The organism is Truepera radiovictrix DSM 17093, assembly GCF_000092425.1.
GTDB classification, from domain to species: domain Bacteria; phylum Deinococcota; class Deinococci; order Deinococcales; family Trueperaceae; genus Truepera; species Truepera radiovictrix.
On the sequence record NC_014221.1, the window covers coordinates 2,669,791 to 2,725,339 of the forward strand.

General features: G+C 67.3%; 57 protein-coding genes and 4 tRNA genes (2 of these 61 running past the window's edge). 17 read left to right on the top strand and 44 right to left on the bottom strand.

Annotated features, from left to right (window positions below; translation table 11 throughout):
• From TRAD_RS12150 to TRAD_RS12165, 4 genes are all read left to right on the top strand, one after another.
• Positions 1-802, top strand: the 3' portion of a protein-coding gene (locus TRAD_RS12150) for an acyl-ACP desaturase (protein WP_013178911.1). The gene continues 281 nt to the left of window position 1, outside the view; only the last 802 of its 1,083 coding nucleotides appear in the window; its start codon lies beyond the left edge, outside the window; its stop codon occupies positions 800-802.
• Positions 803-1,085: 283 nt separating this feature from the next.
• Positions 1,086-2,417 (top strand): ABC transporter substrate-binding protein, encoded by a 1,332-nt coding sequence (locus tag TRAD_RS12155; RefSeq protein WP_013178912.1) that lies wholly within the window; start codon positions 1,086-1,088, stop codon positions 2,415-2,417.
• A gap of 175 nt (positions 2,418-2,592) precedes the next feature.
• Positions 2,593-3,561, top strand: a complete 969-nt coding sequence (locus TRAD_RS12160) for a carbohydrate ABC transporter permease (RefSeq protein WP_013178913.1) — start codon at positions 2,593-2,595, stop codon at positions 3,559-3,561.
• Positions 3,562-4,485: a carbohydrate ABC transporter permease gene (locus TRAD_RS12165; protein WP_013178914.1), complete on the top strand. Its 924-nt coding sequence runs from the start codon at positions 3,562-3,564 to the stop codon at positions 4,483-4,485.
• A gap of 80 nt (positions 4,486-4,565) precedes the next feature.
• On the opposite strand, the gene TRAD_RS16110 is transcribed toward TRAD_RS12165, so the two are convergent.
• Positions 4,566-4,826 (bottom strand): hypothetical protein, encoded by a 261-nt coding sequence (locus TRAD_RS16110; protein ID WP_013178915.1) that lies wholly within the window; start codon positions 4,824-4,826, stop codon positions 4,566-4,568.
• 97 nt (positions 4,827-4,923) lie between these two features.
• Between TRAD_RS16110 and TRAD_RS12170 the strand changes: the two genes are divergently transcribed.
• Positions 4,924-5,421 carry a DUF4385 domain-containing protein gene (locus TRAD_RS12170; protein WP_013178916.1) on the top strand — a complete coding sequence of 166 codons (498 nt, stop codon included), beginning with the start codon at positions 4,924-4,926 and terminating at the stop codon, positions 5,419-5,421.
• A 6-nt stretch (positions 5,422-5,427) separates the two neighbouring features.
• On the opposite strand, the gene TRAD_RS12175 is transcribed toward TRAD_RS12170, so the two are convergent.
• From TRAD_RS12175 to purB, 7 genes are all read right to left on the bottom strand, one after another.
• Entirely contained in the window at positions 5,428-5,934 is a 507-nt protein-coding gene (locus TRAD_RS12175; RefSeq protein ID WP_013178917.1) for a hypothetical protein, read from the bottom strand.
• Positions 5,935-6,010: 76 nt separating this feature from the next.
• Positions 6,011-7,087 (bottom strand): AfsR/SARP family transcriptional regulator, encoded by a 1,077-nt coding sequence (locus TRAD_RS12180; protein ID WP_013178918.1) that lies wholly within the window; start codon positions 7,085-7,087, stop codon positions 6,011-6,013.
• A gap of 236 nt (positions 7,088-7,323) precedes the next feature.
• On the bottom strand, positions 7,324-8,121 hold the full coding sequence (locus TRAD_RS12185) for a glycerophosphodiester phosphodiesterase (RefSeq protein WP_013178919.1): 798 nt from the start codon (positions 8,119-8,121) through the stop codon (positions 7,324-7,326).
• A gap of 5 nt (positions 8,122-8,126) precedes the next feature.
• Positions 8,127-8,447, bottom strand: a complete 321-nt coding sequence (purS, locus tag TRAD_RS12190; RefSeq protein WP_013178920.1) for a phosphoribosylformylglycinamidine synthase subunit PurS — start codon at positions 8,445-8,447, stop codon at positions 8,127-8,129.
• Positions 8,444-9,181 carry a phosphoribosylaminoimidazolesuccinocarboxamide synthase gene (gene purC / locus TRAD_RS12195; RefSeq protein ID WP_245523515.1) on the bottom strand — a complete coding sequence of 246 codons (738 nt, stop codon included), beginning with the start codon at positions 9,179-9,181 and terminating at the stop codon, positions 8,444-8,446. Before purC ends, purS begins: the two co-directional genes overlap by 4 nt.
• A 65-nt stretch (positions 9,182-9,246) precedes the next feature.
• On the bottom strand, positions 9,247-9,714 hold the full coding sequence (locus TRAD_RS12200; RefSeq protein WP_013178922.1) for a DUF3093 family protein: 468 nt from the start codon (positions 9,712-9,714) through the stop codon (positions 9,247-9,249).
• Complete coding sequence (purB, locus tag TRAD_RS12205; protein ID WP_013178923.1) at positions 9,714-11,018, bottom strand: adenylosuccinate lyase; 1,305 nt, start codon at positions 11,016-11,018, stop codon at positions 9,714-9,716. The genes TRAD_RS12200 and purB overlap by 1 nt, the downstream gene beginning before the upstream one ends.
• A 175-nt stretch (positions 11,019-11,193) precedes the next feature.
• Here purB and TRAD_RS12210 point away from each other — a divergent pair, with 175 nt between their 5' ends.
• Positions 11,194-11,421, top strand: coding sequence for a type II toxin-antitoxin system Phd/YefM family antitoxin (locus TRAD_RS12210; RefSeq protein WP_013178924.1), 228 nt, complete (start codon positions 11,194-11,196; stop codon positions 11,419-11,421).
• On the top strand, positions 11,421-11,813 hold the full coding sequence (locus TRAD_RS12215) for a type II toxin-antitoxin system VapC family toxin (RefSeq protein ID WP_013178925.1): 393 nt from the start codon (positions 11,421-11,423) through the stop codon (positions 11,811-11,813). Before TRAD_RS12210 ends, TRAD_RS12215 begins: the two co-directional genes overlap by 1 nt.
• A gap of 73 nt (positions 11,814-11,886) precedes the next feature.
• On the opposite strand, the gene TRAD_RS12220 is transcribed toward TRAD_RS12215, so the two are convergent.
• From TRAD_RS12220 to TRAD_RS12230, 3 genes are all read right to left on the bottom strand, one after another.
• On the bottom strand, positions 11,887-13,032 hold the full coding sequence (locus TRAD_RS12220; RefSeq protein ID WP_013178926.1) for an HD-GYP domain-containing protein: 1,146 nt from the start codon (positions 13,030-13,032) through the stop codon (positions 11,887-11,889).
• Between the two features lie 89 nt (positions 13,033-13,121).
• Positions 13,122-13,526, bottom strand: a complete 405-nt coding sequence (locus TRAD_RS12225) for a hypothetical protein (protein ID WP_013178927.1) — start codon at positions 13,524-13,526, stop codon at positions 13,122-13,124.
• A complete protein-coding gene (locus tag TRAD_RS12230; protein WP_013178928.1) occupies positions 13,526-14,362 on the bottom strand; it encodes a TIGR02587 family membrane protein in 837 nt (278 codons plus the stop codon). The genes TRAD_RS12225 and TRAD_RS12230 overlap by 1 nt, the downstream gene beginning before the upstream one ends.
• A gap of 207 nt (positions 14,363-14,569) precedes the next feature.
• Here TRAD_RS12230 and TRAD_RS16540 point away from each other — a divergent pair, with 207 nt between their 5' ends.
• The 5 genes from TRAD_RS16540 to TRAD_RS12255 all read left to right on the top strand — a co-directional run bounded on the left by TRAD_RS16540 (position 14,570) and on the right by TRAD_RS12255 (position 17,672).
• Complete coding sequence (locus TRAD_RS16540) at positions 14,570-15,454, top strand: VUT family protein (protein WP_013178929.1); 885 nt, start codon at positions 14,570-14,572, stop codon at positions 15,452-15,454.
• Positions 15,455-15,546: 92 nt separating this feature from the next.
• Positions 15,547-15,795 carry a hypothetical protein gene (locus TRAD_RS12240; protein ID WP_013178930.1) on the top strand — a complete coding sequence of 83 codons (249 nt, stop codon included), beginning with the start codon at positions 15,547-15,549 and terminating at the stop codon, positions 15,793-15,795.
• A 3-nt stretch (positions 15,796-15,798) separates the two neighbouring features.
• Positions 15,799-16,158 (top strand): hypothetical protein, encoded by a 360-nt coding sequence (locus TRAD_RS12245; RefSeq protein ID WP_013178931.1) that lies wholly within the window; start codon positions 15,799-15,801, stop codon positions 16,156-16,158.
• Between the two features lie 59 nt (positions 16,159-16,217).
• The gene (locus TRAD_RS12250; RefSeq protein WP_041947286.1) at positions 16,218-17,312 is read left to right on the top strand and encodes a M24 family metallopeptidase; all 1,095 of its coding nucleotides are present in this window, start codon (positions 16,218-16,220) and stop codon (positions 17,310-17,312) included.
• Between the two features lie 180 nt (positions 17,313-17,492).
• Positions 17,493-17,672: a hypothetical protein gene (locus TRAD_RS12255; protein WP_041947287.1), complete on the top strand. Its 180-nt coding sequence runs from the start codon at positions 17,493-17,495 to the stop codon at positions 17,670-17,672.
• Between the two features lie 23 nt (positions 17,673-17,695).
• Here the strand turns inward: TRAD_RS12255 and ppk2 are convergent, their stop codons facing one another.
• From ppk2 to TRAD_RS12300, 9 genes are all read right to left on the bottom strand, one after another.
• Positions 17,696-18,520 (bottom strand): polyphosphate kinase 2, encoded by an 825-nt coding sequence (gene ppk2 / locus TRAD_RS12260; RefSeq protein ID WP_013178933.1) that lies wholly within the window; start codon positions 18,518-18,520, stop codon positions 17,696-17,698.
• A gap of 55 nt (positions 18,521-18,575) precedes the next feature.
• Positions 18,576-19,898 (bottom strand): hypothetical protein, encoded by a 1,323-nt coding sequence (locus TRAD_RS16395; RefSeq protein WP_013178934.1) that lies wholly within the window; start codon positions 19,896-19,898, stop codon positions 18,576-18,578.
• A gap of 159 nt (positions 19,899-20,057) precedes the next feature.
• Positions 20,058-21,098 (bottom strand): hypothetical protein, encoded by a 1,041-nt coding sequence (locus TRAD_RS12270; RefSeq protein WP_148221247.1) that lies wholly within the window; start codon positions 21,096-21,098, stop codon positions 20,058-20,060.
• A gap of 303 nt (positions 21,099-21,401) precedes the next feature.
• On the bottom strand, positions 21,402-22,418 hold the full coding sequence (locus TRAD_RS12275; protein ID WP_013178936.1) for an ABC transporter substrate-binding protein: 1,017 nt from the start codon (positions 22,416-22,418) through the stop codon (positions 21,402-21,404).
• Between the two features lie 73 nt (positions 22,419-22,491).
• Entirely contained in the window at positions 22,492-23,328 is an 837-nt protein-coding gene (locus TRAD_RS12280) for an ABC transporter permease (RefSeq protein WP_013178937.1), read from the bottom strand.
• Positions 23,325-24,218: an ABC transporter permease gene (locus TRAD_RS12285; RefSeq protein WP_013178938.1), complete on the bottom strand. Its 894-nt coding sequence runs from the start codon at positions 24,216-24,218 to the stop codon at positions 23,325-23,327. The genes TRAD_RS12280 and TRAD_RS12285 overlap by 4 nt, the downstream gene beginning before the upstream one ends.
• A complete protein-coding gene (locus TRAD_RS12290) occupies positions 24,215-25,351 on the bottom strand; it encodes an ABC transporter ATP-binding protein (RefSeq protein ID WP_013178939.1) in 1,137 nt (378 codons plus the stop codon). The genes TRAD_RS12285 and TRAD_RS12290 overlap by 4 nt, the downstream gene beginning before the upstream one ends.
• A gap of 77 nt (positions 25,352-25,428) precedes the next feature.
• Positions 25,429-26,106 carry a hypothetical protein gene (locus TRAD_RS12295; RefSeq protein WP_013178940.1) on the bottom strand — a complete coding sequence of 226 codons (678 nt, stop codon included), beginning with the start codon at positions 26,104-26,106 and terminating at the stop codon, positions 25,429-25,431.
• A 293-nt stretch (positions 26,107-26,399) separates the two neighbouring features.
• Entirely contained in the window at positions 26,400-26,864 is a 465-nt protein-coding gene (locus TRAD_RS12300) for an Hsp20/alpha crystallin family protein (protein ID WP_013178941.1), read from the bottom strand.
• Positions 26,865-27,166: 302 nt separating this feature from the next.
• On the opposite strand from TRAD_RS12300, the gene TRAD_RS12305 reads away from it, so the two are divergent.
• Both TRAD_RS12305 and TRAD_RS12310 read left to right on the top strand, forming a co-directional pair.
• Positions 27,167-28,087 carry a DMT family transporter gene (locus TRAD_RS12305; protein ID WP_013178942.1) on the top strand — a complete coding sequence of 307 codons (921 nt, stop codon included), beginning with the start codon at positions 27,167-27,169 and terminating at the stop codon, positions 28,085-28,087.
• A gap of 198 nt (positions 28,088-28,285) precedes the next feature.
• On the top strand, positions 28,286-28,792 hold the full coding sequence (locus tag TRAD_RS12310) for a CarD family transcriptional regulator (protein WP_013178943.1): 507 nt from the start codon (positions 28,286-28,288) through the stop codon (positions 28,790-28,792).
• Positions 28,793-28,894: 102 nt separating this feature from the next.
• On the opposite strand, the gene TRAD_RS12315 is transcribed toward TRAD_RS12310, so the two are convergent.
• The 16 genes from TRAD_RS12315 to TRAD_RS12390 form a co-directional block, all read right to left on the bottom strand.
• Positions 28,895-29,287, bottom strand: coding sequence for a RuvC family protein (locus TRAD_RS12315; protein WP_013178944.1), 393 nt, complete (start codon positions 29,285-29,287; stop codon positions 28,895-28,897).
• Positions 29,288-29,950: 663 nt separating this feature from the next.
• Positions 29,951-34,531: a DNA-directed RNA polymerase subunit beta' gene (locus TRAD_RS12320; RefSeq protein ID WP_013178945.1), complete on the bottom strand. Its 4,581-nt coding sequence runs from the start codon at positions 34,529-34,531 to the stop codon at positions 29,951-29,953.
• Between the two features lie 9 nt (positions 34,532-34,540).
• Entirely contained in the window at positions 34,541-37,942 is a 3,402-nt protein-coding gene (gene rpoB / locus TRAD_RS12325) for a DNA-directed RNA polymerase subunit beta (protein WP_013178946.1), read from the bottom strand.
• 510 nt (positions 37,943-38,452) lie between these two features.
• Positions 38,453-38,836 carry a 50S ribosomal protein L7/L12 gene (rplL, locus tag TRAD_RS12330; protein ID WP_013178947.1) on the bottom strand — a complete coding sequence of 128 codons (384 nt, stop codon included), beginning with the start codon at positions 38,834-38,836 and terminating at the stop codon, positions 38,453-38,455.
• Positions 38,826-39,365, bottom strand: coding sequence for a 50S ribosomal protein L10 (rplJ, locus tag TRAD_RS12335; RefSeq protein ID WP_013178948.1), 540 nt, complete (start codon positions 39,363-39,365; stop codon positions 38,826-38,828). The genes rplL and rplJ overlap by 11 nt, the downstream gene beginning before the upstream one ends.
• Before the next feature lie 188 nt (positions 39,366-39,553).
• A complete protein-coding gene (rplA, locus tag TRAD_RS12340; RefSeq protein WP_013178949.1) occupies positions 39,554-40,237 on the bottom strand; it encodes a 50S ribosomal protein L1 in 684 nt (227 codons plus the stop codon).
• Positions 40,230-40,667: a 50S ribosomal protein L11 gene (gene rplK, locus TRAD_RS12345; RefSeq protein WP_013178950.1), complete on the bottom strand. Its 438-nt coding sequence runs from the start codon at positions 40,665-40,667 to the stop codon at positions 40,230-40,232. The genes rplA and rplK overlap by 8 nt, the downstream gene beginning before the upstream one ends.
• Before the next feature lie 81 nt (positions 40,668-40,748).
• Positions 40,749-41,297 carry a transcription termination/antitermination protein NusG gene (gene nusG, locus TRAD_RS12350; protein ID WP_013178951.1) on the bottom strand — a complete coding sequence of 183 codons (549 nt, stop codon included), beginning with the start codon at positions 41,295-41,297 and terminating at the stop codon, positions 40,749-40,751.
• A gap of 81 nt (positions 41,298-41,378) precedes the next feature.
• Positions 41,379-41,558: a preprotein translocase subunit SecE gene (gene secE, locus TRAD_RS12355; RefSeq protein WP_013178952.1), complete on the bottom strand. Its 180-nt coding sequence runs from the start codon at positions 41,556-41,558 to the stop codon at positions 41,379-41,381.
• Between the two features lie 5 nt (positions 41,559-41,563).
• A complete protein-coding gene (gene rpmG / locus TRAD_RS12360) occupies positions 41,564-41,728 on the bottom strand; it encodes a 50S ribosomal protein L33 (protein ID WP_013178953.1) in 165 nt (54 codons plus the stop codon).
• Positions 41,729-41,864: 136 nt separating this feature from the next.
• Positions 41,865-43,082, bottom strand: a complete 1,218-nt coding sequence (tuf, locus tag TRAD_RS12365; RefSeq protein WP_013177534.1) for an elongation factor Tu — start codon at positions 43,080-43,082, stop codon at positions 41,865-41,867.
• 95 nt (positions 43,083-43,177) lie between these two features.
• A tRNA-Thr gene (locus TRAD_RS12370) sits at positions 43,178-43,252 on the bottom strand.
• Between the two features lie 73 nt (positions 43,253-43,325).
• Positions 43,326-43,401, bottom strand: a tRNA-Gly gene (locus TRAD_RS12375).
• Between the two features lie 75 nt (positions 43,402-43,476).
• Positions 43,477-43,561, bottom strand: a tRNA-Tyr gene (locus TRAD_RS12380).
• A 16-nt stretch (positions 43,562-43,577) separates the two neighbouring features.
• A tRNA-Thr gene (locus tag TRAD_RS12385) sits at positions 43,578-43,653 on the bottom strand.
• Between the two features lie 80 nt (positions 43,654-43,733).
• A complete protein-coding gene (locus tag TRAD_RS12390) occupies positions 43,734-45,485 on the bottom strand; it encodes a DNA polymerase/3'-5' exonuclease PolX (RefSeq protein WP_013178954.1) in 1,752 nt (583 codons plus the stop codon).
• 47 nt (positions 45,486-45,532) lie between these two features.
• On the opposite strand from TRAD_RS12390, the gene TRAD_RS12395 reads away from it, so the two are divergent.
• Positions 45,533-46,084 (top strand): hypothetical protein, encoded by a 552-nt coding sequence (locus TRAD_RS12395; protein ID WP_013178955.1) that lies wholly within the window; start codon positions 45,533-45,535, stop codon positions 46,082-46,084.
• Between the two features lie 67 nt (positions 46,085-46,151).
• Positions 46,152-46,700 (top strand): dCTP deaminase, encoded by a 549-nt coding sequence (gene dcd / locus TRAD_RS12400; RefSeq protein ID WP_013178956.1) that lies wholly within the window; start codon positions 46,152-46,154, stop codon positions 46,698-46,700.
• A gap of 135 nt (positions 46,701-46,835) precedes the next feature.
• Here the strand turns inward: dcd and TRAD_RS12405 are convergent, their stop codons facing one another.
• The 3 genes from TRAD_RS12405 to TRAD_RS12415 form a co-directional block, all read right to left on the bottom strand.
• The gene (locus tag TRAD_RS12405) at positions 46,836-48,275 is read right to left on the bottom strand and encodes a sensor histidine kinase (protein ID WP_013178957.1); all 1,440 of its coding nucleotides are present in this window, start codon (positions 48,273-48,275) and stop codon (positions 46,836-46,838) included.
• 61 nt (positions 48,276-48,336) lie between these two features.
• The gene (locus tag TRAD_RS12410; protein WP_013178958.1) at positions 48,337-49,008 is read right to left on the bottom strand and encodes a response regulator transcription factor; all 672 of its coding nucleotides are present in this window, start codon (positions 49,006-49,008) and stop codon (positions 48,337-48,339) included.
• 115 nt (positions 49,009-49,123) lie between these two features.
• Positions 49,124-49,501, bottom strand: coding sequence for a hypothetical protein (locus TRAD_RS12415; RefSeq protein WP_013178959.1), 378 nt, complete (start codon positions 49,499-49,501; stop codon positions 49,124-49,126).
• Positions 49,502-49,762: 261 nt separating this feature from the next.
• Here TRAD_RS12415 and TRAD_RS12420 point away from each other — a divergent pair, with 261 nt between their 5' ends.
• Positions 49,763-50,140: a hypothetical protein gene (locus TRAD_RS12420; protein WP_013178960.1), complete on the top strand. Its 378-nt coding sequence runs from the start codon at positions 49,763-49,765 to the stop codon at positions 50,138-50,140.
• 21 nt (positions 50,141-50,161) lie between these two features.
• Here the strand turns inward: TRAD_RS12420 and TRAD_RS12425 are convergent, their stop codons facing one another.
• From TRAD_RS12425 to TRAD_RS12445, 5 genes are all read right to left on the bottom strand, one after another.
• A complete protein-coding gene (locus tag TRAD_RS12425; RefSeq protein WP_013178961.1) occupies positions 50,162-52,828 on the bottom strand; it encodes a hypothetical protein in 2,667 nt (888 codons plus the stop codon).
• Positions 52,829-52,844: 16 nt separating this feature from the next.
• Complete coding sequence (locus TRAD_RS12430) at positions 52,845-53,981, bottom strand: glycosyltransferase family 2 protein (protein WP_013178962.1); 1,137 nt, start codon at positions 53,979-53,981, stop codon at positions 52,845-52,847.
• Between the two features lie 61 nt (positions 53,982-54,042).
• Positions 54,043-54,513, bottom strand: coding sequence for a hypothetical protein (locus TRAD_RS16400; RefSeq protein WP_013178963.1), 471 nt, complete (start codon positions 54,511-54,513; stop codon positions 54,043-54,045).
• Between the two features lie 129 nt (positions 54,514-54,642).
• Positions 54,643-55,092, bottom strand: coding sequence for a hypothetical protein (locus TRAD_RS12440; protein ID WP_013178964.1), 450 nt, complete (start codon positions 55,090-55,092; stop codon positions 54,643-54,645).
• Positions 55,089-55,549 carry the 3' portion of a hypothetical protein gene (locus TRAD_RS12445; RefSeq protein ID WP_013178965.1) on the bottom strand. Its footprint extends 4 nt past the window's final position, so only the last 461 of its 465 coding nucleotides appear in the window; its start codon lies off the right edge, out of view; its stop codon occupies positions 55,089-55,091. Before TRAD_RS12445 ends, TRAD_RS12440 begins: the two co-directional genes overlap by 4 nt.

The following is a 55,549-nucleotide window of genomic DNA, read 5'->3' on the forward strand; positions in this document are numbered from 1 at the left end:
CAACCTCGTGCGCAAAAGCCACGGCCGCAGCCACTTTCAGCTCCGCTGGGGGGCCGAGGAGGAGAAGCACGCCGACACCTGGGAGAACGCAGTCCTCTTCTCGCGCCGCCGCACCCCCGAATTCATCGAGTCGTACAAGGAGGACCTGCGCTCGTCGGTTCACCGCAGCCTGTGGGAGGGCGACGCCCTTAGAAACCTCGTCTACACCGTTTTTCAAGAGCGCGCCACGCAGCTCAACTACCTCAACCTGTTAAAGATCGCGCGCGGCAAGTCCGACAAGCCGCAGCACAAAGGGGACGCCGACCCGGTGCTCGCGCAGGTCGCGCAGACCATCGCGGTCGACGAGGCGGCGCACTACAACTTTTTCCTGGAGGGGGTGCGGCTCTTTCTCTACTACTACCCGCAGCGCACCCTAGAGGCCATCCGCGACGTCATCACCCACTTCACCATGCCCGCGCACGACATCGTGCCGGACTGGGACGCCTTTAACTACGCCGTCTACAAAGCCGGCGTCTACGGCCCCCGCGAGTACGCCCGCGACGTCGTGCAGATCGTCTTTCGCAACCTGGGCATCGAGAGCCGCAAAAAGCTCGAGGAGGGCATTAAAAGGGGCCGCATCGTCCCCGACAAACGCGACGAAGGCACGCAGCAGACCGCCATCTGGGACAGCTTCGACTACGGCCTTATCGAGGGGGACGTCAGGCGCATCCACGACAAGGTGATCGCCTATGAACGGGAGATCGGCCGCGACGAGATCGACCCCTTGGTGTTCGTCCCCAACCCGGAGTGGCCGCAAAAGTAGCAGACCCAAGCTTCTCTTTTGACCTGCACTCACGGTGGTGCAGGTTGTTTTTTTAAGTAGTGCACGCTTCAGACACAAATACCGCCTTACCCACACTTCACACACCCCACAACTTATTGCACTTTAGTGTGCTTTAAGGTAAGCTCTCGGGAGTGCGAACTAACCTATGGGGGGTTAGGCGGCGCCTAGGTACCCCGAGCTTAGGCGTCCATCCTCGATGTGCCGCGTCCCCATCGCGGCGCGCGTCTGGGCGCTTTAGAGCGCTCTAGACAAAGGGGGCTTTATGTCACGTCCGTCTCGGTTGCTGCTCGCTTGCGCGCTGAGCGCGGCGACGCTCGTTCCCACCGCGGGTTCCGCCCAGGAGGCGCCGCCGCTAAACCCGGAGGTCGCCGGCGAGGTCGAGCTGTGGCACTTCTGGGGCTCGCCGACGCGGCGCAACGCGCTGCGCCGGGTGTTGGCCATCTGCCAAGAGGCGCTGCCCAACGTCCGCGTCACCGAGGTCTTTAAACCTTGGGGCGACATCTGGACCGCCAACATCGCCGCCGTCTCAGCCGGTTCGGGGATGCCCGACGTGATCGTCTCCGACCGCCCGCAGCTGCCGCGCGAAGCCGCCGAGGGGATTCAGCAGAGCCTGCAGGCGCTCATCGAGCGCGATGGGCTCTCCGAAGACGCCTTCTGGCCCTTTACCTGGCAGGAGACGCTCTACGAGGGTGAAAGCTACGGCGTCCCCTTCGAGACCGACGTGCGCGTAATGTACTACAACAAAACGCTCTTCGAGCAAGCGGGGCTCGACCCCGAGGACCCGCCGGCCACGTGGGCGGAGCTAGAGGCCGCCGCCGACGCGCTCGACCGCGTCGCCGACAACGGCGCCCTCGAGCGCCTCGCCATCGACCCGCTGCGCGGCAACGGTACGCCCGGTATCTGGGTGCTCAATAACGGCCACCAGTGGGTGCAAGATGGCCGCCCGGTCGTCGACGACCCCGCGGTCGCCGAAACGCTCGAGTGGCTCAAAGGCTGGGTGGAGCGTTACGGCGGTTGGCGGCAGCTGTCGCAGTTTCAAGCGACCGTCGGCGCGCCCCCCAACGACTACTTCATGTCGGGCAAAGTCGCGATGATCGTCGAGACCGCCGGTTACTCGTCGATCCTCAACTTCTACCGCCCGCAGATCGCGCTCGATAACGGCGAGAGCGTGGAGCTCGAGTGGGGCGTCGCGCCGATTCCCCACAACGAGGGTGCGGAATCCGTGTCCGACTCGGGGGGTTTTGCGCTCTCTATCCCGACGGGCGCCGAGAACGTCGAACCGGCGTGGGAGTTGATCAAGTGCGCGACCGGCCCCGAAGCGCAGACCTCCTGGGCGCGCGACACCTACGCCATCCCGACCCGCAGGGACGCCGCGCGCGACCCCGTCCTCATGGCCGACCCCAACTGGGCGTCGTACATCGAGGCGGTCGAGGCGGTGCGCCCGGAAAACCGCACCTTCGTCCCCGCTTACGCCAACTGGCAGCAGGAGCTCGACAGGCAGTACGAACGCATCTGGTCCGGTGAGCTCGAGGTCGAGGCGGCCTTGGAGGAGGCGCAGAGGCTTATCGACACCACCCTCGAGCAGAACCAGTAACGCGCCGCCTAAGGGCAGCTGCGGGTCGTGGGGGAGGCAGGAGGGCTCCCCACGACCTGCGGCGCCTTGAGGGTGTTTACCTTGACGCTCACCCCGGTTCGGTTGCGGATGCGGTTTGCGCGCCCGCGGCCGGTAACGCTACCCTTAGAACCTCGAGGTGAATGGTGGTGATACGATGACCCGTGCGGAGGTCTCCGCTTCGCAGCGGCGCCCGCGCCGCAGGTCCAAGCTGGCGCGCCGCGAGGCCCTCGTCGGCTGGCTGTTCGCAGCGCCGTGGCTCATCGGCTTCCTGCTCTTTACCGCGGGGCCGATGCTGTTCTCCCTATACGCGAGCTTTACCCGCTACAACCTCATCCGCGCCCCCGAATGGGTGGGGTTGCGCAACTACGAGACGATCTTCTTGCGCGACCCCTACTTCTGGCAGTCTTTGGAGAACACCTTCTGGATGGTCGGGGTCAGAACGCCCGTGGTCATCCTCTCGGCGCTCGGTATCGCCCTCTTGCTCAACCTCAACCTGCCGGGGAGCCGCTTTTTTCAGACGGTCATCTACCTGCCGACCGTGCTCTCGGGCGTCGCCGCCATCTTCCTCTGGCAGTGGATCCTCTCCCCCAACGGCCTCCTCAACAGCGGGCTCGCCGCGCTTGGCGTCCAGGGACCCGCCTGGTTCGTCGACCCGCGCTGGACCAAACCGGGCTTGGTCGTCATGGGCCTCTGGTGGATCGGCACCAACGTGCTCATCTACCTCGCGAGCCTCCGCGGGGTGCCCAGGTCGCTCTACGAGGCCGCCGAGATCGACGGCGCCTCGTCGTGGGCCAAGGTGCGCTTTATCACCCTGCCGATGCTCTCGCCGACGACCTTTTTCCTGGTGATCACGAGCATTATCGGCACCTTTCAGATCTTCGACTCGGCCTTTATCATCGCCGGCAGCGGTGGGCGCGACGTCGCTTTGGGCGGCCCCGGCGGCTCTTTGATGTTCTACGTCCTCTACCTCTACAACCGCGCTTTCGGCCGCATCGGCGCGGAGGGGTTGCAGATGGGCTACGCTTCGGCGCTCGCCTGGATCTTGTTCGCCATCATCCTCGTCATCACCCTCCTCCAGCTCTGGCTCTCTAAGCGCTGGGTGCACTACGAGGCGGAGAGGTAGATGGCGCTCTTTCGTCCCGTCGCGCGTCGGGTCGCTGCGGAGCGCGCCCACCCCCAACCCCCTCGGCTCCGCTTGTCACTCGGGCGCGCCGTGGCGTGGCTGCTCCTCGCGGGCATCGCGTTTCTCTTTCTCGTACCGCTCCTGTGGATGATCTCGACGTCGCTCAAGACCCCCGCCGACCTCGTGGGCAACCGCTGGATCCCCAGCGAGGTAGCCTGGGAAAACTACCGCTACGCCTTCGCCTTTGGCATGTGGGTCCGCTGGACGGTCAACACCCTCATCATCACCTTCGTCGGGGTCGTGGGGATGGTGCTCTCGTGCGCGCTCGTCGCCTACGCGTTTGCGCGGCTGCGTTGGCCGGGGCGCGACCTGATGTTCGGCCTCGTGCTGGCGACCATGATGCTCCCCGGCGTGGTCACGCTCATCCCGCAGTTTATCCTCTTCGCGCACCTGCCGGCTTTTGGGCTGCAGGGCTCGAGCAACTGGGTCAACACCTTTTTGCCCCTCGTAGCCCCCCCCATTCTGGCGGGAAGTTCGTTTAACATCTTTTTGCTGCGGCAGTTTATGCGGGGCGTGCCGATGGAGCTCTCCGAAAGCGCCAAGATCGACGGCGCCTCGGAGCTGCGCATCTTCTGGAGCATCGTCTTGCCGCTCAGCAAACCGGCGCTCGCCACGGTCGCTATTTTCACCTTTCAGGGTGCCTGGCAAGACTTTCTGCGGCCCCTGCTCTACCTCCAGAGCGAGCGGCTCTACACCTTGCAGCTCGGCCTTAGGCAGTTCGAGTTCGCCGCGGGCGGGGCGCCCGCGTGGAACTGGATGATGGCGGCGAGCCTGGTCGTGATGCTGCCGGTCTTGATCGTCTTTCTGGTCTTTCAGCCCTACTTCATGAAGGGTATCTCGATCACCGGGACGGGCGACCGGTAGCGCAGCCGCCCCCGACCTAGACCCCGCACCTCCCGGGGCACGGGGTCATCACAGGGCGGAGGCCTCACAAGCGACCTAAACTACCGCACCCCCTCGGGGCCGGGGGCGTCGTCTCGCTCGTCGGGCCGTTCGCGCTCCGGCGACCCCAGCAGGGCGTCGCGGTCGCCGTCTTCGGGCACCTCTAGGGGCACGTCGGGCGGTGGCGCGTCCACCGGGGTGTCTATGGGCGTCTGGCCTGGGGTACCAACGGGTGGCCGGTCGGGCGTCGGGACGTCCTGCGGCGTCGGTAGATCGGCGCCGGGTAGCCCCGAACCGGGTGTGGTGTCACTTACGTGCAGCATGCTCCCCCTTTCGCCCCCGATTATGAAAGCGCGCGCAGTCCTCGACTCGGCAGGGCCTTACAGTTCTCTGGAGGGTCTTTCGAGGGGAGGCGCGCGCGTGGCCAAGTTCGACTACAACCAGGACTTTAAGGCGATCGACTTCCGCAAGCACCCGGAGCGCTACCGCATCGGCAAGGGGGAGCAAGGGGTGCTGCTGGTCGAACCGTACAAGAGCGAGCTCCTCCCCCACTGGCGCTTTAAAACGCCGGAGGTCGCGGAAGCCTCATCGGCGAAACTCTACGAGATGTTCGAGGCGTACCTCGCCGCGGGCGACTTTCCGGGCGCCGACATGGCGCGCAAGTTTTTGCAGATGGGTTGGACGCGCGCGCGCCGCTACGCCAACCACAAGGGCGGCAAAAAGTACGACGGTCCGGTACCGCGGGACAAAAAGGGGCAGAGTGGGGCGCACGGACGAACGCAGCTCCCCCGCCACGAAGACCCCGTCAAAGCCGCAGCGGCGGCGATCTTCTACAAGCGCTACGTCCAGGCGAGGGAGCACCCCGAGTACAAACGGCAGCGGGCGGAGCACATCGCCCGCTTTGAAAGAGGGCGCTAGACGGCCTTAAACGGCGCCTTGCGGTGTGAGGAGCAGCTCCAAACAGGGGCGCGGCCACCGACACGCGTGCGGCGTGGGGAAGAGGGCGCGGTAGTCCTTGACAAACGGGGCGCTCAGCTGGATGCGAGCGTGGAAGTGGCGCTCAAAGAGGGGGTTTAGAGAGGCGAGCAGAGGGCCGAGTTCGGCGTCCCCCGGCAGCGTGCCGCACAGCTCGAGGTGCGCTTGCAGACGCTCCCACTGCACGACGTAGAAGAGCTTTTCGGCCTCCTCGAGGGTGAGTTCGGGGAGCGCTGTGAGCTCTGCGAGCGACAGCTGCCGCAGCTTAGCGAGGTCGGAGCCCGCGCGCGTCAACGCGGCCCTAAACGCCTTCCGGCGCACCCCGAGGGCGCGCGCGAGCTTGCCGACGAGCCAGGAGCGACGCCACTGCGCCGTGAGCGCGACCCAAGTCGGGCTCGCCGAGGGGTGAGGCACCCACGTTGCAGCGGGGGTGTCAAGTCGCCGAGAGAAGTGCATAAGGCAGTAGAGCGCAGCGCCCTTAAGCCAGACTTAAGGGGTCGCGGCGCTTCTCAGCCGTTTTTCAGCACAGCGGTCACAGCTCGCTCATGAGGCTCTCGAAGCGGCCGCGCACCTCCGCGGCTTTGGCGAGGTGGCCGCGCCGCTCCCAGAGGTTAGCGAGCGCCTCCCACGCGCTCTCGCTATAGGGTTCGTGCAGGGTCGTGGCGCTGTAGAAGCGCGTCGCGGCCTCGTAGTCGCCCGCGCGGTCGGCGAGCTCGGCGGCGGCGACGAGCAGCGCGAGGTGCTCGGTGTGCAGCGTCAAGCGCGTGGTCTCGGCCCACGCCGAATCGACGCCCAGAAGGAAGTCGGCGCGGTAGAGCTCGGCGCCGCGCGCGTAGTCGGCCAGCGCGCCGCTGCGCCGCGCGGCGGCGGCGAGCGCGCGGTAGCGCGCGACGTCGTACTCGAGCACCAGGCCGCCCTGCAGGTAGTAGCGGCGGTTCGCCGAGCGCACGACCTCGCCCCCGATGACCTTGCGCAACCGGTAGAGGGTGGTGTGAAACGAGCTGCTCGCTTTCGCCTCCGTCTTGCCCGGCCAGAGCGCCTCGGCGACCTCGAAGGTCGACACGCCGCGAGGGTGCTCCAAAAGGTAAAAGAGCAGCTCGAGCGCCTTGAGCGAGTCCCACTCGAGGCGCTCCGCGTCCCGCTCGACGGTCGGCGAGCCGAAGCCGTAGACCCTTAGCTTGCCCCCCGCGGGGCGGCGGATCTCGGCGAAGCGCGCGAGGCGCCGCTCGACGGCCTCGACGAGCTCGCGTTTGACAAAGGGTTTGGTAAGGTAGTCGTCTGCCCCCAACAGCATCCCCTGGCGCATCGAGGCGCGTTCATCGAGGGCGGTCAGGAACAAAAAGGGCACTGCGCGCAGCTCGGCCGTAGCGCGCACCGCCCGGCAGAAGGCGAAACCGTCCATCCCCGGCATGGTGACGTCTGACACGATAACGTCCGGGCGCAACCCGCTCTCGAGTTCGCTCAGGGCGTCCTGGGGACGCTCAAAGGTGAGCACCGAAAACCCCGCCGCTGACAGGATGAGGTCGATCAGCTTGCGCACACTCGGCTCGTCGTCGACGGCGACGACCAGACGATCTGTACGGTGTTCGAGCCCGACCTCGGCCGTCATAGCCGCCTCCAAGGGGTACGAGCGCGCGCGCCGCGTCGGGGGCGAAAGAGAGCGGGCGTCGGTGCGGTCGTCAGAACGGTCTTGGGCGCGTCCACCAGCGCCAAAGCGGTGGTTATCGGCTCCACGGGGCCTCCTCGCAGCGGTCGTCAGGGTCGGCAGCGAGCCTGGCGCCAAAAGGGTGCACCCCAGACGCAGCCGACCCCCGAAACCCCTTCCGGCCCCAAACGAACGAGCGGCTAACGGCTCCCTGCGTGACCTACAGCATCTTGGAGCGCTTCGGGGTCGTCTGCCATAAGACCGTTCACATTAAGCCGCACAAGCTCCCCGACGCGTTCGGCGACGTTGACCGTCCAGACGTTGAGCGGCACCCTGGCGCGCGCTGCAGCGCGCACCAAGGCCGGGGTGACGAGGCTGTGGTGCGGGTGCAGCGCGTCGCAGTGAAGGAGCCGCGCCCAAAGCAGCGCCGACGCGTTCGAGCGCAACCCCCTGGGGCCGTCCGGCGCGTAGAGGAGCGCCACGCGCAGCTCCGGGGCGCGCAGCCGGACGCGCAGCAGCGAGAGCGGGTTAAAGCTCGAGATCAGCGTCTGCCCCGCCAGACCCGAAGCCCGCACCGCGTGGACGGTGCGCCGCTCGAGCCCCTGCGTGCGCCAGCTTTGGGTTTTGAGCTCGAGGTTGATGAGCACGCCGGGGTAGCGCCGCGCCACCGCGAAAAGCTCCCCCAAGGTCGCGAGCGTCGGGATAGCCGCTTCGAGGTCATCCGGGTGCAGCTCGGCGACCTTGCGCCCGTCCGGTAGCGCGGTGTCGTGCACGAGGACGATCTCGCCACCCAAGGCGCACTGCACGTCGGTCTCGAGGCCGTCTAAGCCCGCTTCCAGGGCGCGCTCAAAGGCGGCGACGCTGTTTTCCGGCAAGCCGCCGCGCACACCGCGGTGGCCAATGAGGAGCGGCGGGGCGCGCGTGACCCCGGGGAGGGGGCGGGGAAACCACAAAAGCGCCCACACCGCGAGGGTCATGAGCAGCAGCGCGGCGTACACCGACCTTACGCCCCGGTCGGCGTCTCTGCGGGCGCGCCCTCACCACCGACTTCGGTCAGGGTGTAGGTCGCTTCCTCCATCACCGGGTTGCTGAGCACGCGCGCGAGCAGCTCACCCAGCTGCTTTTCGACGGCGCTGCGCTCGCCTGTGAGCGAGAGCTCGATGAGTTTGCCGATGCGCACGTCCTCGACGTTGGTCGCCCCCAAACGCTTCAGGGTCGCCTCGACGGCGCGGCCTTGCGGGTCTAGAATGGCGCGCTTTAGGGTCACGCGGACCGTGGCGCGAAAGGTCGGTTGGACGGGGTTCGGTTGGATGGGGTCGTTCACGCGTCCTCCAAAACGCGCCGCGCCACCTCTTGGTAGGCCTCTTCGACCCCCCCCAAGTCGCGGCGGAAGCGGTCCTTGTCGAGGCGCTCGCCGCTTTGGCGGTCCCACAAGCGGCAGGTGTCGGGGCTGATCTCGTCGGCAAGCAGCAGCTCACCGCCCGGGGCGCGGCCGAACTCGAGCTTGAAGTCGATGAGCTCAAGGCCCCGTGACGCGAAAAAGTCGCCCAGCACCTCGGAGACCTTGAGGGCGAGCCGGCGGAGCGCTCTTAGTTCGTCGGGCGTCGCCAGCTTGAGCGCTAGCGCGGTGTCGTCGTTTAAAGGTGGGTCGCCCAAGGCGTCGGACTTGTAGCACCACTCGAGCACGGTGGGCTCGAGCACCTCCCCTTCGGCCACACCGTAGCGCGCGGCGAACGACCCCGCCGCGAAGCGCCGGACGACGACCTCGAGGGGGATGATCTGCACCGCGCGCACGAGCTGTTCGCGCGGGCTCAGCGTTTTAAGAAAGTGCGTCGGCACCCCGGCGGCCTCGAGGAGCCCAAAGAGGCGCGCCGAGACGGCGCTGTTGACCTCCCCCTTGCCGGCGATCACCCCGCGCTTTTGGGCGTTAAAGGCGGTGGCGTCGTCTTTAAAGGCGACCACAAGCCGCTCCGGATGCTCGGTGGCGTAGACCTGTTTGGCTTTGCCCTCGTAAAGGAGCGCCCCGCGCCGCACGCCCTGCACATCGACCTCGTTCACGCTGCAACTATAGCAAGACGGCTCGTGGCTCGTGGCCTGCGGTTCACCACCCGCCACCACAACCCCTACCGCCCCACCCTAAGCGCCGCGCACACGGCCGCCGGGTTGCGCGACGAAAAGAGCAGCTGCCGGTCGGCGAGCAGCAGTTGCACCGCGACGCCGCCGTCGCCGGGGACGTTGTAGAGCCGCGCGGGTGGGTTGGGCGGAAAGGTGCGCGACCGCACCCCGTAACCGCCCCAGGTGCGCGGGTCGTAGCGCACCGCCCCACACCTGAGGATCGCCCCGTGGGGGATGGTCTCCGAAAAGAAGCGGTAGCCGACCCGGAGACCACGGTCGTCGACGCGGATGCGCAGCACGCTCATGTCCCACACCAGAGCGGCGAACCCCAACGACACGAGTGCGGTGGCGAGCTGTAGCGGCCCGCTCGAGCCGCTAAATAGCGGTGGCAGCGCGAACGAGGCGAAGATCAGGCTTAAAAGCCAGCGCGCCGGCGCCGGCCAGGGGAGCTCTTCGGTGTAACGCGCCCGCGCCATCAGAGCCCAAAGCGCGCGTAGATGGTGTCGACGAAGCGCAGGTACCAGTTCGCGTCGAAAGCGCTCGCCAAGGCTTCGGGTGAGAGCGGGTTGTCCGGGTCAGCCTCCAGGACCGCCCGCAGGTGCTCGCCCGTCTCCCAGCTTTGAAGCGAGGCGCGCTGGGTGATCTCGTAGGCGCGCTCGCGCGACAGCCCCGCCTCGAGCAGCTGGTGCAAGACCCGCTGCGAGTAGACAAGGCCGTGCAGCGCGTCCAGGTTGCGCGCCATCGCCTCCGGGTAGACGACCAGCTCGCGCAGCACGCGCGTGAGGCGGCGGCAGGCGTAAGAGGCCAGCGTGGTGGTGTCGGGCAGCAGCACGCGCTCGGGCGCCGAGTGCGAGATGTCGCGCTCGTGCCACAGGGCGACGTTTTCAAGCGCCGCTTGCAGGTTGCTCCGCAAAAGCCGCGCGACGCCCGTCAGGTTCTCCGTGGCGATGGGGTTCTTTTTGTGCGGCATCGACGACGACCCCGTCTGCCCGCGCGCGAACCCCTCTTGCGCCTCGCGGACCTCGGTGCGCTGGAGGTGGCGGATCTCGAGGGCGACGCGCTCGATGGTGGTGCCGAGGATCGCGAGCGCGCTCATCAGCTCGGCGTGGCGGTCGCGCGCGACCGTCTGGTTGGTCACGGGGTCGGGCGTCAGGTTAAGGGCGGCGGCGACCCGCGCCTCGACCTCGGGCGGCACGTGCGCGTAGGTGCCGACCGACCCCGAGAGCATGGCGACGGCGATCCCCTCGCGCGCGCGCTCAAGCCGCGCCGCGTCGCGCGTGAGCGCCGCGTAGAAGTTGAGGAATTTGAGCCCGAAGGTCGTCGGCTCGGCGTGGATGCCGTGCGTGCGCCCAATGCAGGGGGTGTGCTTGTACGCCACGGCTTTCTCTTTGAGCGCCGCTAAAAGCGCGTGAACGTCCTCGAGGATGAGCGCGAGCGCCTCGCGCAAGATCACGTTCTGCGCGGTGTCCACCACGTCGGTGCTGGTGAGCCCGTAGTGGATAAAACGCGCGACGTCCCCGAAGCGCTCCGTCAGGGCGCGGGTAAAGGCCACGATGTCGTGGCGCGTCTCGGCCTCGATGGCGGCCACGCGCGCGGCGAAGGCGTCGTCTAGGGGCCGCGCCGCCGCCGCCTCGCGCAGCGCCTGGGTGGTGCCCGCGGGGATCTCCCCTAACGCCTCCCACGCCTCGGTCGCGGCGAGTTCGACCTCGAGCCACACCCGGTAGCGGTGCGCTTCGCTCCACAGACGGGTCATCTCGGGGGTGCTGTAACGCTCGATCACGCCGCTCAGCTTACCGCACGCTCGGCGCGTTCACCTTTGCCGTCATCAGCATAGGAGTGCCCAGCATAAGGAGTGCCGCAGCTCCTAGATCCCCCTAGCCCTTCATAGCCTCTACTAATACGGACATGTGGGGGGTGCTTTTGGCTTTTTGACCAAAAAGTGTAGACTAAAAAGCATGAAGACGCTTCAGCTCCACGAGGTGAAAGCCCACCTTTCCAAGCTCATCGAGGAGGTGTTGCGCGGCGAGGAGATCATCATTTCGCGGCATGGCAAACCGGTCGCCAAGCTCACAGGGCTCTCTGCACCTGAAAAGCGCGAGCTGGGCTTCTACCCTATCGTGTTCGAAAACGACCTCCTCGAGCCCACCGACGACGACATCATCGACGTTTTCTACAACACCTAATGCGCCTGCTCCTCGATACCCATGCCCTCGCGTGGGCCGTCGGTGCACCGCAGCTACTCAGCCGGCGCGCTTTAGCGCTACTCAGCGAGCCTCAGCACACCTTGCTCGTGAGCCCTGTGAGCCTGTGGGAGATGAGCATCAAGTACCGTGCCGGCAGGTGGCCAGAGGTAGCCCCGTTCGTAGACGAACAACAGTACACGGCGTTCGCCAAACGGCTAGGGCTCGAGGAGCTCCCTATCCGCATCCCGCACGCGCGCCTGGCAGGACAGTTTGACACGGAGCACAAAGACCCCTTCGATCGCCTTTTAGCAGCTCAGGCGCTTCTGGAAGGGGTCCCCCTTGTCAGCAAAGATCCAGCGCTGTCCACCTTCCCCGTCGCAATCGAATGGTGAACTCCCTTTTCTTCGACCTCAGCTGACAGAAAAGCACAGGTGGCACAAGCGTCGCGACCACGCCTGCACCGCCTTACGTTGCGTCTCCGTCGAAAAGCCCCGCGAACGCCTCGACCACCTGGGGGTCGAACTGCGCCCCGGCCTGCGCCCGAATCTCCGCGAGCGCCGCCTCGTGCGACCAGGCTTTTTTGTAGGGTCGTTCGGAGGTGAGCGCGTCGTAGACGTCGCAGACTGAAAAGATACGGGCCAACAGGGGGATCTCAGCGCCCTGCAGCCCGTGCGGGTACCCGCGGCCGTCCCAACGCTCGTGGTGGTGCAAAACCGTCTCGAGCGTCGCGCGGGGCAAAAACTCGAGCTGCGCCGCCACGCGGTACCCCGCGGTGACGTGCTGGCGCATCGTCCTCCACTCCTCGTCGGAGAGGCGTCCAGGCTTATGCAAGATCGCGTCGGGCGTCGCGACCTTGCCGAGGTCGTGCAAGTAGGCGCCCCAACGCAGCGCGTCGCGTTCCTCCGGGGTGAGCGCTAGCGCCTCCCTGACCCTTAGGGCGAGCTCGGTGACGCGGTCGGTGTGGCCCTTGACCTCCGAATCGCGGCTCTCGACCGCCACGCCGAGCGCTTTGATGGCCCCCTCCTTGGCGCGCAGCGCCCGCTCCTTCTCCAGAAGCGCCTGCTCCTCGGCCACGAGCCGCGCGGCGAGCGCCGCGAGCGTCCCGGCGACCGCCCCGAAGAGGTCGCACTCGCGCGGGCTCCAGACGTGCGGCTCAAAGGTGTGCATCAAAAAAGCGCCCTTGAGCGCCCCGTCGCGGCTCAGCACCGGGGCGGCGGCGAGGCTCCTGATACCGAGTTCGGGGAAGCCGGCGGCCTCCGGCGCGGCGCTCGTGTCGTCGAAAAAGAGCGGCAGCGCGCCCCTTTCGAGCGCCCGCATAAGCGGGGTCTCGGCGGGCAGCCCGTGCGCCAAGATCGCCGCCATCGCCGGACCCTGCGGCATCACCCCGGAGGCCGAACGCGCCTTGAACAGGCCGCCGTCCACCTGGAAGTAGGCCGAACCCACCGCCCGCGTGCGCGACACGAGCGCCTCTAGCGCGGGCAACACCGCGCTCGGGATGTCGGGGGCCGAGAGGGCGAGCTGCGTCAGCGCGACGATGAGCTGCGCTCTCGGCTCCTTTTGGTCGGAAGCGGGCGAAGAGTCGGTGGCGAGGTAAGAGGGCGCTTGGGACATCGGTGCGGATCTCCTTTGACCTGAGTTCAAGCCATTGTAGAGGGGTGCGGGGGGATCGACGGCGAATTTTTACCCCCGCTTCAGCAGCCCTACGGCTCGCGAAAGCTTTTGGCGCGGAGTTCGAGCCTACCCCGCGGGTCCTGGCTGAAAAACAGCCCACCTTCACGTACCGAGTCAGGCGGCACGAAGTCGAAGGTCAGCTCGCTCGTCTCGGCGACCTCGCCCCCGCGCCGCAGCGCCCCTTCGACCACGAGCTCCGCCGCCGTCTCCCCACCGCGGTTGGCCGCCTCGAGCCGCACCAGGTAGCCCCCCGACGAGGGCTGCACGTCAAGGACGCGCAGCGCGATCTCTGGCGGCGTGTCGGGCGTTAAAAGGGCTTGGTAGAGCAGAAAGCCGAGCACACCGGCGACGAGCAGCAGCCCCAGCGCGGCCACCCCCCACTCGAGCCTCGAGGGGAGTTGCGGGGTGGGCGCTCCGGCATCCCTTGCATTCATTACAGGATGAGGCGCGCCGCCGCCGCGCCCACCGCCGCCGGAAAGCCGAGCACCACCGCCGCCATCAAAAGCTGCGCGACCCCCATCCCCTCGGCGCGCCCGAAAACCCACAGCACGTAGAGCGACACGAGCAGCGCCACCGCGTAGCCGACCACGGTAAAACGCAGGAACAGGCTCCCCACGGGGGTCGCCTCGGGGACCGCTTCCTGCCCCCGAAACGCGACCGCGTAGACGAAAGCGTGCATGATCACAAGCGACGCGAGCACGAGCAAAAGCGCGTGCCAGGGGGTGAACTGGTAGGAGATCAGCACCATCTCGTCGGTCGGCGCGAGGTTAAAGGCCAAAAAGAGCGCCCCGACCACCATGTAGACGAGTTCGGCGCCGTACCCGCGGTCGCGCGCCCCCTTCTCGGTCTCCTGGATGCCGAGCTGCCGCGCCGCCAGCATCGCCCCGATGCTCGCCGGGACGACCTGCATAGCGACCTTGCCGACCACCTCGTCCCACGACATACCGCGCTCCAAAACCGAAAAGAGCAACAAAAACGCCCCCGCGGTGACGAAACCGACGGCGAGCGCCACGAAGGTGTCGAGCAGGTCGTCTAGTAGGCACGACGAATCCCGAAAGCCGATGTAGCGAGAGAGCAGGACCAAAAGCGGCACGTTGAGCCCCACGAGCAGCGCGAGCCGGAAGCGCTCCAAGTAGAAGCCGAGCCACCACATCTCCATGGTCATGAGCATGGGCAGCGAAAAGATGAGGGCGCCCCCAAAGGCGCGGGCGAGCTCCACCGCAAAGGTGCGGCTGCTCTCGCGCGTCCTCGCTAGCGAAAGCGTGTCCATAGGCCCCTAGCCTAAGGCTTCTCGCCGCTTTTGGATACGGGCGCCGCAGCAGGTGCCGACGCCCCGCACGCGCCACAAACGCACCCGGCTCCGGTAGCGCCGCCCACTCCGCGAGCGATATACTCGCCTGTCGGCGGGAGGTGACATTACCGCCTTATATCTTCCAGCGACGCGCCTAGCTTGAGCGTCGCCCCGTTGGAGCTCGCCGTGTCACGCCCCCTCCTTCCACTCACCTACCTGCTCATCACCCTCACCACCCAAGCCATCTGCGCCGCGCTCCTCTGGGTCGCCAGAACCAGCCAGGGCGTCGCCGCCGCCGAAACGCTGCCGCTCGTCGTCATCCTCTTCGTGGGGGCGCTTTTTGTCTCGGCGACCTATCACCTCGGGCAGCAGCTGAGGGGTCTCGGCGCGCGCGCGCACCTCGTCACGCTCGGGGCTGCAGCCGCGACCAACCTCGCGCTCGCCGTCGCCGCCCCCCTCCCCGCGACCTTCGCGCTCGCCCCCCTCACGGCCATCGTCGCCGGCGAGCTCTACCGCGCGGCGTTTCGCCTGCACGCCCCTATGCTCGCCTCGATGACGGTGTACGTGGTCTGCACCCTGCTCGCCAACTTCACCTTCGACTCGTTTTTGGAGCTCCCCCTGTACGGCCAACTCTCGGTCGGCACGCTCTTTTTCGGGGTGACCTTTACCCAGCGCGACCGCGTGCACCGCTTTGGGCGCGTGCACGCCTATCAGATGATCCTGGCAGCGGCGCTCCTAAACCTCGCGCTCTCGGTGTACATCGGGATCCCGCTGCGCTTTCTGCTCGCGGGGTTTCTCGCCATCTTGATCGCCGAGATCGCCGACACCGAGGTCTATCAGCGCTTTATCGAGCGCCGTTGGATCGTCCGCGTCGCGACCTCGAACGCGGTCTCCATCCCGCTCGACTCGGCGGTGTTTACCGCGATCGCCTTTGCGGGCACCTTTAGCGTTGCGATGATGGCGGAGATCGTGTTCGCCGACATTCTCGCCAAAACGGCCGTCGGGCTGCTCGCTGCCGCGCGCCTTTTGCGCCAGGAGACCCACGCCCTCGCGCCGCAGCGAGCCCCGTGAGCGAGCGGCCTTACACACCGTTGCTGAGCGAGGTTACGGTCTTTTCGGAGCGCCGTTTTTATAGTGATGGTGCAGCGGAGAAAGGGTGAAAGATGGCCGACGCACCGAGTGAAGAGAGCCGCATCAAGGAAAACGAGCGCGTTTCGTTTGTCGACCTGGGGATGGCGCTCTACGAACGCCTCACGGGTCGCGGCGCCGCCATCAACTACGAGTTTAAGGACATGCTCGTCGAGGTGCCGCGCGACACCGGCCCCGACGCGCCGCGCGCGACTTGGAAGCTCAACGGCACGTTGCGCATCACCACCGACGAGACGGGGCACCCGCGCAGCGCAGGTAGCTAGCGGGTGGCGCTCCTCGTCCACGCCGACCTCGACCTTGTTATCGACGGTTTACCGGCCAAACTGACGGGCTCGGGGCGGGTGCTGCGCTTAGAGCTCTCCGAGGCGCGCATCTTGCGCTCGCTCCTGCGCGTGTCGCTCCCCCGCTTCCCCATCTTCGGCAGCCGCGCACCCACCCCCGCCCAGCTCCCCGGCCTGTTGGCGGCTCAAGGGTTGACCCTCGAGATCACCGACCCCAGCGGCCCGCTCCTCGTCCTCGGCGAGGGGGCCAAGGACAAGATCTATAGGCTTCCCGGCGTCGGGCGCCTCGAGTACGTCGCCCTCGCTCGCCCGGGCGCGGCGCTGCGGCTGCTCTTTGGCGCCTAAAACCCGCCGACGGCCAGAGGCGGCGCCCACGGGCGCCGTTTTTTCATATGCTTAAGCCCATGACTAGACGCGACGACCCCGCCCGTGAACTGAGCGACAAGCTGAGCCGCCTGCGCAAAACGATGGCCGCCGGCGGCTTCGGCGCCGCGCACCTCGCCAAACTCGGCAACCTCGCCTGGCTGCTCTGCGGCGGCGACGCGCTCGTGTCGTTTGCCGACCCGCCGGTGGCCGAGGCGGTCGTCACCCCGCAACGCGTGGTCGTGCTCATGGCCGAGATCGAGCGCGACCGGCTCGAGCGCGAGGCGTTCCCCCCCGGCGTCGAGGCCCGCTACTACCCGTGGCACGACCCGGGGGCGAAGCGGGCCGCGTTGGGCGAGCTCATCGGGGGTCGCAAGGTGCTCGCCGACGCCGCCGGGGTAGCGGGCGCCGAGGTGCGCGACTTCTGGACGCTGCGCACGCCGCTCACCCCCGAGGAGGTCGCGCGCTACCGCGCGCTGGGCCGCGACGCCGCCGAAGCCTTTACGGACGCCCTCACGGGGCTCGAGCCGGGGCTGCGCGAGCACGACGTCGCCGGGCGCCTCGCCAAGGCGCTGCGCGAGCGCGGCATGCAGCCCGCGCTCATCCTGGTCGCCGCCGACGAACGCCTGAAGCGCTACCGGCACCCGTTGCCGACGGACAACCGCTTCGCCGAGCGGCTGATGGCGGTCGCCTGCGCGCGGCGGGGGGGGCTCTACGCCAACCTCACCCGCCTCGTCTCCAGGCGCCCGTTGGGTGAGGACGCGGCGGCCTACCGCGGCCTTCTCGAGGTCGAAGGGGTGCTGCTGCGCTACACCCAGCACGGGGTGCTCGCGCGCGAACTCTTTCGGGAGGTCCGGGAGGCGTACGCGGCGATCGGCTTCCCCGACGAGTGGCGGCGCCACCACCAAGGGGGCGCGTGCGGCTACGAGACGCGCGACTTTGTCCTTCAACCGAACGACACGATGCTCGTCGACGGCAGCGCGTACGCCTGGAACCCGTCGCTGCCGGGGCTCAAGGTCGAGGACACGGTGCTGCTCCTAGAGGACAGGCTCGAGGTCCTCACCGCCGACCCCCGCTGGCCGAGCGTGGAGGTCAGCGGCCGAGCGCGGCCCGACGTATTGGTGCTCGAGCCTTGAGCCCGTGGCGCGTGGCCGCGGGGTTGCCGCCCACAGGCCACGCGCTACAAACCACCTGCCCGGCCGTAGAGGCACACCCGCTTCGCTGCCTGCGCCGCGCCCGTTTGCAGCGCTCGCACCAAGCGCGCATCATTCGCGTCGACCGCCCGCCGGAGCGCGCTCGAGCCGAAGAGCAGGTCTATGAAGGGCTTCGTCGGCTCCTCCGCCGCGGGGACCCACGCGAACTGGGGAGGGCGGCGCGCCGAGCGCGAGGTCGGCCCGTGGCTGCTGTTGCCGGGGCTCATGATCGTGGTCGCGGTGTTGGCGTTTAACGTCGTCGGGGACGCGCTGCGCGACGCGGCGGACGCGCAGCTCAGGTAGCGCCGGGGGTCGCCACCAGACGCTTATCGCGTCGGCGGCACGTAGTCGGGCACCCACGTCTGATGCGCCTTGTCGGGGCGCTCGTAGCCCTCGTCGGCCCCCGCCAGGTCGCGCGGCGGCATCTCCAGGGGCGGCGGGGTGAGGTCCTCGTACGGGATGAGGCTGAGCAGGTGCGCGATGCAACTTAGGTGCGCGCGGCGCTTGTCCTCGGCGTTCACCACGTACCAGGGGGACGCTTTGGTGTCGGTGTGGTAGAACATCGCGTCTTTGGCTTTGGAGTACGCCACCCAGCGCGCCCTCGCCTCCAAGTCCATCGGGCTCAGCTTCCAGCGCTTGGCCGGGTTCTCGTTGCGGCGGCGCATCCGGCGCTCCTGCTCGGCGGCGCTCACCGAAAACCAGTACTTGATGAGGATGATGCCGGCGTCTAACAAGAGGCGCTCAAAGGTCGGGCAGGCGTGCAGGAACTCGCGGTACTCGGCCTCGGTGCAAAAGCCCATCACCCGCTCGACCCCCGCGCGGTTGTACCAACTGCGGTCGAAGAGCACCATCTCCCCCGCGGCGGGGAGATGGTGGACGTAACGCTGAAAGTACCACTGGGTGCGCTCGCGCTCGGTCGGGGCGCCGAGCGCCACCACGCGGCACACGCGCGGGTTGAGGGGCTGGGTAATGCGCGTAATGGTGCTCCCCTTACCCGCCGCGTCGCGCCCCTCGAAGAGCACCACGACCTTGAGCCCCTGCGCTTTAATCCACCCCTGCAGTTTGACGAGCTCGAGCTGCAGGAGCGCCAGCTCGCGCGCGTAGACCTTTTTGTCGAGTTTGCCGAGCCCTTTCGCCGACCCCTGGCTCACCACGCGCCCCCTTCGCCGCTTCGCTTAAGCCGCTAGACCAGTATAGCGCGGCGACCTAATCCGCGCCCTGCGGCGCGAGCGCGGCCTCGGGCGCCTCGAGCCGCCGCAGCTCGGCGCGGCTGCTAAGAGCTAGCCAAACGACCTGCAGCGCGTTGCCGACGATAAAGGCGAGGGTCGCCACGTAGATGCCGGGCACGGTCCCCAAAAGCGCCCCGGCGACGAGCAGCGCGGCGCTGACCAACAGCGACCCGACGACCGAGGTGGTGATCGCCCGCGTGTGGCCGCTATAGACCAGCACGCCCTGGTAGAGGTTTTGGTAGACGGTGATCGCGGGCCACACCACGGCGAGCAGCAAGGCGTTGCTCGCGAGCAGCACCAAGTCGGGCTCAAGGCCCATCACCACGGCGAAAAAGAGCCTCGCGAGCGGCGTCAAGGCCACCACTAGGAGCGCCAGGGTCATGGCGAGGCTGAGCTGCAGCGAAAAGCGGCGCAGCGCCCGCCAGGCGCCGGGGCGCTCCAAAGCCGCCACCACCACCTCGTTGAAAGCCATCCCCAGCCCCCGAAACAAAAACACGAACGCGCTCAGCACCGGCCAGGCGGCGAGCGAGGCGAGCGCCAGGGGCATGCGGCTCAAGGCAGCGCTCCCCAAGGGCTGCACGGCGAGCAACAGAAAGCTCGTCATAGCCAAGGGGACGTAAAAGCGCCCGAACGCCCCCCAGCTTAACGGCTCCCCCTCGGGGGGCAAGGCGCGCACGCTCCCCCGCACCTGCCAGCCGATAAAGGCCGCCTCGGCGAGCACCCCCGCGGCGATCCCCGCGGTGCCGACGAGGATGCCGGGCGCCCCCAACAGGTAGGCCGCGCTCACGCCCGCGAGCATCGCGAGAAGCCGCACCGCCGTGCCGACGCTCACCGTCACCGAGCGCCCCTGACGGATCAAGAGCCCCTGGTGAAAGCGGCGGTAGGCGATGCTCCAGGTAAAGGGGAGCATCATCATGAGCCCCCAGCGGGCGGGCTCCACCACCTCGGGGGGCGGGCGCAGCGCCCGGACGATGAGCAGATCGAAAAGCGGCGTAAAGGCCAAAAGCGCGTGCAGCAGGGTCAAGAGCCCGCCGGCGACCATCATAAAGCGGTAGACGAGCCCGTAAGCTTGGCGGTGCTTGCTGAGCGCCGTCGAGGCGGCCAGCAGCATGATGATGGGCGCTTCGATCACCAGAGCGAGCGGGAAGACGATGCCGCCCAGGGCCGCCAGGTGCACCGTGGGGTCCGCTAGACGGGCCATGACCGCCCCCACGAGCGGCTGCTCGAGCCCCATGAAAAGCCAACTGGCGGCGAGCGGCCACCACGCGCGAAAGATGGAGGGGTGAGGTGAGGGGCGCATACCCGCTCAGCCTACGCGCGCCCCCCTACGCGCGGCGGCGCGTGCGTTACATGTCGCGTAGAACACCCGGCGTCGGCACGCGCGCAACGCGTTCAATGAGCCCCACCCAAAAGGGTCGGTACGGGTCTGGGTCGCGAGCAGTCGGTTGGTCCTTTGACGTCATCTACCCACGTACCGGTCGATCGTCGCCGCACCGATGCGCTTGTAGACCTGCTGCACCTCCGTCGGCAGGTCACGGGCACCAAGTTGATCGGGCGCGTCCAAACCACCGGGCCAGAGATAGCCGATGAGCGCGATGACGTCAGGGTGATGGGTGGCGTACGCGAAGTAGCGGTACGCCACCTCCCCCATGCTCCTCGGCGGATACCCCATCTCGCCATACGCCGGCAGCCAAAAGGTCTCCGCGACAAGGACGAGCTTCTGATCCTTGCGGGAGAGGGCCGCGCGCACCTTGGCGATGTCCGCCAACCACGCTCGGTCGCGCGCAGGGTCCAACGTGCCGTAACGGTCGAAACCGACCCAATCGATCGCTTCCGGTACGAACATACGGTCGAGCGCTGAGTAAGCTTCAACCATCATGATAGGTAGGTGGGGTAACGACGCGTTCACGGTAGCCACCGCGCGACTGAATTCAAGCTGTGAGAGGCCGTTCCACGCCGGTTCGTCCATGAGGTAAAGGGCAGCGACGCGGTCTAACGTGATCAGGTCGCCGTTAACGCGTAGGAACGTATCCCAGCGTGCCTGAGCGTCCGGGAGCAGCACCGTGCGGGTGCCGGTCGGCGAGGAAGGGTCCTCGAGGTGGTCGAAGAGAAGGGCTTCTACGTGGAGAATCGCTTTGACCTCGGCTTGCTGGAAGCGGCGTAGGCGGTGTGCCAGCGACGCTTCTGGAATAGAGGCGCTCATCTGCGCGACGTTGGTGAAACCGGCGACCTCGTCGAGGTAGTTCGTCTTCACCTCACGGTCGTTGGGCGCGTCCCAAAAAGCGTCGACTGCGGCAAACCCGAAGTAGCTCGGACGGTGTGGACCCAGAGGTGGGCTTAAAGTGAAGCTCCGCCACTCACCATAACCCAACAGCACCGATACCAGGACGAGGAGAAGAGCCGTTGCGGTCAACCTGCACATCGCCGATTCGCCGCAGGCGTGCCACGAAACGCGGCTACCGGTGGCCTTTTGGAAGCTGCGTGTAGGGAGGCGTTTCATGTGAGGGCGCAGCTCATCACACAGCACCCGCTGACGCTCGAGCCGCTCCGCAAAACTAGCGCCGGCGCAACCGAGGGGCTCAGGGTCTGCAGCTCCTTTCGTAACGAGGGCGGTTTGACGTCTGGACGTCGCTCATGCCATGACCCCTTAGATCTCGAAACCCTTAGAGACCGCCTAAACCCCACGCCGGACTCGGTCCCGCACCCCGCGCGTCGGCATCGCGCAGCTCCGGAGACCTTATAAGGAATAGGAACCTGTAGGCACACCCGGGCGCGTATGGAGATGCTACCGCCCGGACCAGCGCTACTGCTTGAGCCGCGTCCACACCCGGTCCGCGAGGCGGATGTACTCCTCGGGGCAGGTCGGCGAGAAGATGATGTTGGCACCCTCTGGCGGGACGATCTCGGGGGCGGTGCGCAGGGGCTCGTCCATAAAGGCTTCAGCGCCCGACACGGCGTTTGCGTAGCGCGCGAAGTTCGACTGCAAGGCGGCGTTCTCGGGCTCTAAAAACCAGTTGATAAAGGTCAAGGCCGCCTCCTTGTTGGGCGCGCCGCGCGCGAGCGCGAGGTTATCCATCCAACCCGAGACACCCTCGACCGGGTAGGCGTAGCGCACTGTGGGGCGCTCCGCCCGGACGCGCATCGTGGCGCCGTTCCAGTAGGTGTTCATGGCCGTCTCGCCCGCGATCATGTTCTCCAAAATCCCTTCTGACGTGTAGACCTTGACGTAGGGCTCTTGCGCCTCTAGAACCTCCAACGCGCGGCGGAACGCCTCGGGGTCGGTCGTGCAGATCTCCGAACCGGTGTAGCGCAGCGCCATCGGCAGCACCTCGTCCCACGAGTCGAACATGCCGATCCTCCCCCTAAAGACCTCTGGCGGGTTAAAGAGCACCTCGTAGGTGTCGATGTCGCCGTCGTAGAGGGCCGTGTCGACCGCAAAGGAGGTCGTCCCCCACTGCCAGGGCACGGTGTAGACGTTGCCGGGGTCCCAGTCGGGGTTACGCCAACGCTCGTCGATGTTGCTGTAGTTCGCCATCTCAGAGGCGTGGATGGGTTCTAACAGCCCCTCGCTGACAAAGATCTGCACGAAGTTGTGTGACGGCACCACGATGTCGTAGCCCGTCGCCCCCGACTTGAGTTTGGCCAACAGCGTCTCGTTGGAGTCGTAGGTGTCGAGGCTCACACGGATACCGGTTTCGGCCTCGAACTTTTGCAGGAGCTCTTGTGAGGTGTAGCCGGTCCAGTTGTAGAGGCGCAGCTCCCCCTGCGCGAGCGCGGCGCTTAGCAGCAGCGCGGTAAACAGGGATAAGGCAACTTTCATGGTGAACCTCCTTGAGACGTGCGGGCTTGGACGGTGAGGGCTTGAAAGCGCGGACGCCACATGTGCCGACGGCTTAACGCCGCTGCAAAAGGAGCGACAGCGTCACGACGAGGATGGACAACGCCAGCATGGCGCTCGAGACCGCGTTCACCTCCGGCGTCACCCCCAAGCGCACGAGCCCGTAGATGTAGAGAGGGAGCGTGGTCGTACCGGGTTCGGCGACCATGAGCGTGATGACGAAGTCGTCTAACGAGATGATAAAGGCGAGGAGCGCACCCGCGGCGATACCGGGGGCTAGAAGCGGCAGCGTGACGCGGCGAAAGACCCGCCACGGGGGGGCGTAGAGGTCCTGCGCGGCCGCCTCGAGGCTCCGGTCGAGGCTCCGCAACCGCGCCTGAATCGGCAGAAAGGCGAAGGGGATGCAGAAGGCGCAGTGCGCCAGCACCACCCGACAGACCCCGAGCGACACCCCGAGGAGCGCGAAGAGGGCGAGCGTCGCGACCGCCGTGACGATCTCGGGGATCATCAGCGGCGAGAGCAAAAGCGCCCCCACCGCCCGTTGCCCCCGAAAGGCCCCACCGCGCACGAGTACAAGCGCGGCGAGCGTGGCGACCACGGTAGCGACTACCGTGGCGACCGCCGCGACGCCGAGGCTCGTCAGGGCGGCGCGGCGCAGCTCGGCGTTACCCAAAAGCGTCCCGTACCACTCGAGGGTAAAGCCTCGCCACACCGTCACCGCGCGGTTGTCGTTAAACGAAAACGCCACCAGGATGACCAGGGGCGCGTAGAGGTAGAGGAAAACCAAGGCCGTCCAGAGGCCGAACCCCGGCAGGTGGCCGACCCGAAAGGCGCGCGGGCGTTTCGGCCGGACGCTGGGGGCCGCGGGGCGCGGAAGTGCCCCCTGGCTCACGAGAGCGCCTCCTCAGCGCGCGGGCCGGCGGCGCGGCTCTGCGCGCGCGCGTAGAGGAGCAGCGCGAGCAGCACGAAAGCGAGCAGCAGCAGTGCGAGCGCCGCCCCGAAGGGCCAGTTGCGCGAAGCGGCGAACTGCATCTGGATGAGCGAGCCGAGCATCAGGTTTTTGCCACCTCCCAGGAGCTGCGGCGTGACAAAAGCGCCGAGGCTGGGGACAAAGACGAGCACCGACCCCGCCACGAGGCCGGGGAGCGCCAGCGGCAGGGTGACGCGCCGAAACACCTGCCAGCGCCCCGCGTAGAGGTCGTGGGCGGCCTCTAAAAGGCGCGTATCGAGGCGTTCCAGGGTCGCGTAGAGCGGCAACACCATAAAGGGCAAGTAGGCGTAGACGAGCCCCAAAAGCACCGCCCCGTTCGTGTAGAGCAGGGTCAGGGGCGCTTCGATGAGACCGAGGCGCAGCAGCAGGGTGTTGACGAGCCCCGTGTCGCGCAGGATGAGGATCCAGCAGTAGGTGCGAATGAGGAGGTTCGTCCAGAAGGGGATGGTGACGAGCAAAAGCAGCGCACTGCGGCGCGCCGGCGGCTGCCGCGCGATGGTGTAGGCCACCGGCAGGGCGCACCCGAGGCTGAGCAGCGTGGTTGCGAGCGCCAGCGCCAGGGAGCGCCCGAAGATGCGCAGCACCACGGGGCTAAAAAAGAGCGTGTCGTCGAAGTCGCGCTCATAGAGCAAGCGTACGTAAGCGTCGGTGGACAACTGCGGCAGGACGCCCCCGTAGGGGTCGGGCGCCATAAAGGAGTACGCCACGATGATGCCTAAAGGCGCCACCATGAGGGCGCCGAGGAGCAGGAGCGCGGGCGCGAGGCCCAAAAGGCGCACGAGCGGCGTCACGCGCTCGCCTCCTCGAGCACCCGCGCCGCGAGGGGTGCAAGCAGCAGGCGCACCCGCTCGCCCACAGCGAAGCGCGCCGCACCGGTGCGGGCGTTCGGGTCGCGGACCTCGAGCACCGCCTCGCCCGCCGCCCCGTCGGCGACGCGCACGCGGTAGCTCGTGTCGGTCCCGAGGTACATGCTGCTCTCCACCGTGCCGTCGAAAGCGCCCTCTGCCTCGGGCGCCGCCGAGGCCGGGTGCAGGGCGAGCTTCTCGGGGCGCACGACCAGCGTGACCCGCTCGCCGGGGCGGCGCGCGCCCGCGACCCGGATGCGGCGACCGAAAAGCGCGACGACCGCCTCCTCGCCGGAGGACGCCAGTACCGTCCCCGTCAGGAAGTTTGTGCGCCCCACGAAGTCGGCGACGAAGCGGTTGACCGGCCCCTCGTAGATCTCAGCAGGGGTGCCGACCTGCTGCACCCGCCCCGACGCCATCACGGCGATGCGGTCGCTCATCGTCAGCGCCTCCTCCTGGTCGTGCGTGACGAAGATAAACGTCACACCGGTCTCGCGCTGCAGGGCTTTGAGTTCGCCGCGCATGGCGTGCCGGAGCTTGAGGTCCAAAGCGGACAGCGGTTCGTCTAATAGCAGGACCTTGGGGCGCGGGGCGAGGGCGCGCGCCAGCGCCACGCGCTGCTGCTGCCCCCCCGAGAGTTGGGCGGGTCGGCGCGCGGCAAAGCCCGTCATCTGCACGAGCTCCAAGCTCCGCGCCACCGCCCGTTTGACCTCGGCGGCGCTCTGGCCGAGCATCTCGAGCCCGAACGCCACGTTCTGCGCGACCGTCATGTGCGGGAAGAGCGCGTAGTGCTGAAACACCGTGTTGACGGGCCGCTTGTGGGGCGGCTTGCCCGCCAAGGGCTCGCCGAAGAGGAAGATGTCGCCTTCGGTAGGCGCCTCGAAGCCGGCCAAAAGCCTTAAAAGCGTCGTTTTGCCGCAGCCCGACGGCCCTAAGAGGGTGAAAAACTCGTCCTCGGCGACCGTCAGGGTGACCCCCTCGAGGGCTATCACCGGGTCGTTGGGGGTGCCAAAGCGTTTGTAAACCTCGCGGATGTGGATCGCCTCGGCGGGCGCTACGGGAGGCGGTTTGTAGCGCATGATACGTAGTGTACTACGCCGCGTACGGCGTCATGGGCTGCGCTTTGGCCACGCCTTAAGCGCGCCCATGGGGTCCGTTAGTTGCTGATGGTGTTCCCCCCCGACCGCCGACTCCCCTTGTGGGTCAGCTTGGCGGCGAGCTGCTCCGTCCGCGTCACCGCCTCCTCATAATCGAGGTCGTAGTCTTCGGACATCGACATCTGCCGCAGCGTGTACATCCCCTTGGCCCGGACCGCGTAGGAGAAGCGGTGCTTGACGAGCAGCTGGTTCCCCTCGGGCAGCAGGCGCACCTGAAACAGGCGCCGTTTGGTGTCGTCGACGGTGACCGTCGACATCATCAGCACCCGCTCACCGCGCCCCTCGATGGGGGCAACCTCCCTCAAGGCACCCCCGAAAAAGTCGGCGGCGCGTTCGTGCGGCACCTCGATGGAAAACCGAAAGGTAAAGTGAAACCCCGTCACCGGCGTCTGCGGCAGGAGGTCGTCGAAAGTCTTCAGGGCGACGTTGAGGATGCGCGTGCGCGCCTCGCGCGAGACGGTGCGGATCTCCCAACGCTCGCGTTTGCACCGCAGCGCAAACGCGGGCACGCGAAAGGTGCTCACGCTCGGCGTGACGAGCAGGTGCCGCCCCGCCGTCGCAAACGCGGTGTCCTCCCACGACAGGAGGCCGATCAGCTGATACCACGTGGGGTGGTGGATCGTCGGGTTCATCGTCCCGTCGATAGCGATCACCGCAGCGCTCAGGTCACTCAACATCGCCTTACCTAAAAGGCGTAGGCGAGGCTCAGGGACACCTCAACGCGGAGCGACGTGAGCACTTTCATCTCTCTCATTCTAGCTTGGCGGGCTCCAGCGGACGCTGGAGGTTTCACACCGACCGCGTGATCTTTTTCAAACTTGCCAAGAGCGTTTGTACTAAAGTTTTCTTTTTGCTAAGCGTCGCCGAAGCGCGGCCGTCGCACCGCTGCATCCGGCACGCCAAAGAGGAGGGCCGGGGAACCCCCGACCCTCGTGCTGACTGCGGCCGCGCTCGGTCTTACTGGCCGGTCTTACTGGCCGCTTTGAGCGTCCTGGGTGACGGCTTGGTGACCCTGGTGCGTGCGACCGGTCGACACCTCGATCTTGCGGGGTTTCGTGCTCTCCGAACGCGGGATGAGGAGCGTCAAGACCCCGTTGTCGTACGAGGCTTTGACCTTGGTGAGGTCGAAGCTCGAGGGGATGTTAAACGAGCGCGCAAACTCCCCTTTGGGGCGGCCCTGGTAGTGCACCGTCTGCGACTCGCTCTTTTGATAGGTGCGCGTCGCTTTGACGCTCAGGCTGTTTTGCTCGCTGCTCACCTCGAGGCTACCGTCGTCAACGTCGGGCAAGTCCATGTAGATGTAGAGGCCTTCGTTGTCCTCGACGATGTCGGTCGCCGGCGCCCAGCTCGTCGCACCCTCGTCGGCGCGCACAAGGCGGTTGAGGCGGCGCTGCATCTCCTCGAGCTCCTGCCAGGGGTTCCAAGACTGTAACATCGGTGCTCTCCTTATCTTCTCTCCACGAGAGTATAAAACTTGGGCGAGCTTATGTCAAGTATCTTGTGCCTGCACGTAACGCCCCGCCGGTAGCGTCACGCAGCGCGTGCGTGAACCGCCGCGGCGCAACCCCGGAGCGCTCCCCCGACAAAAACATGAAAGGACGCGACAAGGCCATGGCGACAACCCCAAACACCGCCCAACGTAGCGCTGCCGAGCCCGTGCAACTGCGCCGCGGCACGCAATGCCGCCTCAGACGCTGCGGCCGCGAAGCTCTGGGGGCGCTAAGGTACGATAGCTTTATGAGGCCGCCCAACCCATCGCCCGCGACGTCGCGGCTCGTGCTCGTGCTCCTCGCCGGTATCTTCGCCGTGAGCCTCTCCGCCATCTTTATCCGGCTCGCCGACGCCCCCGGCGTGGTCGTCGCCCTCTACCGGATGCTGCTCGCCTCGCTCTTGCTCGCCCCGCTCAGCGTCCGCGCGCTGCGCAAAACGCCGCTAAGCTCCCACACTTTTCGCTACGCGGGGCTCGCCGGGGTCTTTTTGGGGCTGCATTTTGCCACCTGGATCACCTCGCTCTCGTACACCACCGTCGCCGCGAGCACCACCCTCGTCGCCACCACCCCGATCTGGGTCGCGCTTTTTAGCTGGATCTTCCTCAAGCTCTCCCCCCCCTTCACCGTGCTTTTGGGGGTGCTGCTCGCCGTTTTGGGCGCCGCGCTGATCGGCTTCGGCGACCTCGGTAGTGACGCTGGCAGCGCGCCGCTAATCGGCTACGCCCTAGCGCTCGCGGGCGCCCTCTCGGCCGCCGCCTACTTTCTCTTGGGCCGCTCCGCGCAGCGGCAGGGGCTGGGCCTGCAAGCCTATATCGGCGTGGCCTACGGGGTCGCCGCGGCGGTCTTGGTACCGCTCCCCCTCCTTTTCGGGCTCTCTTATACCGCCTACAGCACCGAAACGTTTCTCTGGATCCTCGGCCTCGCCCTCGTACCGCAGCTCGTCGGGCACACCGCCTACAACTACGCCATGAAGCACCTCGACCCCACGCTCGTCGCCACGGCGATTTTGCTCGAGCCCGTCGGGGCGAGCTTGCTCGCGCTGGCGATCTTCGGTGAGGTGCCCACCGCGCTCACGCTCGTAGGCGCGCTTATCCTCCTTGTCGGCGTCGCCATCACCACCCGCAACAGCCGCGCGGTGGCGCCCCAGAGCGCGAGCCAGGCCCCTTGAGCGCTCACGCTTTGTCACCGGGGGGGCTAGAAAAACGCGCCAAAATTTGTTATGATTTAGAGCGTGCTTGCGTTCGCGACGCCCCTACTGACCTCGCGAACCCAATCAACCCTCCCTAGAAAAGCGCACCTTGCTCCGCACCCGTGAGGCGAAGCCTCGAGGGTTTGGACGCGCGCTGAGACCTTAAGGAGTGCCGCGTTGAAAGAAGCCCAAAAGACGTACAAGCACGGTGACCAAGTTGTTCTCCCGCCCTACGGCGTCGGCGTGGTCGCCGGGACGACCGTCCGCACGGTTGCCGGCACCGACCACCACTACTACGAAGTCGAGTTTCCCAACGGCACCTCCAAAGCCTTCGTACCGGTAGCAGCGCCCCAAGCGGCGGGGTTGCGGCCGGCGCTCACCAAAGCCGAGGTGCACAAGGTGTTGGAGCGGCTGAGTAACGGCCGCATCAATCTGCCCAAGCAGTGGGCGGCGCGCCACCGCCGCGTGACCGAGATCCTCTCCTCGGGCGACCCCTACCAGATCGCCACCCTGGGCAGCGAGCTCCGCCGCTGGGACCTCGAGCGCGGTCTACCCGACCTCGACCGCCAAGCGTACCGCCGCGCCCTGCGCCTTTTGGCGGGTGAAATCAGCGCGGTGCTCGGTATCACGCCCAAAGAGGCCCGTGAGATGATGGACGCGGGCGAGGACGACGAGCTCAACTAGCGCTCAACTCACATACAGCTTCATACAGCTGCAGCGCTCGAGGCAGGTGCCTCGAGCGCCTTTTTGTACCTACACCCGTTATACCCGCGTCAGCTCGCACCCCTACGTCACCGGCTGCGCCGCTCCTTGCTGCAACCTCAAGTAGCGCAGCGCCAGCGCGTAGGCGGCGTAGTCGTCGATCAGCCTGGGGGGCACGCGCAACCCCTTGGGCAGCAGCCGCCACACCCCCCGCGGGGGGTGGTCGCGGAAGTAGAGCGCGCGCGCCTCGAGACTCGTCCCCGTCTCATCGACGAGCGCAAAGCTCAGGGCGCGCGCGCGCAGCACGCGCTGCACCGCCTCGCTCCCCGTACCGTCGCCCACCACGACCGTCGTCCCGGCGGGGATCAGCAGCGTTTCAAGGTCACCCAACGTGATGATGGTGCGGTAGACGAGCCTTCCCAGAGGGTTGACGAAGGCGACACCGATGTTTCTGCCGGGGTCGAGGGCAACGATCACACCTGACCTAGTCTATCCCGGTTCGCCCTGAAAAGACCCGTTCACCCGGCACGCCGTGAGCGGGAGCCAGTCCCTTACCTCGGCTGTGGGCCACGACGGTGCTTCGTGGTCTATCATGTCGGTGGGACAGACTCTAGAAAGTTAGGTTTTTGTACGTCGTTCGTGAGCCCGGGGAGGTAGCGATGGTGGCCTGGTTTTTATGCGTGCTCGGGAGCGGAATTGCTGTAGGGCCGAGTATGATCGACCGCCCCCTAGGCTACAGGTGAGACTTTACCCCGGATGCAACGGGGTTCCTTGTTCTGATTGGCATCAGCCTATTTCTTCATGGGCGTACGGCTGGCGAGAGAGGAAGCACCACGAGGCTCGAGCCTCGCCGTTGTAGGTTACATCCTGCTCACCCTAGGGTTCTGGCGGCTCGGGTGCTTCTACCCCGCTGCGGTAGCGATACTCCTGCTGGCAGGAGCGTTCTGGTGGCTCGAGCGCAAGGCTCGAGCACGCGCTTAGAGGCGGGGTGCGTCGGCTTTTTCACAATGACTCGCCACGCTTCGAGACCCGAGGCGCAAACCTCCCTACGCCCTCTTTGCAAGGCACAAAAAAAGAAGGGCCACAACCTGGCCCTTCTCTTTGTCAGTTTTGACGAGGATAGGTTGACGAATACGTCGCCTAAGCCTCCGGGCGCCGCTCGCGCTCGCTGCGGTCGCTCGCGGGGCGCGCGGGGGCCGCTTCGCGCGCGGCGGGCGCACCCTTGACGCGGCTCAGCAACCGCTCGTCGGCCACGCGGGTCTCGCGGATGACGTCTAGGCCCGTACCGGCCGGGATGAGGCGGCCCAGGATGACGTTCTCCTTAAGGCCAACCAGGTCGTCGGCTTTACCGGACACCGCCGCTTCGGTGAGCACGTGCGTGGTGTGTTGGAACGACGCCGCCGAGAGCCACGACTTGGTCGACAGGCTCGCTTTGGTGATACCCAGCAGCACCGGTTTCCACGACGCCGGCTGTTTGCCCTCGGCGAGCAGGCGGTCGTTGACCTCCTCGACGTCGAAGCGTTCGACGGTCTGCCCCTCCAAAAACTCCGAGTCGCCGGGCTCTAACACCTCGACGAACTTGAGCATCTGCCGGACGATCACCTCGATGTGCTTGTCGTGCACCGACACACCCTGGCCGCGGTAGACGCGCTGGATCTCGTCGACGAGGTAGCGCTGCACGTCCTCGGGGCCGCGCGACTCCAGCAGGTCATGCGGGTTTACCGCGCCGCGGGTGAGCTGCGCCCCCGCCTCGACCTCGTCGCCGTCGCGAACCAAGAGGCGGGCGTTCTTGTCGACCTTGTAGACCTTGCTAAATTCGCCGTCTTGGCTCGTCACCGTGAGGCGGACCTTGTCCTCCTCCTCGGCGATGCTCACAACGCCGTCGAGGTCGGAGATGAGCGCTTTGAGCTTGGGTTTACGCGCCTCGACGAGTTCGATGACGCGCGGCAGACCCTGGGTGATGTCGCCCCCTGTCGCCACCCCACCCGTGTGGAAGGTGCGCATGGTGAGCTGCGTGCCGGGCTCCCCGATGGACTCGGCGGCGATCACCCCGACCGCTTCGCCCAAGGAGACGGGGCGCATCAAGGACATGTCGAGACCGTAGCACTTCTGGCACACCCCCGCGCGCGTCTGGCACACGACCGGCGAGCGGAGCGCGATGCTGCGCACGTCACTGTTGTCGCGCAAGCGGGTGTAGATCTCGGTGATGTGCTCGGGCATGAGGATCTCGCCCTGCGCCACGCGGAAGTCGCCGATCTCGAAGTCGAGCGCGACGTAGCGGCCGTAGAGGCTCATGTCGATCTGCCCTTTGGTGCGCATCCGGCCGTCGGCGGCGTAGAAGGGCACCTCCAAAAAGTCGGCCGTACCACAGTCGATCTCGCGCACCACGATCTCGTGGGCGACGTCGACCAGCTTGCGGGTCAAGTAGCCCGAGTCGGCGGTGCGCAGCGCCGTGTCGGCGCCCCCTTTGCGGGCCCCGTGGGTCGAGAAGAAGTACTCCAAGACCGACAACCCCTCGCGGAAGTTCGCGCGGATCGGCAGCTCGATGGTGTCCCCCGAAGGCTTCGCCATGAGCCCGCGCATCCCGGCGAGCTGCCGCACCTGCTGCGGGTTCCCGCGCGCCCCCGACTGCGCCATCACGAAAAGCGGGTTAAAGGGCATGTTGTCGCGGAAGTTGTCGAACACCGCCTGCTTGACCTGTTCGGTGGTGTCGTTCCAGAGGCGGATCACCTGTTGGTGGCGTTCGGTATCGGTGACAAAACCGCGCTCGTAGGCGTCCATCACCCGCTCGAACTTCGCCTCGGCTTCGGCGATCAGCTCGCGCTTTTTGGGCGGGATCGCGACGTCGTCGATGCCGATGGTGATCCCCGAGGTGGTCGAGAGCTTAAAGCCCTCGTCTTTAAGCGCGTCGAGCAGCTTGGCGGTGCGCTCGATACCGAGAAGTTTAAACGAGTCGGTCACGAGGTCGCGCAGGGCGTTTTTCTCGTAGGCGGTGTCGTAGCGGATGAGCGAAGCGGGCACCTCGCCGCCGTCTTCGGACAGGGTCTCCTCGACCATGCGGGCGAAGTAGAGGCGGCCGGGGCTGGTCTCCAAGAGCTCCCCTTTGACCTTGACGCTCACGACGTCTTGCATGTCGATCTCGCCCCGCTCGACGGCCAAAAGCGCCTCGTCGACGTTGCTAAAGCGGTACTTGAGGCGGCCGACCGAGGTCTCTTTACCGGCTACGGTGATCGCCGAGTTGAGGTCGAGCTCACCGCGCGCAAAGGCCGCGAGCGCCTCGTCGACGGAGTCGAAGCGGCTCCCCACCCCGCGGCTCCCCGTGTGCACCTGCGTGAGCACGAAAAGCCCCAGGATGATGTCGCGGCTCGCCCCGACGTTCGGGTTGCCGTGCGCTGGCGAGAGCAGGTTGTGCGACGCGAGCATCTGCAAGCGCGCTTCGGCCTGGGCGTACACCGATAGGGGCACGTGGATCGCCATCTGGTCGCCGTCGAAGTCGGCGTTAAAGGCCTCGCAGACCAGGGGGTGAAGCTGGATCGCCTGCCCCTCGACCAACACCGGTTCAAACGCCTGGATGCCGAGGCGGTGCAGCGTCGGAGCGCGGTTAAGGAGCACCACGCGGTCCTGGATAACCTCTTCGAGGGCGTCCCAGATCTCGTCGCGGGTGTCGCGGTAGCGCTCTAAAAGCTTGCGGGCGCTTTTGATATTCGAGACCACCCCGCGCTCCTCTAGGACCTTAAAGAGAAAGGGCTTAAAGAGCTCCAACGCCATCCGCTTGGGCACCCCGCACTGGTGCAGCTTGAGCTGCGGCCCGACGACGATCACGCTGCGGCCGGAGTAGTCGACGCGTTTACCCAGGAGGTTCTGGCGGAAGCGGCCCTGCTTGCCCCCCAAGAGGTCGGTGAGGCTCCGCAGCGGGCGATCCGAACCGGGGTGCACCACGGCGGCGCCGCGGCGGCCGTTGTCGATAAGCGCGTCGACCGCCTCTTGCAGCATGCGCTTCTCGTTGCGCACGATCATCTCGGGGGCGCCCTGAGCCATGAGTTTTTTCAGGCGGTTGTTGCGGTTGATCAACCGGCGGTAGAGGTCGTTAAGGTCCGAGGTGGCGAAGCGGCCCCCCTCGACCTGCACCATCGGGCGCAGCGCGGGCGGCATGATGGGCACCGCCTCGAGGATCATCCACGCGGGGTTGTTGCCCGAACGGATAAAAGCGCGGGTGATCTCGAGCCGTTTGCGCGCCTTTGCGCGTTTGTGGCGCGAGGGCGAGTGCATCTCCTCGACGAGCTCGGCCTCGAGCTTGTGCAGGTCGATGCGCTCCAAAAGCTCGCGGATCGCCTCGGCGCCCATCTTGGCCTCGAAATCGTACGACTCGATGAGCCGCACCTGACGCCGCACGAGGTCGATCTCGACGCGGCCCGAGATGTCGGCCTTGACGCGCCCGCCGTCGGCGAGCGCATCGCCGGGGACGACGCGGTCGCCGTTGACCACGATGGGTTCGTCGCTGTACGGGTAGAGCTTCGCCCGCGACACGATGATGCTGGCGGGCTCAGCAAGCCACACCGTGCCGTCGGCTTCGGCGTAGATCTCCTGCGCTTGGTCGATCGCACCGACCACCTTGTCGCCCTCGGAGACGCGCGCGCCGTCGCTGACGAGCACGTGCATGGTGGGGTTGATCGCCTGCTCGTCGCGGCGGGCCCACTTGACGAGCAGCGTCAGCTCGGTTTCAGGACCGCGTTTGCGGCTTCTGACGAGGCTCGCCTCCCCGTCGCGGGGGATGCGCAGCGTCGTCCCCGCAGCGGCGCGCGCCAACTCGTTCCCCGCCTCGACGTACTCGCCGTCGCCGGTGACGAGTTCGATCCCCGCGGGCAGCACGTAGGCGGCCGTGACCTCGTCGTCGTCGGGGTTGCGCAGGTTGAGTAGCGCCCCCTCGGTACCGATGGGTAAGAGCTCGACGACGCCCTCGGCTTTGGCCTGCAAGCTCCAGTCGCTCGTCAGCTCGGCGAGCGGTTGCCCGCCGCTATAGCGCTCCTCTTCGATCCACGCTTTTGTCGGCACGGTCAAGCTCGCCTCGCGCGCCTCCTCATAGTCGAAGATGATGCGGCGCGGAAAGCGGTACTGCGCCAGCCCCGTGAGCTTCGACTTGACGCCCTTGGCGAGGCTCTGGCCCGCTTCGACGTACTCGCCGTCGCGCACCAGCGCGTCTTCGCCCATCGGGATCGAATAGGTCTCCTGGTGGCCGTAACGCAGCTGGCGGTACTCGTCGTCGGTGAGCAGGTCACCGACGCGCAAGGGCCGCCCGTCGCGCAGCGCGTCCATGGGGTCCGTGACGACGTACTTAGCGAAGTACAGGACCTGCTCGAGCTGGCTCGTCGAGAGGTTCAACAGCGCGCCGATCTTGCTCGGCACGTCCTTGACGTACCAGATGTGGGTGCACGGGGTGGCGAGCTCGATGTGCCCCATGCGGTAGCGGCGCACGGTGGCCTTGGTGACCTCGACGCCGCAGCGCTCACAGGTCTTGCCCTCGTAACGCTGCCGTTTGTACTTGCCGCAGGCGCACTCGTAGTCCTTTTCGGGACCGAAGATGCGCTCGTCAAAGAGCCCGTCGCGCTCGGGCTTTAAGGTGCGGTAGTTGATCGTCTCGGGCTTGGTGACCTCGCCGTAGCTCCACGAGCGGATCTGCTCCGGCGAGGCGATCTTGATCTGAACCCGGTTAAAGTCTCGCATAAACTCCTCTTAGCGTCCGCGTCCGGACTCGTCGAAGATGCTGATGGGTCGCTCCCCGTCCATCACCTGCACGTCGAGACCGAGCGAGTGAAGCTCTTTGACGAGCACCTTGAACGACTCGGGGATGGTCGGCTCCAAAACGTCGTTGCCCTTAACGATCGCCTCGTACGAAGCGTTGCGCCCGTCGATGTCGTCGGACTTGATGGTGAGCATTTCCTGCAGGGTGTGTGCCGCGCCGTGCGCCTGAAGCGCCCAGCACTCCATCTCCCCGAGGCGCTGACCACCAAACTGCGCCTTCCCGCCCAAGGGCTGCTGGGTAATGAGCGAGTAGGGGCCGGTCGAGCGCGCGTGCATCTTGTCCTCGACCATGTGGTAGAGCTTCATGACGTACATCACCCCGACCACGATGGGGGCGTCAATAGCCTCACCCGTCTGACCGTCGTAGAGCACCGACTTGCCGGTGCGTGCGAGCGCCAAACGGGCCTCTTCGTACGAGAGGTCGCGGCCGATGATGCCCAGTTTGGCCGCGCGGCGCATCACCTGCTGCTCGCGCCGGTCCGGCACGAAACCCGCCTCGCGCTCCTCGGCCAGCTCGCGCTCGGTCACCGCCTCCAAGAGGTCTTTGATCTCCTCCTCGCGGGCGCTGTCAAACACCGGGGTGACGTACGACACCCCGTTTTTAAAGGCGGCCAGCCCTAGGTGCGTCTCTAAAATCTGCCCCAAGTTCATCCGGCTGGGCACCCCGAGCGGGTTAAAGACGAGGTCGACGGGGGTGCCGTCGGGCAGGTAGGGCATGTCCTCGGGGGGCAGGATCTTGGCGACCACGCCCTTGTTCCCGTGGCGGTTGGCGAGCTTGTCCCCTTCGATGAGGCGGCGCTTTTGCGCCACGTAGACGCGCACCATCTCCTGCACGCCGGGCTTGAGTTCGACACCGGGGTCGCCGCGGCGGAAGCGGACGGTGCGCAAGACGATCCCCCCGTCGCCGGGCGGCACGCGCAGCGAGGTGTCTTTGACCTCCCGCGCCTTCTCCCCGAAGATGGAGCGCAAAAGGCGCTCTTCGGGCGTCGGCTCCGTCTCCCCCTTGAACGAGGTGTGGCCGACCAAGATGTCGCCCTGCTTGACCTCCGCCCCGATCCGCACCACGCCATCTTCGTCGAGGTCGCGAAGCGCCGCTTCGGAGAGCCCGGGAATGTCACGGGTGATCTTTTCGGGCCCCAACTTGGTGTCGCGCGCCTCTTTCTCGTACTTCTCGATGTGCACGCTCGTGTAGGCGTCGCTCCGCACCAGGCGCTCGGAGAGGACGATGGCGTCCTCGAAGTTGTAGCCGTCAAAGGGCATGATGGCAATCAGCACGTTTTGCCCGAGCGCCAGGCGGCCGTTTTGCGAGGCGGGACCGTCGGCGATGATCTGCCCCGCTTCGACACGGTCGCCGACGTCAACCAGGGGGCGCTGGTCTAAGTTGGTGTTCTGGTTCGAGCGTTGGAAACGGGTGAGCACGTACTCCCGCGCCACCTGGCGGTCGTTTTCGATCACGATGCGGCTCGCGTCGACGAAGGTCACCGTACCCGCCTCCTGGGCGATCACCACGGTTCCCGAGTCGCGCGAGACGCGCTCCTCGACCCCCGTACCGACGTAAGGCGCGTCGGGTTTGATGAGCGGCACCGCTTGCGACTGCATGTTCGACCCCATGAGCGCGCGGTTGGCGTCGTCGTGCTCCAGAAAGGGGATGAGCGAGGTCGGCACCGAGACGATCTGCTTGGGCGAAACGTCCATGAACTCGACCGCTTCGGGCGGTACGTAGTAGGGGTCGCCCAGGCGGCGCGTCAGCACGCTCTCCTCGGCGAAGCGGTTGTCGTCGGTGAGTGGGGTGTTCGCCTGCGCGATGACGTAGCGGTCCTCTTCGTGCGCCGTCATGTACTGCACGTCGCTGGTGACGCGGCCGTTCTCGACGCGCCGGTAGGGCGCCTCGATAAAGCCCAGCGGGTTGACGCGCGAGTACGAGGCCAGCGAGGTGATCAGGCCGATGTTGGCGCCCTCGGGCGTCTCGATCGGGCAGATGCGCCCGTAGTGGGTGCGGTGCACGTCGCGCACGTCGAAGCCGGCGCGTTCGCGCGTGAGCCCGCCCGGGCCCAGGGCCGAGATGCGCCGCTTGTGGCGCAACTCCGAAAGCGGGTTGACCTGGTCTTTAAACTGGCTGAGCTGGCTGCGGCCGAAAAACTCGCGCAGCGCCGCGACGATGGGGCGGTTGTTGACGAGCTTTTGCGGCGTCGCGGCGTCGGGGTTGCCGAGGAGCATCCGCTCGCGCACCCCGCGCGCCATGCGCCCTAGCCCCACGCGGATCTGATCGGCGACGAGCTCACCGACCGTGCGGATGCGGCGGTTACCGAGGTGGTCGATGTCGTCCTCTTCGACCGCAACGGTCTCACCAGCCGGGCTCGTCATCTCGGTTTCACCCGCTTGCAGCTTGACGAGGTACTGGATCGTGGGGACGAGGCCGTAGTCGACGAACCGCCCCTCTTCAAACCCCATGAGCGTGCTCTGCTGGTAGGTGAGGCCGAGCTTGCTATTCATCTTGTAACGCCCCGCTTCGCCGAGGTCGTAACGCCGCGGGTCGGCGAGCAGGCTGTAGAGGTAGGAGATCGCCTTGTCGACTTTGGGGGGATCGCCGGGGCGGAGCACGGTGAAAAGGCGCAAGAGCGCCTCCTCGACGGTCGCGCCCATCGCCGCGTCCTCCTCAAAGGTCGCCTCAATAAGGGTCTCGTTGCCGCTAAAGAGCCCCCGGATCTCGGCGTCACCGAAGCCGAGCACGCGCAGCAGGAGGGTGAAGGGGAACTTTTTCTTGTTCACCTTCATCCACAAGACGTCGGCGTTGTCGAACTCGAGCTCGATCCACGGCCCCCGTTTGGGCATCGGGATGATGCTCGCCATATAGGTGCGCCCGGTCCCTTTGGGCGCGCCCGTAAAGTACGCGCCGGGCGAGCGGTGGATCTGCGAGACGATCACCCGGTCGGCGCCGTTGATCACGAACGAGCCGTCCTCGGTCATAAGCGGCAGGTCGCCCAAAAAGACCTGGTCCTCTTTGATAAGACCGGTGTCTTTGTGGACGAGCTGCAGCTTGGCGAAAAGCCCCGCCTGGTAGGTCAGGTCCTTTTCGCGGCACTCCTCGGGGCTAAACTCGGGCGGGTGCAGGGTGTACTCGAGAAAGTCGAGGACCAGACCGGTCTGCCGACCGCGCTCGGTCTCGTCGATCGGAAAAACCTCGCGAAAAGCGCTCTGCAACCCGATGTTCTCGCGCTCAGCGGGCGCTCTTCCAAGTTGCAAAAAGGTGTTGTAAGACTTTATCTGAATGTCCGTGAGGTTGGGCAGCTCGATGACCTCTTCGATACTGCCGAACTTGTGAATCTCGCGCATCGTCACCCTTTCACCGTCTCAGCCAGCCCGTTTGTCCCTGGCTGCCATCGCTCGTATGGCGGCTTAACTATGTATTGCAGATTATTAAGGCGCTTTATAAGGTCCCCAATGTGATGTCTGTGTTGTAAAGGGCTCGCGTCCGGCGCGCCCCGGAGGCCCCGCACGGCTTTTTGTGGAATGTGCTATGCTTCGTGGCGGGCTTTTGGCGTTCGCTAGACCTCCCTACACGCGCGTGTGAAGGCAAGGGACAGCAAAGCGCGCCCAGCCCCGTGGGGCTCGGCTTCACCGGGTCGATGTTGTGATCACCTCTAGCAGCGTTTTGGGTCCGTATCCTCTATCGGGGTAGCGCTAGGCACGTTGACGGCGCGTATAAACCGGCTCTGCACGTTCGGGTCACCTCCGTGGCGTGTTGCGTCCTCGAGCCAGCCTTACTACCATACCGCCCGCTTGAAAAGGGGAGGGTAAGCCACCTTACGGCCTACCCCAACCCTGCATCCGGCGCCTTTAGCCCTACTTGACTTCGACGGTCGCGCCCGCTGCTTCGAGCTTGCTCTTGATCTCCTCGGCCTCCTCTTTGCCGACCCCCTCTTTCACGACGCCGCCGCTTTCGACGAGGTCTTTGGCCTCTTTGAGGCCGAGCGAGGTGATCGCGCGCACCTCTTTAATCACGTTGAGCTTCTTGTCACCCGCCGACTTGATGCTGACGGTGAACTCGGTCTGCTCTTCGGCCGCTTCGGGGGCAGCCGCGCCCGCTGCGGGCATCATCATCCCGGCGGGCATCGCGGCGGCAGCCTCGACGCCCCACTTCTCCTTCAGACCCTCGACCAGATCCACGAGCTCAAGCACCGTCAGGCCGCTCAGCTGCTCGATCATCGCCTCTTTATCAAACGCCATGTTCTTCCTCCTTGAGTTTTTCCGAGTAGTTCGTCATGACAGACACCAGGTTCCGCGGGGCGGCGTCGAGAACCCCCACGAGTTGCTGCAAGGGCGCCTGCAAAACCCCGACGAGCTCACTAAGGAGCTGGTCGCGCGCGGGCAGCTTGGCGATCTTGGAGAGCGCGTCGCTCCCGATCACCGCCCCCTGGAGCAGGCCGCCTTTGGCGACCGGCAGGTCGTTCGGGTGGTCTTTGGAAAAGTCGGTGACCGCTTTGGCTGGCGTGACGGGATCGTCGCCGACCAACACGAGCGCCGTCGGACCCTTGAGCTGGTCCTCTAATCCGGTGACCCCCTGCTCTTTAAGGACCACGTTGACGAGGGTGTTTTTGGCGACGAGCAGCCGCCCACCCGCGTCGCGCAGTTTGCGCCTTAAAGCGCCGATCTGCTCGGCGGAAAGCCCCTGGTAGTCCACCAAGAAGAAGGTCTTGACGTCGCCGAGCAGCTCGCGCAGCTCGGCAACCGACGCCTCATTCCTTGGGTTGGCCATCTTCGTCCTTTACTGAAAGCGAGCGTAAAACCGCGAAGCGTAGCCTAGAACGGGCTGAAACCCGCCTAGCGCCTCGGCAGGATCTTTAAGCCTGGCTGGGCCCCTGCTGTCTTTAACGCCAAAAAGGTGCTACGCACCGGAATGCCTGTCGGTGCCCCGCGCGGCTCTAGCCGCGCGGGGCGAGCGCGCTAGAGCTCGAGCGGGATGCTCGGCCCCATCGTCGAGCTTAAGTACGCCGTGCGGATAAAGACCCCACGCGCCGCGTCGGGTTTGGCCGCTTCGACCGCCCGGCGGAAGGCCTCGAGGTTTTCGGCCAGCTTTTCGGGCTCAAAGCTTGCTTTCCCGATGGGGGCGTGCACCACCCCCGTCTTGTCGTTGCGGAACTCGATCTGCCCCGCTTTAAGCGCGCGCACGAGCTCGCCGATGTTGGGCCCGACCGTCCCCGAGCGGGGGTTGGGTAAGAGCCCCCGCGGGCCGAGGATCCGCCCCAGCTTCGACCCGACCGCTGCCATCATATCGGGCGTCGCCACGACGGCGTCGAAGTCCAACCAGCCCTCCTGGATCCGAGCGATGAGCTCGTCGCCGCCGACGTAGTCGGCCCCGGCCGCTTCGGCCTCGGCGACCCGCTCCCCTTGCGTCAACGCGAGCACGCGTACGCTGCGCCCCGTGCCGTGGGGCAGCGCGACCGTCCCGCGGACGTTCTGGTCGGACTTGCGCGGGTCGATGCCGAGGCGCAGGTGCGCTTCAACGGTCTCGTCGAACTTAGCGGTCGCGAGCTCTTTAACGAGCGCCGCCGCTTCAGCGCTCGAGTAGCGCTTCGTGGGGTCGACCCTCTCGCGGAGGCTGCGGTAACGCTTGCCGTGCTTAGGCATCCGGCGCCCCCTCTACCGACACACCCATCGAACGCGCCGTCCCCGCGATGATCTTCGCGGCGGCGACCTCGTCGCTGGCGTTGAGGTCTTTCATCTTCGTCCGCCCGAGCTCGAGGCACTGCTCCCAGGAGAGCTTGCCGACCTTCTGCTTGTTCGGCATCCCCGAGCCCTTGGCGATCCCCGCCGCTTGGCGGATCAGGTAGCTCGCCGGGGGGGTTTTGGTGATAAAGGTAAACGAACGGTCGGCGTAGATGGTGATCTCCACCGGGATGATCGCGCCCGCTTGCGACGCCGTTGCCGCGTTGTACTCCTTGACAAACCCCATGATGTTCGCGCCGTACTGACCCAGCGCCGGCCCAACGGGCGGGGCCGGGGTCGCTTGACCAGCCGGCAGCTGGAGTTTGACGATACCAGCTACTTTTTTTGCCACACTTCCTCCTTAAGCTCCCCCACAGCCGGGCGCGCTGCGGGGTCCAAACGCTCGCGGGAGCCTCCGCTCCCAGCACTCGGTTTAGGTTTTGATGACCTGCGAGAAGTCGAGCTCGACGGGGGTCTCACGGCCGAAGATCGAGACGAGCACCTTGACCTTGCCGCGCTCCGGATTCAGCTCCGAGACCACCCCGGTAAAGTCGGCGAAGGGGCCGGAGGTCACCTGCACAATGTTGCCGACGCTGAAGTTGACCTTGACCTTGGGCGTCTCCTTCGCCCCGGTGATCCCGAGCATGCGCGCCTCCTCCTCCGGCGTCAGCGGCACCGCGCGCGTCGCCGTGCCGACAAACCCCGTGACGCCCGGGGTGTTGCGCACGACCTCCCAGGCTTCGTTCGGCTCGTCGGGGTTGTCGCCCAGGTCCATCTGCACAAAGACGTAGCCGGGGAAGAGCTTGCGCCGAACGACCTCCTTTTTGCCGCCGCCCGTATGCTCGACCGTCTCCTCAGAGGGCACGACGACCTGATAGATCTTGTCGGCGATCCCGAGGGAGCGGGCGCGCTGCATCATGTTGCTACGCACCTTCTCCTCGTGCCCGACATAGGTGTGAACGGCGTACCATTCGATGCTCACGCCCGAACCTCCAGGCACATGCAGCGTCCGCAGCTCTTGTAACGTCCCATGAAACGTCTCGACTCCTAGGGGGAACCCCCCTTACAAAAACAGGTTGATCAGGTTGCCCAGCACCGTATCGGTCGCGAGCAGGAAAAGCGAGGTGATCAGCACAAAGATCAGCGTCGCTTGGGTAGACTGAACGACCTCCTGGCGCGTGGGCCAGGTGACGCGGCCGAGCTCTGCGCGCGAGTTGCGCAGGTAGCGCAGCAAACCCCGCACGCCGCTTACACCTTGACTTCGCGGTGCGTGGTGTGCCGGCGATCCCAGGGGCAGAACTTGCGCAGCTCGAGCTTGCCCTGCGTGTTGCGCCGGTTTTTGTGAGTGGTGTAGTTGCGGCGCTTGCACTCGGTGCACTCGAGCAGCAGCTTGATCCTTACATCGCTTGCCATAACGCTCCTCTACTCTAGGTACTCCCAAGCGCGCTGCGGCCCAGCCCGGGCTGGTATCATCCAGCCGTCGCCGTCAAACCGCACGGGGCGCCGTAGGGGGAACCCTACGCGCCCCAAGCACGCGGACGACCTAAAGCTATTTAATCACCTGGGTGACGACGCCAGCGCCGACGGTGCGACCGCCCTCGCGGATGGCGAAGCGCAGCCCCTCTTCCATGGCGATGGGTTTGATGAGCTCGACCGAGAGCTCCACGTTGTCCCCCGGCATCACCATCTCCACCCCCTCGGGCAGCGTGCACACCCCCGTGACGTCGGTCGTGCGAAAGTAAAACTGCGGCCGGTACCCCGAGAAAAACGCGCTGTGCCGGCCCCCCTCCTCTTTCTTCAGCACGTACACCGACCCCTTGAACTGCGTGTGCGGCGTGATCGACCCCGGCTTCGCCAGCACCTGCCCCCGTTCGATCTCATCGCGCTGCACGCCCCGCAGCAGCACCCCCACGTTGTCCCCCGCAATGCCCACGTCGAGCGTCTTCCGGTGCATCTCGACCCCCGTCACCACGCTCTTGCGCGTCTGCGACAAGCCCACGATCTCCACCTCTTCACCCGTCTTGACCTGCCCACGCTCCACGCGCCCCGTCGCTACCGTCCCGCGACCCGTGATCGTAAACACGTCCTCCACCGGCATCAAAAACGGCTTGTCAATGTCCCGCTCCGGCGTCGGTATGTAGCTGTCCACCGCGTCGAGGAGCTCCCAGATCTTGTCCACCCACTCGTCTTCCCCGCGCTGCGTATTCGGGTTCGCCGTCAGCGCTTCGAGCGCTTTGAGAGCCGACCCTTTGATCACCGGAATGTCGTCCCCGGGAAAGTCGTAGCTCGACAGCAGCTCCCGCACCTCCATCTCGACCAGCTCCAACAGCTCCTCGTCGTCGACCATGTCCGTCTTGTTCATGAACACCACGATGTACGGCACCCCGACCTGCCGCGCTAGCAAAATGTGCTCCCGCGTCTGCGGCATCGGCCCGTCCGCCGCCGATACCACCAAGATCGCCCCGTCCATCTGCGCCGCCCCCGTGATCATGTTCTTCACGTAGTCCGCGTGCCCCGGACAGTCCACGTGGCTGTAGTGCCGCGCCGCCGTCTGGTACTCCACGTGCGACGTGTTGATCGTGATCCCCCGCGCCTTCTCCTCCGGCGCTTTGTCGATCTGGTCGTACGACAGCGTCTCGATCGTCGGGTCCGCCGCCGCCGCCGTAAACGTGATCGCCGCCGTTAGCGTCGTCTTCCCGTGGTCGACGTGCCCTACCGTCCCAATGTTGACGTGCGGTTTCGTCCGCTCAAACGTCGCTTTCGCCATCTTCTGGCCTCCTTAACGTGGCCTCACGGGGCCAAGCAGCCAAAATCGGCCAGCCCGCTCACGGGTCTGACCTCATCCGGCTTCGGGTTCTAAGTTGGAGCTCGTGGACGGGATTGAACCGTCGACCTCTCCCTTACCAAGGGAGTGCTCTACCACTGAGCTACACGAGCCTACTTGAACCGCAACCCAACGCCCCAAGCGGTCCCCGGACGGGAGCTCCCTCCGGGGTACGCTCGGCTCGGTTGGAGCGGGAGACGAGATTCGAACTCGCGACATTCAGCTTGGGAAGCTGACGCTCTACCAACTGAGCTACTCCCGCACACACTGCGCTTACAGATCGCGCACCCGATTCGGCACCCTAGGCGGCTTTACGCCCGCACGTCGTGCTAGGGATTGGTGGGCCGGGATGGATTCGAACCATCGTAGGCAAAGCCAACGGATTTACAGTCCGTCCCCTTTAACCACTCGGGCACCGACCCACGGGCAACCTGCGTCTGGAGCCACCCATCGGAATCGAACCGACAACCTTCCGATTACAAGTCGGGTGCTCTACCAGTTGAGCTAGGGTGGCCCAACCGCGCTCGGGCAGCTTTGAAGCGTGCCCGAATATGAAGCGTAGCATGCTCTTCAAGGGGTGTCAACAGCCCCCCGTCAGCCCCCGACCGGCGCGCGAGAGGGCTTCAGGCGCGCGAGAAAGGCGCCGGCGTCGGGAGCGGTGTTGACAACGTCAATCGCGCTGAGACCGGCCTTGCGGGCCATCAGGACGCCGTAGCGGAGGTCGTGGTAGCCGTCGACGTGGTGGGCGTCGGGGTCGATTGCAAAGCGGCAGCCGAGCGCTTTGGCGCGCGCGACGAGGCGCCAGTCGAGGTCCAAACGGCGGGGGTTAGCGTTGATCTCGACGACGGTGCCGGCTTCGGCGCACGCCGCTAGCACCGCCATGACGTCGACCTCGTAGGGGGGGCGACGCAGGAGGAGGCGGCCGGTTAGGTGCCCCAAAATGCTCGCGTAAGGGTGCTGCACCGCGCGCACCAAGCGCTCGGTCTGCTTGACTTTGTCGAGCGTGAAGTGCTGATGCACGCTGATCACGGTGTAGTCGAGCTTGGCCAAGACCTCGTCGGGGTAGTCGAGCGAGCCGTCGGGGAGGATGTCTACCTCGAGCCCGTGCAGCACCTTAAAGTCCGCGCCGTCGCGGTCGAGCGCCTCGCGGAGGCGCGCGACCGCTCTGGCCTGCTCGAAGACGCGCTCCACGCTTAAGCCGTTGGCGTAGTACGAGGTGCGGGAGTGATCGGCCAGGGCCAGGTAGCGGTAGCCGAGGGCGCGCGCCGCCGCCACCATCTCGTCGAGCGAACAGGCGCCGTCGGACCAGGTCGTGTGGTTGTGGACGAGCCCGCGGATGTCCGTCAGCGTGACGAGCGCCTCGTCGCCCACCAGCCCCCCCTCGCGCCGCTCGGGGGGGACCATCGGGAGACCTAGCTGGGTCCAGAGCGCCGCTTCGGTGGGGGTCGGCAGCAGCGTCTCACCCCGCAGCAGCCCCGCGGGGGTGAGCCGCAATCCCTTGGCGGCGGCGTGCGCCGCGAGCGCCGCGACGAACGCCTCGCTGCCGGTGCGGCAGGCGAGCGCGGCACCTAGAGCCTCCGCGTCGGCGCACCACAGCTCAAGGGGCCGCCCCTCAAAGCTCAGGTGCAGCTCTCCCCCCTCGCTCGGGGTGGCCCCGAGCGAAGCGAGGCGCTCTGCGAGCACCGTCACAGGGAGCCCAGTCACCACGAACGAAAGCGCCCCGACGGTCTCGAGCGCACGCCGCAGCTCCCCGGCGCGCTCGAGCGTCGCTTCCGGTGCGAGCGTTTTGCAAAGCGCCTCGAAACGCGCGGCGCGCACCTCGGCCTCGTCGAGGCGCTCGCGCTCGCGCGCTTCGAGCGCGAAGCGGGCGGCCGCCGTGACGGCGGCGGCGCTCTTGGCGCCAAAGCCGCGCACCTTGGCCAGGCGACCGTCCCCCGCCGCCGCGAGGAGCGCGTCGAGGTCGGCAATCCCCGCCTGCCAGAGCGCCCGCACCTTTTTGGGGCCCAACCCCGCGACCCGCAGGAGTCCGAGCACCCCCTCCGGCACCTCCGCGTAGAGCGCCTCCAAGAGGGGGAGCTGCGGCGCACCGCGCCCCCTCAAAGCCTCTACGGCGGCCGCGACCCCCGGTCCGACGCCGCGCACCTCGGTCAGGCGCCCCGCTTCGAGCAGGGGTGTGAGGTCGCCCTCGTACGCCTCGAGCCGCCGCGCCGCCCCCGCGTAGGCCGCGGCGCGGTAGGGCTCGGCGCCGAGCACCTCGAGGAGGCGCGAGACCTCCAAAAGCTGCCGTACGAGCGACTTTTTATCGGGCCAGAGGGTGGCCGCGGGGGGTGAGGGGGGCTCGGTCATGAGGGTAGTCTATCGCCCCTGTCGCGGGGCGCGGTACACTGGCGTCCGTGTGTTCTCTCCTTACCCTCTCCGCAGGGGTGTGGCGGGGCGTTCGTGTAGGGCTCCTCACAGCCCTGGCGTTGGGGACCGCTGCGGCGCAGGGCACCCCGGCAGCGGCCGACACACCCGCCGAACGCGTCACCCCGCTCCCTCCGCCCCCCTCGGTGTGGCTCGAGGCGGGTCTCGGCTACCGCCCTACCGAGACGGGGCTAGCGCCCGCCCCCCGCTTCGGGGTACGCGGCGTGCAGCCCCTTTCGGAGACCACCGGGTTCTACGGCGCGTTCAGCCTGCCGGACGCGCCAACCCTCGACCTCGGCGGTTGGTTCAGCTTTTTGCCGGGTCCAGAAGACCTCTTCGGCTTCCGCAGCTTTGCCGGCGCCGGCCTCACCTACGCTGCGGGCTCGTTCGGGTTCGCCCTAAGCGCCGCGGTCGCCTACGAGGTGGCGCCGGGGACGGCGCTCACGTTCGTCTACACCCACCGCCCGCTCCTCTTGCCAGCGCTCGGGCAGTCGTTCGACCTCTCGCTCGGCGTCCGCTTCGACCTACCGGGGGCGGAGTAACCGGCGTGGCGCACACGGCCCTTCACGGTGGGCGCTCATAGGAGGCGTTCACGGTAGACTGCGGGGCATGAGCATCAAACCGGACTGGTGGATTCGGGAGCGCGCGCGCGCGGGGATGATCGAACCCTTCGAGGACCGGCTCGTGCGGCAAGGGGTCATCTCGTACGGGCTCTCGTCGTTCGGCTACGACCTGCGCGCCGCCCCCGAATGGCGGGTTTTCGTCAACGCCTTTAACACCGTCGTCGACCCCAAAAACTTCGACCTGCGCGGGCTTGTCGAGACGAGCGGCGACACCTGCATCATCCCCCCCAACTCGTTCGTGCTGACCCGGAGCGTCGAGTACCTGCGCGTCCCCGACGACGTGATGGTCGTCGCCCTCGGCAAGTCGAGCTACGCGCGCTGCGGCATCGTCGCCAACGTCACGCCGCTCGAGCCCGGTTGGGAGGGGCACGTCACCCTCGAGCTCTCCAACACCACCCCGCTCCCCGCCAAGGTCTACGCGGGTGAGGGCATCGTGCAGCTCCTCTTTTTCCAGGGGGAGCGGCCGGAGGTCACCTACGCCGAACGCAAGGGCAAGTATCAGGGGCAGCGCGGGGTGACGCTCCCGAAGCTGTGACGCGTCGCCCGGTCATCTGGCTACGCACGCCAGAAGAGGCCGCTTTGCACGCACCTTCCGAGCTACGGGTAGCCACGCACCCCGAGCGTCCCCCAAGCGGAACGTGGGATTCTGGTGCGGCCGCGCCGAACCTCGTCAGCGCTCGCTCACGACCGGCCGTCCCGCGTTGCCCTCAACGCCCCCAGGCAGCTCGTCGAACTCCTCGGAAAAGGCCGGCAGGGTGACCCGGAAGGTCGTCCCACGCCCCTGGACGCTCTCGACCTCGATCATCCCGCCGTGGACGTCGGTGATCTGCTTGGCGATCGCGAGCCCCAACCCCGCACCCCCGCCGGCACCCTTGTAGAACTTTTCGAAGATGTGCGGCAGCACCTCCTCGGGGATACCGGGGCCGCGGTCGCGCACGATCAGCACGACGTGTTCGTCGGTCGTCACGAGCCCCAGGGTGACTTTGCGCGGGTTGCCGGTCGCTTTGACGGCGTTGGCGGTCAGGTTGCGCACGAGCTGTTTGAGCCGCTCCGGGTCGCCGAGCAACAGCCCCCCCGGGCGCGACTCGAGCCGCACCCCCGGAAACTCTTCAGCCACGGGTTTGAGGATGTCGGTGTGCGGGTCTAGAAGGTGCGGGACGTACTCGCGCACGAGCTGACCGCGCGTGAGCTGCAAAAGGTCGGCGACAAGCCGCGACATCGAACGGGCGATGCGCTGCGCGTCCTCGAGCTCGGCCCGCACCGAGGGGGGGGCGCGCCGCACCGAACGGTCCAAAAACCCCTGCAAGCTGGTTAAGGGCGTGCGCAGCTCGTGGCTCGTCTCGGCGAGAAAGGCGCGCTGCGCGTCCATCGAGGCTTTGAGGCGCAGGATAAGGTCGTTGAGCACGCTGCTCAGCTTGCCGACCTCGTCGTCGGGGCCGCGGTACGTGATCGTCACGAGGTTGCTCGGGTCGAGCTGGGCGGCGGCGTTCGCGAGCTGCGTCACGGGGCGCGCGGCGGCAGCGGCCACGAGGTAACCGAGCAACAGGCTGAGGAGCACGAGAACGCCCGCCACGACCACGAGCATGCGGGCGAGCTGCTCGAGCGCCGCCCCGATGTACCCCGAGGGCGAGATCACGGCGGCCACCCCGAACGACACGGGTGCGAGCGCCGCGCTCACGGGTTCACCGGCGAACACACCGTTCCAGGTCAGCGGACCCTCGCGCGCGGCGAGCACCACCTCGGTAGGAATAAGCAGCGTGCCGCGCCCCGCGGCCGCCTCATCCGCCTCGTTGGAGGCGGCGATGCGCGCCCCCGAGCTGCTGTAGAGGTGGATGATGACCCCGCCGGTGGCCGCGCTGCTCAGCCGCGGCGCTTCGGCGGCCTCACCCTCGAGCGGGTCCTCGGCGTCGGCAGCGTCGGCGGCATCGGCGTCGTACTCGCGGGCGACCCGCGCGACGTCCTCCTCGAGCGCTCGCCGCAGGTCCCCGATCAGGCTCGCCCGCACCACCGCGAAGGCCGCGAGCGACGCTAGCGCCGTAAAGCAGGCGATCGCCAGACCCGTAAAGAGGGTGATGCGCCAGCGCAGGGCGATACCGCGGCGAGAGATCATCGACCGAGTCTGCCGCATCTAGCTTAAGGCGCGCTTAACGGCGCTCTCACCGTGACCCCGCTCAACTCTTGATGGCGTAGCCGATCCCGCGCACCGTCCGGATAAGGCCGTAACCGCCCGCGTCGCGCAGCTTGGCACGGATATTCGCGATGTGGACGTCCACGACGTTCGACGAGGGCGGTAACTCTTCGCCCCAGACGTTCTGCTCGATCTCCTGGCGGGTGTAGACGCGCCCCGGCGAACCGCAGAGGTAGACCAAGAGGTCGAACTCGCGCGGCGAGAGGCGGATCTCCTGCTTGTCCCAGTAGAGCTGCCGCCGGTTGATGTCGATGACCATATCGCCGACAGTCTGCGCCGAACCCGCGTTCTGGTGGCGGAGCTGCACGCGGATCCGGGCCAGCAGCTCCTCGGTGTGAAAGGGCTTGGCGAGGTAGTCGTCGGCGCCGGCATTGAGCATCTCCACCTTCGTCGCGACGTCGTCGGCCGCGGTCAGGATGATGATCGGCGTGCTGCTCGTTTTGCGCACGCGGCGCGCGATCTCGGCGCCGCTAAGGTCGGGCAACCCCAGGTCGAGCACGATCAGGTCGGGGTTTAGCTCGCGCACGGCGGCGAGCCCGCGCATCCCCGTTTCGCACGCCGTCACCCGGAACCCCGCCTCCTCGAGCTCGAGGGTTAGGAGGCGGCTGATATCTAGATCATCCTCCACGATTAAGATGTGCTTGCTTTGGCTCATCGTGATGTGCTCCCCTTGGTCAAACGGACTTTACGCGCACGAACTGTAGCGCAACAGCGGCGTCAACCCGAGCGCCGCCACGGGTCTCCAGGTGCGGCGCCACGCCCTTGGGCCCCTAAGGCCCCGCGAGCGGCGCGAAGTGCAGCTCGATACCGTAAGCGTCCAGCAGCCACTTTTTCAGCGATACCGCCCGCTCGGCCCCCTCGAAGCGGACGAAGATGTCGTCGCCCGTGGGGCCGATGCGCCCGTACGGCGCCTCCGCTACCGCGGCCGCCGCCTCGCGCTCGCTGGCATCGGGGGGCAAGATCAAGAGCCGCACCTCGGTTTCGGGCTCGAGGGCGTGCGGAAACGTGAGCTCTTTCCCCTCGACGACCCCCGAGGTGTAGACGGGGATAAGGTCCGGATGGACGAGCTTTACGACCGTCCCTGGCAAAAACGCGTGGCCGGCGATGAACGCCTGGCCGAGCGCGAGCCAGAGCAAAAGCGCCTTCATGGTCGCCTCTGTCGGGGGGGGAGAAAACGCAAACTCGGAGCGAGGCCGTACGTCATGGAGGGCATCCTAACAGGGGGCACGCTAAGCGGGGCATAGGGTTGCGTAAAGGAACCTTCATCCTTGATGGCTTCTCGTGCGTTAACGTGCCCATTATACGACACGCGCGGCGCGCAGCCTCCGGGCGAAGCGACGCAAAAGGCCACAAGCACCCCCCCAAGGCACGGGTCGTACGAACCCACCAGCACCTGCTAGCCTAGGGGGGTGCAGCGCGACCCGCAACGAGCCGCTCCTGAAGCGTTTTACCTCGACGGCCCCCTCTACTACCTCGGCCGCGAGCTTCCTCACCAGCTCGACGTCACCTTGCTGCGCACCGAAGCGGGTCGCGCCGCGCTCCTCTTTCGCACCGAAACCGGGGCGCGGGCGCACCTCGCCGCGCTCCCCCATGCGCTGCGCGTCAGGGTCGCGCCGGCGAACGATTGGCGCGCGAAAGAGGAGCTTCTGCTGGCCGCTGGGGCGCGCGGCGCGACTGCCGTGTGGCTCGACGTCGCCGTCGGCACCCTCGAGCCCACCTTGCGCGCCCCGCTCGCCGCAGCGCTCGCCTACGTGCGGTCGTTTCGACGCCAGAGCGCCTGCTTGTAGCCCTGGGCGCAGCCAAGGGTGCTAAAAGGCGGCGCGCGGCCCCACCCCCAACCACACCCCGCCAGCGTAGCCGAGCGTCACCCCGAAGCTGACTGGCGTCCCGTAGCCGAGCACGGCGTCGAGCGAGGCCGTGAGGTCGGCCCCGACGTGCAGCGCGCCGTCCAGCCAGAGCCGCAACCGCGGCTCTAGGGTGACGCGCTCGGCGGCGTAGAGGCCGTCGCCGTAGCGGAGCGCGAGGGGAAGCGAGCGCCGCAACCCGAGCGTGCTGAGCACGGCGACGTCGGTCGCTGGCGCGGCGGGTAACGGCCAACGCGGGCGAAACCCCGCCAACCACGCCGCCTCCACCCCCCACCCCGCTTCGGTGCGCGCCACCACCCCCTCCCCCCAGAGGCTTAACCCCCGCGCGGCGCTCCAGACCCCGTGGAGCGCCGCGCGCCCCCCCCGCACGCGGTACCCCCAGGGGTCGGTGCGCTCCTCGGCGAGCGCGGCGTGGGCGCTCGCCTCGAGAGCGCCGCGCGCAAGGGTGGGGTCCAGCAGCCTGAGCGCCGCCCCCTCGGCGCGGAGCGAGGCGGTGTAGCGGTCGAGGGGCAGGTACGCCCCCACATGGGCCCGCACCCCGAAGGCGGTCTCGCGGCGCCCCCCGCCCCCCGCGTAGGGCCAAGCGCCCGCCTGCACCCCGAAGCGCAGGGGGCGCGGCACCGCCCGCAGCACCTCGTACGCCCCGTAGTCGTAGCGCACGTAGCCGTAGAGGCCACTCGTGGCCGTCAGCGCGGTGTCGAAGCCGAGCACTGCGGCGTAGCTGTGCGCGGCGGAGTCGTCAAGGCCGAGCACGCTCACCTCGGCGGCGGCGCCGAAGGGCGCCACGCGCAGCTCCCCGGCGCTCGGCAGCCAACCGAAGGGGGCGAGGCTCGGCAGCGGCGTGTAGGGGCGCACGGGGAAGGGGCCGCGTTCGGGAGGCGCTGCCGGCGGCGTCTTTAGCGGCGGTGCGGCCGGCGCGAGAGCGTGCGGCGTGCGCTCTTGCAAGGCGTCGGCGGCGGATAAAAACGCCACGTCGTAACCGCCGCCACCTAGCGCTACGTACCAGACCCCCGTTCCCTCCGGGGAGGCCGCCGGGGCGAAGGCCCCCCCCAGGGTACGCGTCTGCTGCACGAGGCGCCCATCCGTGAGGGAGAGCTCGAAGAGCTCGGCGACCCCCTGCGGCCCCACCGCCCGAAAGAGGAGCGCCCTTTCGCCGCGCCACGCGGGCTCGAGCGCCTGCAGCTCGGGCGGGGTGAGCCAGCGCACCCCCCCCTCGGGGTCTAGCAGGGCGAGCCGCACCGCACCCCGCTGCCAGAGGCTCAGCGCCACCTGCCCCGCGGGGCTCACCGCCACCCCCACCGGATGCACCCCCGGGGGCGCTGTCCAACGCGTGCGCACGTCGCCCTCACACCACGCGTCCAGGCGCGCCCGCTCGGGGGGAGCGTCGCGCACGAAGAGCACGCACCCCTCGGGGGTAACCGCGGGGAGCTTGGCGCGCGCCCCGTTCGTGAGCTGCCGCTCGACCCCCGTGTGCACGTCGAGGGCGAAGAGCTCCGACAAGGTGCGGCCGGGCCGTGGGGCGACGCGCGCGTAGACGAGCGTGCGCGCGTCGAGCCAGGCGAGCGCCGTCGGCAACCGCCCCTCGAGGAGCGTGCGTTCGTCCTCGAGCGTGCCGCCGGGGCCGACCTCGGCGAGCTTGATCGCGGCCGGCCAGCTCACCCAAGCGAGCCTCCGGCCGTCCGGGCTCGGCGTCGGCGCGCGGGTATACCACCCCGTCGCGGTGCGCCGCGCCCCCACGCCGCGCACCTCGTGAAGCGCAGCGGCGCGCGTTCGGGCGCGCGCCAGCACCTCCGCGCGCCACGTCGCCCACTCGGCCTCTAGGTCCGTCCCGACCGCCTCGCGCCACGCCGCCGCAAAGGGGCGCAGCACCCCCCCGGCGTTAAAGGCGCGCAGGCTCGCCAGCACGGCCCCGAAGCCGTGTCGGGTGATCAGGGCGTCCGTAAAGGCGCCGCCGAAGAGGTACTGCGCCTGCGCCCCCGGCCACCCGCTAAAGGTCGCGAGGCTCACCTCGGGCAACGTCGGCCACCTTCCGGCGAGGGCAACGCTCTCCAAAAGCCCGCGGGTCAGGGCGGCGTCGCGGCGCCCCCCCGCGGTAAAGGTGCTCTCGGCCCACACCGCTAGCCCCTCGATAAGCCACGCCGGGGGCGGGGTCGCCGCCGTCTCCCCCACCAGGCCCAGGCGCGGCGCGCCGCGGCCCTCCAAAAAGGCGAACTGCAGCACGTGCGTGAGCTCGTGCACCAGGAGCAGCGCAAGGTCGCTCTCGGCGCCGTAGCCGAGCGCCGTGTCGGTCGGAAACAGCGCCCGCAGCCCCACGTTGGGTCGCGGCAGCGCGGAGGCGAGGCCGTTGTAGACGTCCGTCTCCCCCTCGACGCGGAGCGTCACGGGTGGGGCGGAGCCGAACAGGGGTTCCAGCACGTCGAGCGCTGCTTCGGCTTCGCGCGCCACGCGCTGGGCGTAGGCTAAGAGCGCCGGGTCCTCAAAAAGCACCCGCACGCGCGGCGCGGCGACCTCGTAAGCGGCGTGACGGGAGGGCGCTTCGGGGGTGTGACCGCCCGCCCAACCGACCAACAGGGCGCTCGCGGTGAGGAGCGTTACAGCAAGGGGGCGCACGTACCTCGGGGGCCCCTCACACCCGGTTGCGCTTGAGCTGCTCGAGCGGGTAAAAGGTCCCGCGCCAGGTGATCCCCCCGTAGCGCAGCGCCCGCAGCATCGACGCCAGCGCCGCGTAGCTCAGCACGGCGACCCCAAAAGGGTGCAGCAGGGCGTACCACGCCGGCAGCTTGCAGAGGCGGGCGTTGTAGCGGTAGACGAGCGCGATGTTGAGCAGGACCAGCGCGTAAAGCAGCCGCGTCAGCCCCGAGGTCATCAGCACCGCGGCGAAGGGGAGGATGTGGGTCACCAGGAGCCCCGCGAGCGCCAGCAGCAGCCAGGCGGGGGAGTACGCAAAACCCGCGAAGGCGTTTTTGCGCAGGCCGCGGATCGCCTCACCTACGCTCCCGTACCACGCGACCCGCATGAGCTCGGGGGCCAGCACCACCCCCTGGCGAAAGCCCGCGCGCTTGACGAGTTTGCCGAGCATCATGTCGTCATCGGGCCGCAGCGCGATGGGGCGGTGCCCGCCGATGGCGCCATACACCGAGCGCTTGAGGAGGTTAAAGGCGCCGATGCCGACAAAACGCTTTGAGCGCGGCCGCGCGACCCGCCAGAGGCCGCTATAGAAACCGAACAGGAGCGTGAACACGGCGACGAACGACCCCAGCCAGGGGCTTTTCGCGACCATCCGTGGGAGCGCCGCGAGGTGGTCTAGGCCCGCGTCCTGGGCGAACGCCACCGCCGCGCGCAGCGCCCCCGGCGCGAACTGCACGTCGGCGTCGGTGAAAAGCAGCCACTCGCCGCGCGCCACCTGCGCCCCGCGCCACAGGGCGTGATTTTTACCGAGCCACCCTTCGGGGAGCCGCGACACGTGGAGCACCCGGAGCTGCGGGTGCTGCGCGCGCAGCGCCTCTAAGATCTCCCCCGTGCGGTCGGTTGAACGGTCGTTGAGGGCGACGACCTCGAGCCCCGGATAGTCTTGCTCGAGCACCGAGGTGAGCCCCGCGCGAATCGTCGCCTCTTCGTTGAGCGCGGGGACGACGACCGTCAGGGTGGGGAGCGCCCGGGTCTGGGGGTGCGCGCGCAGGTGCGGCACGCGGCGCATGCCCCAGAACCAGTCGAGGCTCAGGGCGACCCACAGCAGCAGGGTGATCGCGGCGAGCGGGAGCACCCCCCCAGCATAATCGCCCCGCGAGGGTCGCGCGGGGCGGGGGCTACGGAGTGCACGTGGGTTAGGGGGCGGGCTCGAAGGGCACGTCGGGCTCGAGCCAGCAGAGCACCGCTGCGGGCAGCGTCGTTACGAACAGCCAGACGCCCCAGAAGACGGCCTGCCGTTCGCTCGAGGTTTGCGGCAGCCAAAACAGCCCACTATCCGCGGCGAGGTAGCCGTAAAGCGCTGCAAACAAGACGCTCGCGCTAAGCACCCAGAACGAGACGCGAAACGCGCGGTCTCTTACGGCGAGCTGCCGCTCGTCGAGCATCCCCCCCGGTTGCGGCCAAAGCAGGACGAGCTGAAACACGCAGATCAGCACGTAACCGAGTACCGTCAGTAGGCCGAGCAGCAAAAGAAGGGCGAACCCCGCGCCACCGAGCGCTTTGCTGGGCTCCCAGAGGAGCACGAGTAGAAGGTAGGAAACGTATGTACCCACGACGCTGATGCGGCGAACGAAACGGGATGTCCAGAGGTGAACACCACGATGCATAGGCGCACACTCCTTCGGCGCGGACGCGCAGACGTTACCGCGTCACAGCGGGCTCGAGATCCAGGCTTCCGGCGCGGCGCGCTGCAGCCCCGAGAGGTGAGGGCTAGGGAAGCTTTCGGTAGCATGGATCTACGCCTTTGACGGACGAGAAAGCTCCTCAGTGGGCGGGTCGGGCTCGAGCCAGGCGGTTAGCGACAGCGGCAACCAACCAGCGGCGAAGAGCAGAAAGACAAAAGCAGCCCTGTACACCTCCGTAGACGTTGGCGGAGTCGCTGGTTCAAAAAGGAGACAGATGGCGACAAGCGCGGCGATCACCAAACAGAGCGCCCGGTACGCCCGAAAGTAGACATGCGCCTTAAAGGCGCGCTGGCGCTCATCGAGGCGCGCGTGACCGAGATGGACGACGCGTCCCGTCGCGCGGTCGAGCCACACGCTGAGCAGCAGGGAGAGTGCAAGACCCCCCATCCAGAGCCAAGTGGGCAGACCGAAGAGTAGCGCCCATAAAACTAGCGGCAGCGACACGAGCCACTGCGCGAGTACGACGAGGCGGCGCAGCGCACGGGGTAAAAAGAGCGTCACGAAGTCCGCTCCGCACTCAAGGCGTCCGGCTCATCCGGGGTGGGGTCGGGCTCGAGCCAAGCGACGATCCACGTCGGGAGCATCAGGGCGGCGAGCCCCGCGGCGGCGACGAGCATCCGCCAAGGGCCCGTAAAGGCCGCCGGGTAGCCCCCCAGGAGCGCAAGCAGCGCGAGCACGTACCAGCTCACGGCGGGGTAGGCGGCGCGGTGGGCGCGGTCGCGCACCGCCTGCTGGCGCTCGTCGAGCGCGCGGTCGGGGAGCGCATCGACGAAACCGACGCTCCAGCTGAGCCCCGCGCTGCCGAGCGCGTAGCACCCGATGAGCGCCCAGAGCGCCAGCCCGCTCACCCCTGCGAGCGCGACGAGCACCCCGGCGGCGAGCACGGCGGCGGAGGCGAGTACGAGCGCGCGCCGCTGGCGGCGTGAGAGCGCTCGGTAGGCGGTCGTGCGTGGTGAGG

Coding starts and splice junctions, on each gene's coding strand:
- TRAD_RS12220 (WP_013178926.1), bottom strand. CDS start 13,032: ATGTCCCAAGCGCCCTCTTACCTCGCCACCGACTCTTCGCCCGCTTCC.
- tuf (WP_013177534.1), bottom strand. CDS start 43,082: ATGGCGAAAGCGACGTTTGAGCGGACGAAACCGCACGTCAACATTGGG.
- TRAD_RS12240 (WP_013178930.1), top strand. CDS start 15,547: ATGGCCGACGCACCGAGTGAAGAGAGCCGCATCAAGGAAAACGAGCGC.
- TRAD_RS12300 (WP_013178941.1), bottom strand. CDS start 26,864: ATGTTACAGTCTTGGAACCCCTGGCAGGAGCTCGAGGAGATGCAGCGC.
- rplL (WP_013178947.1), bottom strand. CDS start 38,836: ATGGCGTTTGATAAAGAGGCGATGATCGAGCAGCTGAGCGGCCTGACG.
- TRAD_RS12305 (WP_013178942.1), top strand. CDS start 27,167: ATGAGGCCGCCCAACCCATCGCCCGCGACGTCGCGGCTCGTGCTCGTG.
- TRAD_RS12250 (WP_041947286.1), top strand. CDS start 16,218: ATGACTAGACGCGACGACCCCGCCCGTGAACTGAGCGACAAGCTGAGC.
- TRAD_RS12270 (WP_148221247.1), bottom strand. CDS start 21,098: ATGAAACGCCTCCCTACACGCAGCTTCCAAAAGGCCACCGGTAGCCGC.
- TRAD_RS16400 (WP_013178963.1), bottom strand. CDS start 54,513: ATGCATCGTGGTGTTCACCTCTGGACATCCCGTTTCGTTCGCCGCATC.
- TRAD_RS12160 (WP_013178913.1), top strand. CDS start 2,593: ATGACCCGTGCGGAGGTCTCCGCTTCGCAGCGGCGCCCGCGCCGCAGG.
- TRAD_RS12275 (WP_013178936.1), bottom strand. CDS start 22,418: ATGAAAGTTGCCTTATCCCTGTTTACCGCGCTGCTGCTAAGCGCCGCG.
- TRAD_RS12295 (WP_013178940.1), bottom strand. CDS start 26,106: ATGTTGAGTGACCTGAGCGCTGCGGTGATCGCTATCGACGGGACGATG.
- TRAD_RS12175 (WP_013178917.1), bottom strand. CDS start 5,934: ATGCACTTCTCTCGGCGACTTGACACCCCCGCTGCAACGTGGGTGCCT.
- TRAD_RS12215 (WP_013178925.1), top strand. CDS start 11,421: ATGCGCCTGCTCCTCGATACCCATGCCCTCGCGTGGGCCGTCGGTGCA.
- TRAD_RS12405 (WP_013178957.1), bottom strand. CDS start 48,275: ATGATCTCTCGCCGCGGTATCGCCCTGCGCTGGCGCATCACCCTCTTT.
- TRAD_RS12320 (WP_013178945.1), bottom strand. CDS start 34,531: ATGCGAGACTTTAACCGGGTTCAGATCAAGATCGCCTCGCCGGAGCAG.
- TRAD_RS12155 (WP_013178912.1), top strand. CDS start 1,086: ATGTCACGTCCGTCTCGGTTGCTGCTCGCTTGCGCGCTGAGCGCGGCG.
- TRAD_RS12225 (WP_013178927.1), bottom strand. CDS start 13,526: ATGAATGCAAGGGATGCCGGAGCGCCCACCCCGCAACTCCCCTCGAGG.
- rplA (WP_013178949.1), bottom strand. CDS start 40,237: ATGCCTAAGCACGGCAAGCGTTACCGCAGCCTCCGCGAGAGGGTCGAC.
- rpoB (WP_013178946.1), bottom strand. CDS start 37,942: ATGCGCGAGATTCACAAGTTCGGCAGTATCGAAGAGGTCATCGAGCTG.
- TRAD_RS12255 (WP_041947287.1), top strand. CDS start 17,493: ATGAAGGGCTTCGTCGGCTCCTCCGCCGCGGGGACCCACGCGAACTGG.
- TRAD_RS12180 (WP_013178918.1), bottom strand. CDS start 7,087: ATGACGGCCGAGGTCGGGCTCGAACACCGTACAGATCGTCTGGTCGTC.
- TRAD_RS12390 (WP_013178954.1), bottom strand. CDS start 45,485: ATGACCGAGCCCCCCTCACCCCCCGCGGCCACCCTCTGGCCCGATAAA.
- TRAD_RS16395 (WP_013178934.1), bottom strand. CDS start 19,898: ATGCGCCCCTCACCTCACCCCTCCATCTTTCGCGCGTGGTGGCCGCTC.
- dcd (WP_013178956.1), top strand. CDS start 46,152: ATGAGCATCAAACCGGACTGGTGGATTCGGGAGCGCGCGCGCGCGGGG.
- TRAD_RS12290 (WP_013178939.1), bottom strand. CDS start 25,351: ATGCGCTACAAACCGCCTCCCGTAGCGCCCGCCGAGGCGATCCACATC.
- rplJ (WP_013178948.1), bottom strand. CDS start 39,365: ATGGCCAACCCAAGGAATGAGGCGTCGGTTGCCGAGCTGCGCGAGCTG.
- TRAD_RS12165 (WP_013178914.1), top strand. CDS start 3,562: ATGGCGCTCTTTCGTCCCGTCGCGCGTCGGGTCGCTGCGGAGCGCGCC.
- TRAD_RS12230 (WP_013178928.1), bottom strand. CDS start 14,362: ATGGACACGCTTTCGCTAGCGAGGACGCGCGAGAGCAGCCGCACCTTT.
- TRAD_RS16110 (WP_013178915.1), bottom strand. CDS start 4,826: ATGCTGCACGTAAGTGACACCACACCCGGTTCGGGGCTACCCGGCGCC.
- TRAD_RS12210 (WP_013178924.1), top strand. CDS start 11,194: ATGAAGACGCTTCAGCTCCACGAGGTGAAAGCCCACCTTTCCAAGCTC.
- TRAD_RS12200 (WP_013178922.1), bottom strand. CDS start 9,714: ATGGCGCGGGCGCGTTACACCGAAGAGCTCCCCTGGCCGGCGCCGGCG.
- rpmG (WP_013178953.1), bottom strand. CDS start 41,728: ATGGCAAGCGATGTAAGGATCAAGCTGCTGCTCGAGTGCACCGAGTGC.
- TRAD_RS12410 (WP_013178958.1), bottom strand. CDS start 49,008: ATGAGCCAAAGCAAGCACATCTTAATCGTGGAGGATGATCTAGATATC.
- TRAD_RS12415 (WP_013178959.1), bottom strand. CDS start 49,501: ATGAAGGCGCTTTTGCTCTGGCTCGCGCTCGGCCAGGCGTTCATCGCC.